Below are 57,237 nucleotides of genomic sequence, written 5' to 3' on the forward strand. Positions count from 1 at the left end.
TCCAGGCGGAGGCGCCGGAGTCCCAGGCTTCGGCGAGGGGCACCATGTGGTCGATGTCCAGGCCACCGGGGGCTGTGACGGTGACGCCGTCGTAGAAGGAGAACCAGTGCCCGGCGGTCACCTTGCAGCCCGGCTCGATCGTCGGCTGCACGCGGGACTCGGCGATCAGGACCTCGGCCCGGGTGCTGCAGCCGTCGCGGTCGGCGTCGACCCAGTGCTTGAAGCTGGTGCCCTGGTAGCCGTCCCGTGACTCGGCCGCCGTTGGCAGCAGGTCGACGGCAGCCGCCATCGACAGCGGCCCAGACGGCAGTTGGTGCGCGGAGGCGGGCGTGATGGTGAGCGGCAGGGCGAGGAGGGCGGCAGCCAGGGCCGCGATCTTCGAGAACATGATCTCTTGCTAGCGGACGACGATCCCGACCCGCCCGAACCCACCCGGAACATCACCCGAGTGACACTGGGCGACATCTAGAGGAGGGTCGAGCCGACGGAGTTATGAAGCGCGCCGTGTCGAGTTCCGGCGAGGCCGGGCTCTCTGCCTGGCCTGCCGTCAGGGAATGCGGGCACAAGGCCAGCGAGATCCGAGCTACGGGGGCGACATTGAACTCACTCGCATGGCTGGCCGACGGCAACCGACCCGACGGACCGTCCTGGTCTCCCTACCTCGCCATCGGACTGACCGTCCTGTTCGGCTTCGGCGCGCTCATCCTCTATCTCCGGGACCGTCGACGCCGGTAGACGGACGGCGGGTGACGGCGAGGGCTGCGGGGTAGAGCAGGTTCTGCCCGTACCGCCTCCGGGCCCGGTCGGCGACGGCTTCGATCGCCAGGGGCTTGTCGTCGCTGCTGTCGAGGGTGAGCTGCCGGGTGGCCCCGTCGTCGGATCGCAGAGCGTCGGCGCGCAGCGTGATGCCGCGGACCCGGGCGCGCTGGAGGCCGAGGGAGTCGTAGAGGGTGTAGGCGGTACGGGCCAGGAGCACGGTGTGCTGGGTCGCCTCGGGCAGGGTGCGGCTGCGGCGGGTGGAACTCGCGTCGGCGTAGCGGACCGTCAGGGTCACGCCGGCAGCGATCTGGTCGGAGGCGCGGAGGCGCGCGCCGAGGTCATCGGCGAGGGCGAGCAGGACCCGTCGGTGCTGGGCCGGGTCGAGTTCGTCGCGATCGAAGCGGTGCTCGCTGCTCATGCTGGCCGGCGCCGGGGTCGGGTCAACCGTGGTGGTGTCATGTCCGTGGGCGCGTTCGTGGAGGGTGCGGCCCGGGCTGGCGCCGAGGAGGCGTTGCAGGGTGAGCTGGGGGACGTCGGCGACATCGCCGACGGTGTGGAGCCCGTAGTCGGAGAGCGTCGCGGCCGCGCGGGCGCCCACGCCGGGCAACTCCCGAACCGGCCGCGGCCGCAGGAAGGCGCGAACCGCCGCGGGGGAGTCCTCGATGATCAGACGGCGTCCGGGTCCGGTGAGCGCGCACGCCATTGCGGCGAGCATCCGGGACGGCGCCGCACCCGCAGCACTACTCACCCCGAAATAGGCCAGAACCCTGAGCTGAATCAGTTCCGTCAGGCCACGTGCGTCCTGATGGAAGTAGAGGAGCGCGCCGGTCAGGTCGAGGACGGCACCGTCCGGCTCGATCATCTGCACCCGCGGGGTGATGTGCTCCAGCAGGCGCCGCAGCTGCTCGGGCAGCTCGGCGTCGGAGCCGGGCGGCATCTCGAAGCGCAGCTGCAAGATGCTGCGGTGGCTGGTCACGGCGTTCACCCGGCCGAGCCCTGGTTCACCAGACGTCTCGGACTGTCTCACTGCCAGGTTGAGAGCCGTCTGGATGCGGCAGCCCCCGCTGGGAACGGGCCCTCCCGCCGGTGCACGCCGAACAGCTCGTGCGTTGAGCAGCGCCGAACAGCCCCTACCTCGAGAATCCTCTCGACACTTATCCAAATATCGCACATGATTTCGAATGTACCGGAAGGGCTGACGCCTGGCTGTGACGTCTGTCGTTGTCCTGTCGCATCGAACCTTGAGTGAATCTCACCGAAGCCTGACGGATTGCAGTTCGTCTCGTCGAAGAGTAAGCACGCAGGTCAGCGCCGTTTCGGAACGGCTGCGAGCCGTGCCTGCGGTCGGTTCACGGCCGTACAGTCCACCGACCAGCGACCGTAACCGCTCTGACCGGCGGTGTATCCCGTGCTCAAAGTTCGGTGAACTGCGCAAGGTTCGGTGCGACGAAGTCGAGGACCGCATCCCTGCTCGTGCCGTCTCGCCAGCTGGGGAGTGCGTCGTGGTGGGTCAATGCGGGGCCTCTTTAGTTGCGGCGTCGCTTTGCGGGGCGCGGCCGGGGCTGGCGGTCATCATCATCCGAGCGGCCCGTGCGCCGAGTGCTGGTCCTTTTCCTTGGATGCGACCTCGACGAGGGCGCCTCCTTCGAGCTTCATGGACGTCACGGTCAGGTTCTTGCCGAGGCGTCTGATCTCGCCCGGTTCAGCCGCCCGCGCCGGGCCGGCCAGGGCGTCGGGGAGGATGAACTCGTTGCGGAGCAGGAAGGGACCCTTATCCCAGACGAGCACGTCGCGTACCCAGCGGCCGTAGCCGCGCCGCCATTTCTTGCCCAGCCCAGGCACGTCACCGTCAACGACGCGGACGGCGCCCCTGAAGGCGCCGGGCCGGCGGCTGACCCAGCGCCGGCGCAGGAGCACGAGGGCGACAAAGACGACGATCACGATGAGGTCGACGCCCAGGACGGCCAGCAGTGCGATCAGCATGGTGCACGCTCCTCACGCGCCCGGGGCGCGGGCCGCCTTGTTGTTGCTTCCGTCACGGAGCGCCGCAGGACCTGGCGCGGACCGCAACGCGCGGCCCCCGCTCCTGTCCGCGTAAGGGCATCTCGTCACCGTTTGTGCAGATCGGATGCGGCCGCCGCCAGCGGCCATCCGGTACAGGCGGCCTGGGGGCGAGGCGGTCGGTTCCGACCGGAGCCGCGTGCCCGCCTCCAAGCTGACCTGCTGCAGCCGGGTGGCGTCCACGATCACCAGCGGACACGCGTACGTACGTCGTGTAGCGCGGCGGCCGCAGGCCGCTCGACAGTGTGCTCATGCGCGCTCCCTCGCGGGACGCCTGATGCCGCAGTCCCTGCCGGGGCTGGGCGCCGGTCCGTCCCGAGCCGATCTCGTTCCGATCCTGCGGGTCGGGGGGACTGCCGACCGTCACATCCCGACCATCAGACATTTTATGCAAATAAGGGGTATAACGCTTTTTTAATCGCTCGAGAAGTAAAACTCACAAAACGGCCGCTACTGAGCAACAGGCGCAGGTCAGGGCTGGCGAATGAGGGGGAGCGACGATGAGGGCTCGGGCCGGAAAGAGCCTGCTGCGGCGTAAGCCCCGCCTGCGCGCGGGACGCACGCAGCTGCTGCTCGCCCTGGCTGGTCTGGGGCTGGGGCTGGCAGTACCGGCCGTTCCCGGCGGCCCCCAGGTACCGGCCCGCCAAGTGGTCGACATGCTGCTGTCGCTGGGGGTGGGGCTGCTGGGAGTAAGCGCCGTCATCTTCTCCTTGCTGTTCCTGGTGGTGCAGTGGGTGCACACCTCCTTCTCGCCCCGAATGACACTCTTCAGGAGGGCGCCGATCGTCTGGCGCACCTTCGCCTTCGCCATCGGACTCGCCGTCTACTGCGTCACCGCGGCCCTCACCATCGGAACCGCCCAACGCGTCTCCCTGGCCGTGCCGGCCGTCGCCGGGATCCTGCTGACCCTGCTGGTGTGGCTCCTGCGCACGCTGCAGCTGCGCGCCTTCGCCGCCATCCAGCTCGCCCAGGTTCTCGACGCCATCACCGACCAAGGACGCGACCTCCTTCAGGCCATCGGCCCCACCCCTTCCCAACCCGAACCCGACTCAGCGCCGTGCGGGCTTCTGCCGCCCTGGCACTCCAGCGTCACCTGGCCGGAGCCGGTGGTCGTCGTACAGCAGATCGACGTGGACCGGCTGGTCAGGGCAGCGCGGGCAGCCGACGCCGTCATCGTGGTCCACGCCATTCCCGGCACCACGCTGCCTCACGGCGCCGTGGTGGCCGACCTCCATGGAACCGAGGTGCCTCCCTCCGCGGTTCTGGCTGCTCTGGTGACGGACGTTGAAGGCTCCTTCGATCAGGACCCGAAACTCGCCTTTCGCCTGCTCGCGGACATCGCGCTGCGAGCACTGTCCCCAGCGGTCAACGACCCCGCCACCGCCGTACAGGCCCTTGACAGCATGGAAGACCTCCTCCTCGACCCCGCCTCCGCGCGCTCCGGCCCCTTCCGGGCCACCGACACCACCGGCACGATCCGCGTCGTCACGCGACTGCCTGGCTGGAACGACTTTCTGCACATTGCCCTTGACGACGTCATCCCCGCCGCCGTCAGCTCACCCATGGTCCTTATCCGTCTGCGCGCCTTGCTCATGCGACTCCAGGCTGAAGAGCACCCAGAGCGAGAAGATCTCCTGCGCGGCAGGCTGGCCTGGGTCGAGCAGGAACTGGCGGACCGATTCCCTCTCGTGTGGCACGAGACCGTCCGTGACTCTCCCGAAGGCCGATGAGCCCAGTCCCCGTCGAAACGGGCAGGCTCGAGTCAGCCGCCCTCCCAGCGCAGCCGAAGGGCCGTTCACATCGCGGGCCCTGATCAAGCGTGTGCTGCGGCCCGCATACGTCACCACACTGGGCTGGTTGCTAGGCAAGGAGCGCGGCACCAGCCCAGCGAGGGCCACGACGCATACACTCGTTCGGCCGACATGCGAGAACGTCAGGCACGCCACAGCATGGACATCATGAGCGATCCCCACGGTGACACGCCTGCACCTGTCTTCACGCCTGACGCTGTCGAGAGCCGCCTGGGCACCTTGCACTTCCGCGACGGCGTCCCCGACACCGGCACCTGCGAGAAAGTGTTCGACCACCTCGATCTGACCCACGGGGTCGACACCTACCTCGCGGCACTCGGCGGTGTCTCCGTACGTGCCCTTCGCCAGGGCTTCCTGGACGCGGGGGTCGCCGACAACGACGTGTTGATCTACACCGGCCTGATGGACAGCGAGTCACTGTTCCTGACCGGCAACGCCGACACGGTGTACTTCCTCAGCTTCCTCGACCTCAGCGACGGGCCCATGGTCCTTGAGGTCCCACCCGACTGTCTGGGCACCGTCGACGACATGTGGTTCCACTGGCTAACCGACATCGGAACCCCCGGCCCCGACCGCGGAACCGGCGGAGCCTACGTGATCCTCCCTCCCGGCTACGACGGTCCCGAGCCCGAGGGCGGCGTCTTCCTCAGCCGCTCCGCCACCTTCCGAGCCATCGTCCTGGGCCGCGCCTTCTTGGAGAACGACGACCCCGCACCGACCGTCGCCAGGATCAAGGACAAGCTCCGCATCTACCCCTACAACCCCGGAGGTTACGGCTCCAGCATCGGCTCCTTCCTGCAGGGCAAAAGCCCACTGGCCCCGCTGAAGCCCGCCGAGCCGCCCACCTTCGTCGAGGGAACCGGCCTGGCGGCCAACACACTGCCCCCCAACGACTTCTCCTTCTACACCCTCCTCGACACCCTCATCCAGGAAGAGCCCGTCGACGCCCCCGACCCGGAGGCCGCCGGCGCGTTCCGGGCCATCGGCATCAGCAAGGGCCACACGTTCCGGCCCGACCAGCGGATGCGCACCCTCCTCGAGGAGGCGGTCGCCGTCGCCAACGCCACCGCCCGCACCCTCGCACTGCGAGCACGCCCCGAAGAAGGGTTCGCCTACTACGAGGACTCGGCCTGGTTCAACCCCCTGTTCGTCGGCGGCTACGACTGGTCCGTGCCCCCTCCGGAGATCACCGCCGACGGGGTGAAGCCCTACCCGCCCACCACGGGACTGGCCCTCAACTCACGCACCGCGTTCTTCTACGCCTACACCGGAATCTCCCCCGCCATGTGCATGCGCCTGAGCGGCGTGGGCTCCCAGTACCTGATCATCTCCCTCGACGCCAACGGGCAGCCCTTCGACGGAGACAGCACCTACGCCGTGACCCTGCCCGAAGGAATCCCCGCAGCCCGGTTCTGGTCGCTGACGCTCTACGACAACCAGACCCGCTCCATGCTCAAGACTCCCCAGCGCTACCCGCGAGCAGGCAGCCAGAACTACCCCACACCCGCAGCCACCGCCGACCATGACGGCTCCAGTACCGTGCACCTCGCCCCAACCCGCCCCGAAGGCGTCTCCGAGGGCAACTGGATCCAGACCACCCCCGGCAAGGGCTGGTTCGCCATCCTGCGCCTCTACAGCCCCACCGCCGCATTCTTCGACCGCACCTGGCGCCCCACCGAGATCGCACCGGGAACTGAGCTGCTGTGACCGCTGGACTCGATCAGGACCAGGGTCGATTCCCACGATCCGGCTCCTCCCGGGAGGCGCCTAGCTAGGCCAAGGCAGAGTTTCGCCGGTGTCCCTTCTCATTCGGGTGACGTTGCCTGCTACGTGCGGCTGCTGTCTGGCGGCGCAGGCAGGCTGACTCAAAGGCACCTTGAACCCGCGAGGCGCCGGTCACGGGGGAAACGGTGCAGCTCTTTTTCACAGACCGACACAAGGTCTGGAAGGTAGGAACTGTCCCTGGTGTTCCTGCCTCAGACCTGAGCGAGCTCTTTGAGCGCCGACGGCTCCCTGCGGGTACCCCGATTATCCTCGACGGGGAAATGCGTCCCGTCGAGCCCTTATCAAGCTGGTTCCGGCTGATTGGCCAGCAGGGTCTCGACCCCAAGACGATGAAGGCCTACGCCTACACCGTCATCATGCTGCTCAACTACCTCACCGCGCGGGGTCTGGATCTGCGGCAGGCAACCGAGAACGACGTGCTGGAGTTCCGGCGCTGGCGGCGCGAGGACGCCGAAGAGACCGTAGAAGAGACCACCTGGGACAGGGACGCAGCGGCCATCGGCGGTCTCTACACCTACCTGGACCAGATCGGGTACGTGACCGGGCGGCCATGGCGAGCCACGGGTCGCGGGGCCTCCCTGGGGAGCGGGACGAGCCAAGACTCACGGGTCCGACATATGGAGCTCGACCAGTACCTCTTCCTCCGGGATGTCGGATTTGGCGGGCTTCAGCCAGGTGGCGGGCTCGACCTTGGCTTCCGGGGCTGGCGGCCTCACCGCAACCGGGCAGCGCTGGAGCTGGCCCTGATGACGGGAATGCGGATCCAGGAGTGGTCGACCCTTCTGCTGCCCGAGCTCGGACTGACAGACAGCAAGCGGGCGCCATTCGCAGTGGTCGACCTGGCCGCCTGCGCGAAGTACGGACGGCCGCGGTCGGTGTACGCGCCCAGCGCTGCGATGGAACTCCTGAGTGCCTACCTGCTGCTGGAGCGGCCGGGGATCGTCGCGACAGCTCAGCGCACCCTGCGGCGTCAGGTGCGTGAACTGTTCGTGGTCCAGCGGATCGAGAGGGACGGCACTCAGGTCCGCGGCGTGCTGGAGGGTGCCACCATCACGCGGGTGATCAAGGACATGAAGCCGGACCTACGGCGGATCACCGTGTGGGAAACAGGCGGAGGCTTGGACCCGCTCGCGCTGTTCGTCGGCACCGGGGGCCGCATGCTGACGGGCTCGGGCTGGGACCGTATTCGCTGGCGGGCGTGGAAGCGGATGAAACGGTGGAGTGAGCACGGCGCGGCTCCGGTGTTGCCCCGTCGCTGCTGGGTCTTCCACGACACCCGGCACACGTTCGCCCTACGGCTGTTGATCTTTCTGACCCGCGAGGCTCTCAGAGACGTTAGTGCCGAACAGATGCCGATGGCGACGCTCCTGGACCACATGGTCGGCAACCCCTTGCTGGTTGTCCAGCGTCGCCTCGGCCACGCGCATCCCTCGACGACCTACCGCTACATCCAGTACCTGAAGGACCCGATGCGGGACGTCGAGGCAGCGTTCCGATCTTGGAGCGCGGCCGGCGGCGCCTCGTACGCGACGGTCGCTCGCCAGCTGATGCTTCGGGAGTCCGCCGATGCCGCGCAGGGGTGAGTACAAGGGCGGGTTTCCAGGGAGCAGGCCGCCTGGGCCGGCGGAGACTTCGCGTATCGGCCTGCGGCAGGTGACCGGTCTCGATCCGCGCGGTCGTCCGGTAACGGTCGCGTTCGACCCCGCGGTTCACATCTGCACTGAACTCGCCGCAGAGCTTGCGGACGAGTGGGTCGAGTTGGCGGCCGCAGCGGGCCTCCGGGAAAGCTCCTGCCTGACCTATCGCCGCGCCATCAACAGCTTTTGTACGCATGTCGATGCGACGGTCGGCGCGCCACAACACGCGTCGCTGGCCCGGGAGATACCCGAGCTGCACCTTGCGGTAACAGAGTGGATCAGGCTGCTGCCGGCCAGCTTCCCGGCGGGGTCGCGGCGCCCCTACGCGCTGGCGGGGCGGTTGAGGATGCTCATCGCGCGCCGGATCGCCCATCCGGGCCGGCCGGTCGCCGGGCACTTCGACGGCTGGGTGGCGGGTGCCGTCGGTATGCGGCGCGGCCGGGCCCAGGAGGTCGACGAGTTCAGCCGGGCCGACAAGAAGAAGCTGATCCAGGCCGCCTGGACGGACCGCCTCGCTACCGAGGCAAGGATCAGAGCCGGCTGGACTCGCGCGGCCGCTGGCAGCGATCCCGCCGACGACGGCTGGACAGAGCCCAACAACCTGCTGTGGGCTCTCGCAAACGGCGCGTGGACCTGCGAAGACCTGACCCGTCTACTGCCCCCGCTGCCACAGTGGCCGCCTGCACTGCGTGAGCTCGCCCCCGACGACGTGCTGCCGCATCTGGCCCGCGGATACCTACTGCGCCATCTGGTGAGGATGCTGTTCCCCACCGACATGGACCTGCACAGCTACCGGATCCTGCTGATGGCCGCGACCGGTCGAGCATCCGAGGAAGTGGTCGCACTCGACGAGGACGACCTCGAATACGGTGACCGCAGCGTACTGATCGACTTCACCAAACACCGTGCCCGCAGCAGGCAACGCCGCTCCTACAGTGCGCCCGACGAGGACCACCGCGACCTGCACCCGTCCGCGCCGCGCCTGGACGCCGTGGAGCTCACCCTCCAGATGCTGCAGATGGCCCGCCCGTTGGCGGAGCGGGCCGGCATGGCCCCGGTCCCGCTCTTCCTGCGCGCCTCCGTCGACCACAACGCGCTGACCATCAGGCGCTTCGTCGGCAAGGGCAGCCGCGCAGCACTGGCGGACTGGCTGAAGGCGAAGGAGGTGACGGTCCAGGGCCCGGCCGACATCCGCCGACTGCGCAAGTCAGGGAAAGTCGAGAAGGCAATCGCGTTCAAGGGTCGCATCAGCGACATCGCCGACGACCACACCGAGGAGACTTTCCGCACGCACTACGCCCACGGCACGACCCTGCGCGTCATCTCAGGTCACGTCATCACGTCCGCCCAGCGACACTGGCTCGACAAGGCCCTGAACGGCCCGCTCATACTCAGCGAAGACGCAGAAAAGGAACTTGCGGAACCCGGTGCCGCCGAGGCCCTCGGCCTGTCCGCCGCAGACGTCGAGCAACTGCGCTCCGGCGAAATGGACATGGGCGTCTCCAGTTGCAGGGACCCCTTCGCCTCGCCGTTCGGCCGGCCTGGCCAGCTGTGTCCAGTCGCTCCGACCCGCTGCCTGGAATGCCGCAACGCCTTCGTTCTGCCGTCCAACCTCCCCCAGCTGCTGCTGTTCGCCGCGCATCTTGAACAACTCCAGCACCGCCTGGCCCCGGGACACTTCCACGCCCTGTGGGGGCAGAGCCGCGCCAACGTCCTCGAGGCCCTCAGCCTGCGCACCAGCGACGAGATCACTCAAGCCCACGAGCGCATCGCCGCAGAAGGGCTGACCCTCAACCTTCCGCTGTCCACCCGCGTGGAGTTCGAATGACCAGCCGCCAGCGCCATCTCGCCCCGAAATCCAGCGTCTTCGCCGGCGACGAGCCCGTGCTGCAGTCCTTGCCGCTGCTTGCCGATGCGTCATCACCCGCCTTCGGCGAGAGCACCTGCTGGGACTTCAACGGCGTCCTGCGCCGCCCGGCAAGCCGCCTCGCCAGCCAGTGGCGACTGCCGTTCACCTCCCTCAGCCCAGGCCAGAACCTCCTCGCCCGCGAGCTGGCGATGATCGAGTTCAATCCCCGCCATCCCACGGTCCTCGCGGCGGGCATCCACCTACCGCCGACCCCACGCAAGGTCCCCACCCACCAGGCCCGCGGCCTGGTCCTACGCGCACTGGCTGCCTTCGGCTCCGCCGAGAACCTCCCCGACGACTTCGCGCAGTGGACGGTCGACGACTTCCACCGCTACATCGCCGGACGCCGCCGCACCACCGACGACACCGGCGTCCTCGCCCACATCAACACGGTCAAACTGCTCCACCGTCTCACTCCCGTACTCACCGCAGGCCTGCCGGCCGATCCCTGGCCCAACCAGACTGCCCCGAAGGTCCTCGGCCTCGTGCGCCAGTCAAGCCTGCGGACCCCGGTAGTTGAACCCACGACGTGGTTCCCGCTCGTCCGCGCAGCCTGGACGTACGTCAACACCTTCGGCCCCGATATTCTTCGCGCCCGCGCCCACTGGCAGAACCTCCAGAACTCCCGGCAGCACCACGGTGCCGCGCAGCAGCGGCGCCACCTCGACATCTGGCTTGCCGACCCAGAGAGCAGGGTCCCCGTCTGGCATCCCGACGACCCGCCGCGCACACCGGGCGGCGCTTCGCCAGTGAACTGGTCACTTCTGACCGCCATGCTCGGCCTCACGCAGTCCGCGCACCTCTTCGCCCCCCGGGAGCAGGCAGGCCGCAGATATCGCGCGCGTGTGATCGAGATGGTCGCCGCCGGCCGCGTCCAGCCCGGCCTTCTGCCCGACCTCACCATGGTCGAGCGTGCCGACGGCACTCGCGGCCCCTGGCGTCACTCGCTGCACCCACACGCCCTGTGGGTCGAGTACACCGCCCTGCGCAACGCGGCGTTCGTGCTGGTGGTGGGACTGTCCATGATGCGCAACAGCGAGGTCCGCGACATTCTCAAGGACTCGGTCGTCGAGTACTACGGCAGCCCCGCGGTGAAGGCGACCAAGCACAAACTGGACCCAGACCTGCCGATCCGCCACTGGTGGATCATCGAACCGGTGGCCAAGGCGATCGCCACTGCGTCGGAGTTGTCCATCGATGACGACTACGCCTTCGCATCCGTGCAGGCCAGGTCGCCCATCAACCACTTCGACAGCTCAGAAGCGCTCAACAGCTTCGTCACGCACGTCAACCGCAACCGGCACGTCACCGGGCTGCCCGAGATCTCCGAGCAAAAGCTGGCCTCACACATGTTCCGCCGCACCATGGCGATGCTCACCCGGGAGTTTCCCGGATCGGAAATCGCCGTCGGGATGCAGCTCAAGCACATCGCCACCCGAGCCCTGGCGAACACCACCACCCAGGGCTACATGGAACCCGCACCATCCTGGGCCCAGCACATGAGAACTGCCGTCACCGATCGCCGCTTCGAGCGGCTGTCGGAACTCTTCGCCACCGACAGCCGAGGAGAACCGATCGGCTACGGCCCAGGCGCCGACCGCCTGCGAGAAGCCTTCGCCGCCATCCGAGCCAGGGCCACCGAGATGAAAGCCACCAACCAAGCACAGCGCGGGGATCCTCGCGTCGAACTCGACCTCCTGCGTCGCACGCGGCTGTCCGTCCGCTTCGGCAAGCTCAACCACTGCACCATGGACGACGCCAACCCGGTCGGCGCCAAATGCCTGGAGGACGCGATCGTCCCCGAAGGCCACCAAGGCCCGCTCATCGACCGCTGCCAGCCCTCTCGCTGTGCAAACAGCGTCATCGCACCGGACCACCTGCCCATCTGGACCGCGGAACGCGCCTCGCTCATCAACCTGCTCAGTACCCGCAAGCTCCCGTCCAACCGCCGAGCGCTGCTCACCGAGCAGCTTCACGACGTCGACCGCGTGATCCGAAAGGCATCCGATGTCCCCTCCCATGGTGTCCGCCAAGACTGAGCAGGCACTTCGCGCGGCCATGGAGCGACTGCTCACCGGTCAACCCAGCCGCACCGACGGAAAGCTGACCAAGAACAACCTCTGGCGAGAGGCCGGCGTCAGCCGAGCCACGATGAACCGCGCGAGCCTAGTCCTCGCGGAATGGGACGACCGCATCGGTGGAAGTCCAGCCAGCCTGCACGGCCAACGTCAGCACGAAGAAATCAAGCAACTCCGCAGACAAACGAAAGCCAGCCGCGGAGAGCGCCAGCGGCTCCAACGGCAGGTTGACGCCGCAGCAACCGTCATCGCCACCCTCCTCGCCGAGAACGCTGCCCTCCGCGAGCAACTTACGCGGCGTTCCGGCACCGTCGTCCCGCTACCTCAAGCCCGGCGGCAATAGGCGGACTTCAGTGACGGGCCCGCGGGAACCCGCAACTCGCCGGGACGCACGCGACGATCAAAACCACACCGTTCGACCGACTGCCGTGTCTCGTGAGACACATCTCAGCCTGGAGAACCTTGGCTACGGTGGCCGAGCCGGCGCAGGTCGGCGGACCGGGTCCCGGCCGGCTGGAGGTCGGCGTACGGGTGGAGTTTCGCTCCGGCCGTGCCGTCCGTGAGGGTCCGCTGCGGCACCCTCGGCTGGGCCGGCTGGGCGGGTGTGGGCGCGGGGGAGGGGCGGCCGAGGAGGTCGAGGGCGGCCTGCGGTCCGTGGTCGCGGCGGGCGGCGGCCACCTCGTCCAGGTCCCACACCATCTGCCCGACCACCGTGCGCCGCGGCCCGCGGGCCTCGACGGTTCCCCGGACGAGCAGGAGCCCGCTGTGGAACACGGTGTGGGCGCATGCTTCGTGGGAGTCCTCGAAGAACGCGATGTCCACGAGTCCCGCACCGTCTTCCAGCGTCACGAAGATCACTCGCTTCCCGGACGGGATCGGCGGCGTCTGCGTGGACGCCCGCACACCGGCGACCAGCACGGTCTGCCCGGGCACCATGCCCTTCAGGTGGGCGGCGTCTGTGGCGCCGAGTTCGCGCAGCAGCCGGTGGTGGTGCTCCATCAGGTGGTGCGTGACGTCGATCGACAGCGTCTCCAGCTCGGCGCTGAGCCTGTCCCGGCCGGTCATCTCCGGCAGACCGCTCCGCTCCGCCGTCACGAGCTCCCCGCCCAGCGGCAACTGCCCCTCCCCGGCACGGCGGTTGCGGGACTGGCGGTGCAGCTCGGTCGCCTGCAGCAGCAGATCCCGCCGCGTCAGATCCCCGGCGAGCGGGCCGAGCGCGCCGATCCGGATCAGGCGCTGCGCGAGCGGCAGGGACGGGCGAGCCCGCTGCCACAGGTCCTGCAGACCGTTGTAGGGCTGCCCGGCGACCAACCGCGCGATCTCAGCCTCGCTGATCCCCTTCACCGTGGAGAACGCGAGACGCACCCCCCACCCCTGCTCGGTGTTCTCGACGCGGTGCTGGGCACCGGAGGCGTTCACGTCGACGGGCAGGACGGGCACGCCGTGGCGGCGGGCGTCGGAGACGATGACACGCATCGGCCACATGCCCGGGTCGTGTTCAAGGAGCCCGGCATACAGAAAGGCCGGGTAGTGGGCTTTGAGGTAGGCGGACTGCAGGGCCGGGACGGCGAAGGCAACGGCGTGCGCGCGGCAGAAGCCGTACGCCCCGAACTGGGAGATGATCTCCCACACTTCGTCGAGGACATCCTTGGCGTAGCCGCGCTCACCGGCCGTGCGGCGGAACCAGGACTCGACCTTTGGCAGCCGGTCCGGGTCGGCCAGCGCGCGGCGGGCGACGTCACCGGCGGCTCGGTCGCAGCCGGTCATCCGCGCCAGGATCGCGATGATCTGCTCGTGCCAGATGACCACGCCGTACGTGTCGTTCAGCACCGGCTCCAGGTCCGGGTGGGGGTAGTGCGGTGTCGCACCGTGTCGAGCAGCGATAAACAAGGCGGGCATACCACCCTTTACCGGACCAGGCCGGAAGAGTGAAATGTCAGCGACAACATCTTGCATGTGCCGAGGCTGGAGTCTGCCCACCAAATCTTGCTGACCTGGGCTTTCAAGCTGGAAGAGGCCGACGGTGTCGGACGCCTGGATGAGCTTGAACGCCAGCGGGTCATCCAGGTCGACGTGATCCGGGTTGTCCAGGTCGATCGCGCGGCCGGTGGCCCGATGAATCTCGGCGACCGCGTGGGCCATCGAGCTCTGCATCCGTACGCCCAGCACGTCGAGCTTGAGCAGGCCGAGGTCTTCGACGTCCTCCTTGTCGGCCTGCAGCATGGCGTAGCCGCCCGGGGTCGGCTGCACCGGAACACGGTCCAGCAGCGACGCATTCGAGATGATCACCCCGCAGGGGTGCATCGCGTACCCCCGCGGCAGGGCGTCCAGGCCCTCAGCGAGCTCCCACAGCGGCCCGAACTTCTGAGCTCGTCCGGCAAGTTCGCGCAGTTCCGGGAGTTCCGCGAGAGCGCCGCGGATGTCGCGGGCCCGGATGTGCGGGAAGCTCTTCGCGACCTCGCCGATCACCTGCGGCGGGATCCCCAGGGCAAGGCCGGTGTCGCGCAGGGCGTGCCGGGCCCGGTAGGTCTCGGGCATGCCGGTGACCGCAGTCCGCTCCCGCCTGAACCGCTCGATGATCGCGTCGTACACCTCCAGCCGCCGCTCCGACTCCACATCCAGGTCGATGTCGGGCAACGATGTCCGCCGCTCGGAGAGGAAGCGTTCGAAAAGCAGCCGGTGCTCCAGCGGGTTGGCTGTGGCGACGAACAGCGAGTGGTTGACCATCGAGCCGGCGCCCGAGCCGCGCGCGGCCACCCTGATCCCCAGCGCGCGGGTGTCGGCGACGACCTGCGCCACGGCGAGGAAGTAGCCCTCGAATCCGAGCCGTCCGATGACATCGAGTTCGTAGTCGATCTGACGGACGGCGGCCTCGTCGCGGTCCAGGCCGCGGGCGACCATCCCGGCGTCGCAGCGCTGGCGCAGCAGCCGCATCGCCGAACCCGCCTGCGGGCCCGCGCCGACGACGGACGGCTCCGGAAAGTGCGGGCGCCCGATGCCCAGATCGACGGGGGTGAGCGTGCAGGACTCGCCGGTCGCCTCGGTCTCCACCAGGAGACGGGTGGCCCGGGCCCGGTCGTCGCCCACGGCGCGGGCAATGCGCTCGGCGGCCGCGGCCATCTCCTGGGGTCCCTTGAGCCAGCGTTCGCCGCTGTCCAGGTGCCTGGGATCGATAGGCCGAAGCAGACGGGCCGCGTCGAGGACATCGGCGAGCCGATGCTGGCCAGGATCGGCGTAGCGAACCGCGCTGGACAGCACCGTGCGCACCCCAAGCTGATCACCCAGGCCGACCGTGCGCGCCGCCAGCCGTAGCGAGCCCGCCCCAGTGCCTTCGAGGCCCAGATGCACGGCCTCCAGGCGCAGCCGGTCGCCCGCGAGCTCGCGCCACGGCGCCAGCAGCTGCTCGGCGATGTCGGGGCGGCCGGCGGACAGCGCTCGCATCGGTTCAGCGGACGGGCCGAGGATGACGACCACGTCCTCGTCCGCGTACGCGTACAGCGTCGGCCACGACACGACCGGCAGCCCGTCCCCGGCCTCAGAGTGTGCGGCTGACACCAGGCGGCACAGCCGCGCCCACCCCGCGAGGTTCCGCGCGAGCAGCGTGATCCGCAGCGGTGGCTCGAGAACGTGCGCACCACCGCGCGCCGGCGTCCGCGGACGGCTGGCTGCGGGATTGGGTGCGGTGAGCGGGGCGACGGCCACGTCGACGCCGAAGACCGGGCGGACCCCGGCGGCCGCGGCGGCCTTGGCGAAGCGGACGCTGCCCGCGACGGTGTCCCGGTCGGTCAACGCCAGAGCTGTCATTCCGCGCTCGGCAGCCCGCTGGACAAGGTCGTGGGGGAGGGATGCGCCGTAGCGGGCCGAGTAGCCGGAGGCGACATGCAGATGAGTAAATCCACCGTCCAACACCTCCAGAACCTCGCTCGGCCCTCCCCTGACCTGTGACCTCTCCAGGTATCCACCATAACCGCTATTCGCACAAGCGTGCGAATGAGCGAATCTGCCCGTGCCCTCATCGAGCGCCACGCCCAGCAGCCACGTCCAACGCTGCCCCCCGGCGGGGATGTCGGCGACTCGAACTAAGCTCCGAGCCATGACCACCCCCGCCCCGAAGGACACCACCGCCCCGGCCGACGCCCCGTTCGACCCGCTCGCCTTCCCCCAGGACCTGCTCGACGCCCAGCTCCGGGAAGCCACGCTCTACGCCAAGCTCCACGCCCTGCAGGCGAAGCTCCCCTGGTCGCGCGAACCCCACGAGGGATGGCCGGACGACAAGGAACGCAAGCGGGCCGGGCGTCCGGCCACCGACGGCTGGTCGAAGGAAGAAGCCGCCGCGTACGACAAGCTCTGGGACGACCTCCGGGCCGCGACAGCGGACGTACAGGGCCACGCCTGGTGGGAACGATGCGAGAGCGAGGACATCAAGGGCGGAGCCCTGGCCGCGGCGCGCATGACGCTCAAGCACGCCGAGGGCGCAGTCCTGCCTGAGGCCTCGCTCCAGCAGGCGGACGTCGAAGCAGCCGCCTGAGAACGGTTCCCGCACGCCCTTGGGCCCGTCGTGGGCGCCGCCTAGGGTGGGTGCATGCCCCGCTGTCTATGGGTGCCGCCCGAGCCGTACGATCTGGCCCGCACACTGCGGGTGCTGCGCCGCGGCGCGGGCGACCCCACCTGCCGGCGGGAGACGGACGGCACGTGGTGGCGCACCTGCCGCACACCCCACGGCCCCGCCACCCTGAAGATCACCGAGCACGTCAGCCCAGCCGACGGAACCGTGATCGCCGGTGACGCCTGGGGGCCCGGATCCGACTGGACGATGGACGCCCTCCCCGCCCTGCTGGGTGCCGACGACGAACCTGCCGCGTTCGTTCCCCGGCACCAGGTCGTCGCCCGGGCGCACCGCAAGCACGCCGGCCTGCGCCTTGCGCCGACCGGGCTGGTCATGGAATCGCTCGTGCCGACCATGCTGGAGCAGCGCATCACCACCGGCTCCGCCCACTACGCCTGGCGCCGTCTCCTCACCCGCTACGGAGAACCGCCGCCCGGGCCCGCACCACAGGGGATGCGGGTCATGCCCCCGCCGCAGGTGTGGCGGATGATCCCGTCCTGGGAATGGCACCGCGCCGGCGTCGACCGCGCCCGAGCGACCACGATCCTGCGCGCCAGCCACCACGCCACGCGCCTGGAGGAAGCCGCCGCCATGACCCTGCCCGACGCCACGGCCCGCCTCCAGCTCATCCCCGGCATCGGCCCCTGGACCGCGGCAGAGACACTGCAACGCGCCCTCGGCGCACCGGACGCCCTCACCCTCGGAGACCTCCACCTGCCCGTGCAGATCGCCTACGCCCTCCCCGGCCGCCGCGACGGCACCGACGAGCTCATGCTCCAGCTCCTCGCCCCCTACCCGGGACAGCGCCACCGCGCGGCCCGCCTCATCCTGCTCGGCGGCCCCCTGCCCGACCGGCGCGCACACCGGGCCCCGCACAGTCGCATCGCGCGTCTTTGACGGTGCCTCAGGGCCTGCACCCGGTTGACTGCCCCGCATCGACGCGGAGCCGACCGACCCCCACCTCGCACTGGCATGACCGAAAGCCGCGCCTGCGGCGCGAGTTCGCAGCGCCTGTCACCGTCGGATGACGTCCGTCACCTCGACGGATTGCGCGCCGATCAAAGGGTACTGGGACTGCGTCGACGAGGGTCGGCGCCCGGAGCCGGCACGACTCCGCTCTTTGGGTCGACTTGAGGATGGAAGACGATGCAACTGTCGGGCACCGACCTGACTTACGTTCTCCTCGGCCTGGGTGCTTTGGGTGCTGCGGCGCTGCCCGCGCTTGTGGCCAAGCGCCCCCTCTCCGCTCCCATGGTCTTCCTCGCGCTGGGCTTCGGCGTCTTCCAGTTGCCGGTCGACCTGCTGCCCCAACTGCACCCTGTATCAGGAGGTCCTGCAGTTGAGCACTTCACGGAGGTCTGCATCGTGGTCGCCCTGATGGGCGCCGGGCTCGCCATCAACCGCCCCTTCGGATGGCGCTCCTGGCTCACCACGTGGCAGCTGCTGGGCATAGCCATGCCTCTCACGATCCTCGCCACCACCGCGGCGGGCTGGGCACTGGGCTGGGCCCCGGCCGTCGCCCTGCTGGTGGCCGCAACCCTCGCCCCCACAGACCCCGTGCTTGCCGGCGAGGTACGGGTCGGAGAGCCAACCGACGCCGAATTCGATGAGGACGAAGCGCGCTTCGCCCTCACCAGCGAGGCCGGCCTCAATGACGGACTCGCTTTCCCCTTTGTCCTGGCCGCTCTGGCTCTCTCCGCCACCACAGCCACCGGCTGGTCAGCCGCGTGGATCGGGCACTGGGCCTGGTACGACGTCCTGACCCGCATCGCCCTCGGCACCGGCATCGGTATCACCTTCGGCCGCCTCCTCGGCTGGCTCTTCTTCCGAGCCCGCAGCAAGGCGCTAAGGCTGTCCGAACACAGCGAGGGCTTCGTCGCACTCGCCGCCACCTTCGCCTCCTACGGCCTGGCCGAACTCGTCCACGGCTACGGCTTCCTCGCCGTATTTGCCACCGCGGTGACCATCCGCACCGCGGAGCGAGCCCACGGCTACCACCGCGTGATGCACTCCTTCATGGACCAGATCGAACGCCTGCTCACCGCAGCCATCCTGTTCCTCGTTGGCGGCTTCGTCGCCCAAGGCGGCCTGACGGCATTGACCTGGCAAGGCGCGACACTCGCCGTCCTCTTGCTACTGCTCATCCGCCCGCTCATCGGCTACCTCTCCCAGCACCCAACCGCCGGAGCGCGACGCGAGCGCATAGTCACCGCCTTCTTCGGCATCCGCGGCATCGGCTCCTTCTTCTACCTCTCCTACGCCCTCGAGCATGGCCACTTCGCCGCCCCCGCCGACGAACTATGGGCAACGGTGATCTTCACCGTGCTTCTGTCGGTGTTCCTCCACGGCACCTTGGCCACACCTGTCGTTGCCTACCTCGACCGACGCCACCGCCGTACTGGCCAGCCAGCAGGCGACACGCAAGACAAATCGCCAGCGTGATCGACCGTTCCGGCACAGGCCGTCCACTGCAGCTGAGCCGTGCCCTACGTCGGCAACGCTGACGGTGAGCGGCGTCCTCGACTGGAGCGATACGGCCGTCGTCGATCCGGCGTACGACTTCGGGCTGCTTCACCGCGACCTCGGTCCTGCCGCTGTTTGCGCCGCGATCAGCAGCTATCGAGCCGACGACAACGACCTGACCGCGCTCGGCGAGCGTGCCGTGTTCTATGCGAGGTGCACGGTTCTGGAGGATCTCGCGTACGGCATCACGGCGGGACAGAGCAGGTACGTCAACAAGAGCATTGCCGCGATGGAGCGGCTGTTCGGCGGCTCGCAGCCGTGATCAACATGCGTACACGCGGAACTCGGAGACCTGACCGGCGAGCCAGCCGGTGTTGCCGGTGAAGGCGAGGCGCAGGTGGCGTGTGGTCGTACCCGCGGGCACTCGCAAACGTTCCTGAACTCACCTGGCTACTGCCCGCGACGCATCAATGGTTGACGCAGGGCGGAACGAGCGAATCTGTTGGACCAGGGCGGCGACCGCCTAGTCGAGCCGTACGTCGACGAGTCGGGGGCGGCCGGGGGCCGCCTGCGGGTCCCGGGCATCGCCGTATCCCAGCAATGCGAGGGGCGCCCGCGCCGAGGGCCCGCAAGGCGTCGGCGAGTTCGGGAGCCCACGAACTGTCAGGCGCCCACGTCATGGTGACGACGGCGGTGCGCGCGTGCGCGGCGGCGTGCTGGGCGAAGACCCCGCCGGCGAGAAGGCTTTCGTCGTCGGGATGGGCGAACACGCCGAGCAGGGATGGCCAGGCGGAAGATGCCGCCTTCGGGGTCAGTTCGTCGGCGTCAGGCACGTTGTCCCCCTGCGGTCGGGAGGCTCAGTGCGTCGCCGGGGGTCCGGCCCCGCCACTGGAGGACAAGCCGTGCGCTGGGCTTGTCGAGTACGTCGCCAGGCGGCAGTTGGTTGTCGGGCGTTGCGGCCGGGTGGACGGTCATCGGCGGGTAGCCGCTCTCGCGTACCTCGCGGTCCCAGACGCGCACGCACTCCGCAAAGCGCTCCGCCACCTCTTCGGGTGCGGGGCCGTAGGCGTGGATGAAGAACTCCGTCATGCGGTCTGCCGGCTCGGGCGCGTCCTTGATTCTCCGGTAGGTCAGGTAGGCGAGCGAGCCGTTCGTCAGGATCGCGGCCGCGTCCTGCTGAGCCACGAGCGTCGATCCCTCCGGCGCGGACAGGCGGCAGAACCCCGCCAGCGTGGTCGCGGCATAGATCTGCAAGGTCTCGAAGTTGAAAGCTCCCTGCACGATGAGGCCCGTGGAGTGCTCGTGCCGGGGCCCGCGCAGCGCCTCCTCGAGACCAGTAGTGTCTCCGGGCGTCCCGTCCTCCCATCGCACCAAGACCTTGCCGTCGGCCAACCGCACGGCCGGGGCGGTGCGGGCGGCAGCGCCGCGGTCTCGTACGAACCCGCAGTACGTCCAGTGCTCGCAGTGCAGCACGTCGCCGCGCCGGACCAGGGTGAGGGAGCGGGTGTAGCCGCCCATCTCCAGCGGCACGACCAGCCGGGCCCCTTCGGCGAGCTGCTCTCGCCATGCGGGTGCGACGTCGGACGCGTTGTGCGTGATCACGATCCCGGCGAACCCGTCGGCCGGGACGTGGCCGGGCGCGCCGAGTCCGCCGTCGCCGAGGACGGCGGTGACCCGGCCGCTGCCGGCCTCCGCGCACAGCCGCCTCGTTCGGTGCACGACGTACGGGTCGACGTCCACGGTCACCACCCGGCCGCGCTCCCCGACGACGTGCGCCAGGAGTTCCGCGTTGTATCCGCCGGAGCCGACCTCCAGCACGGTCGTCCCCGGCTCCAGCCGTAGTTGCTCGATCATGTCGGCCTGCAGCCAGGCTGCGGAGACGGAGCTGAGTGCAGTCTGGGGTGACTCCCTTACTGTCACCACGGCGAGGTCGTCGTGGTAGGCCGTATCCAGCCGGGTCTCGGGCACGAACCGGTGCCGGGGTACCTCGCGCAACGCGGCCTGGACCCGCGGCGAGGGGGCCCAGCCCTTGCTGATCACGATGTCCGCCATTCGCTCGCGCAGCCGGACCGCCTCGGCCGGCTCGCCGGGCACCGGCGGGACCGCGGTGGAGCACGGGTAGGAGTGGACAGGCGGGAGGCCCGCCAGCACCCCGGGCCACACTGCGGTCAGGGCCTGTGCGCTGGGCGCGAAGATCTTCCCGAGGGTCGCCAGGGTGTTCAGGTCGTGGAACTCCCAGCGTACGAAGTGGTGTGGCTCGGGCAGAGCGAGTTCACCGTCCCAGCGGGAGACGCGGATTACGGCGGTGACGCGGCGTACGTCCAGGTGGTCATCGTGCAGCACGGTGATGACGTGGGCGTCTTCCACGCGTGCCGTCAGCCCGGTCTCCTCGTTCAGCTCCCGCACTCCCGCAGCTGGGGCTGTCTCGCCTGTCTCGATGCGGCCGCCGGGCAGCTCCCACATGCCCCGGGTGGAGCGGCCCAGCAGGACTCGGCCGAAGGTGTCGGTGACCACCACTGCGGCACCGAAGACGGCCTGCGGCTCGGGCCGCTCCTTCTCCTGCGCGCTGAACGATCCGGCCGGTCCGCGCAGGAGCAGCACCGCCAGGCCCTTTGCCTCGAACTGCGCGACGTGCTGGAACCCGTCGGTGAGCGCCGCGAGTTCGCTCTCGGCCAGGGCGATGTTGCGCCGCTCGTCCGGGGTGTTCTCCACGATCGGCGTGATGATGACGAGCGCCCCGCCCTCGCGCAGCCGCGCGGCCAGAGCGCGAAGGACGCGGGTGCGATCGCGGATGAATGCGATGGACAGCCGGAGGACGATCAGGTCGTAGCCGTCCTCGGCGAGGTCGGCCAGGTCGCCGTGCTCGACATCCAGGCTCAGCCAGCGCACCCCGTCAACCTCGGCGTGCTCCGCGCGGGCGCGCTCGAGCGCGCCTTCGGCGAAGTCGACGCCGTCGACGGTGTAGCCGAGGGCGGTGAGGTAGACGGACAACTCACCGGTCCCGCAACCGATATCGAGCGCTTGCCCGCCGTTCGGCGCGGCAGTGGCGTGCTCGGCAATCAGACGCCTTTCCTCCTCGCCGAGCCGCCGGAAGCCCCGCCCGCTGTTGTAGTGCTCGGACCACGCCGTCCGGGTGTATCTCACAGGTCGCTCCTCGTTCGTAAAGGCGGTGTCAGGGCAGTTCGACGGGCCCGTAGAGGGCGGCCGGCTGCTGCGTCTGCAGCGCCCAGTACCGGTCGCCGAACGACCAGTGCCACCACTCCGTGCCGTAGTTGATCAACCCGGCGGTGGACAGCGCGCTGCCCAGGGTGGCCCGGTTCGTGCGGGCCCGGGCGCTCAGGTTGGGGGCGTCGGTGTAGCAGGCACCGTCGGACTCCTCGGGGGAGGCGTTGACGCGGGTGCCCATGTCCAGTTCGCGGCCCTGGTGGTCGACGAGGGTGACATCGACGGCCGCGCCGGCGGAGTGCGGGGCGATCTCCGGCGGGGAGACGAACCTGCTGGCAGCCGTCCGGAGTTCGGCGGGTGGCCACAGCGGGTTCGCGCGGGCGAGCTTGGCGGAGTACGACTCGAAGTACTCCTTTTGCAGGGCTGGCGGACGAAACCCCTCAATGAACAGCAGCGCGACGCCGACGGGCAGCACCGACTGGGCGTGCAACAGCCGGGTGAGGACTCCTTGCCGAGCATGCGCCCACGCTCCAGCAGCGTCGTATTTGCGGTCGTCGACATGCAGACCGTGGGAACGGACGTCGACGAGGTCTTCACCGCAGTCCCGCACGGGCATCGCCGCCACCCGCCGATCGGACATCAACACAAGGCTGCTGCTCATTCGTTCCCCCAGTCCCAGGTGCCGAAGTAGGCCGCCAAGCCGGTGGTGCGGGCTTCCTCCACCGCGCTCAGGCGTGCGAAGTCACGGGCTGGCATCCTCGCTCTCCACTCGTCCAGGGGCAGGACGCGGACCTCGTCGTGTTCCCGCGGGTTGAGCGTGATGCCGCGGATCTGCTCAGCGGTGAGCCGGCCGCCGTCGAAGACCATCCCGATGGTGCTGTAGGGCCACTGGGCGCCGGGCAGCCCGTACACGGTGGCCAGCAGCCGGGGCGGCCCGGACACGGTCAGGCCGGTCTCCTCACGGCACTCGCGCACGGCCGTCTCGAAGGGCCGCTCCCCGTGGTCCATCGTCCCGCCGACCATCTGCCAGGGGTGGCCGGGGGAGTAGACGGAGTGCAGCTGGAGTGGCCGGCCGTCCTGATCGGTGAAGTGCAAACAGGCGAACGCGGTGGCTTTCAGCACCGTCTCGGCGTACTGCTCGGGCGGCATCCACACCGGACCGTTCTCCGGTGCTGATGTCGTTGCCGCCGGCAGACGCGTCATCCGCATCAGCGCCGGGCTGCCCGTGAAGCCCAGCTCCCGGTAGAGCGGCTGGGCCTCCACGCTGGCATGGAGCTCGAACAAGGTGACGTCCTCGGCGTCGGCGAGGTGGTCCAGCAGCGTGGTGACCACTGCGCGGGCGTAGCCGCGCCGCCTGAAGCCGGGATGGGTGGCCACGATGTGCACGCGGGCGGCCAGGCCCCGGGGGTAGGCCGGGGCCGACAGGACAGGGTGGATCAGTCCCAGGGCGCAGGCTGCCATCGAGCCGTCGGGGGCGTCGACGACGAATGCTCGCGCGTCGCCCGCTGGAGCCAGCCGGGGCGCCAGCTCGTCCGCGGACCGCCTGATCCACTCCTCGCCCAGGGGCGCGGACAGGACATGGTCGGAGCGCATCCGGATGATGCCTTCGGCGTCAGCAGATGTTGCCGCGCGCACCGGTACGCGCCCGGCAGCAGTCGGCGGGTGCGGGTTGGCTGTGGCGGTGGGTGCGGGGTCGGCGTTCACCAGGGTTCTCCTGTCGGTGAGGGTGAGTCGTGGTGCTCGGCGCCCAGTCGGGCCAGGGTCCGCCGGCCGCGCTCGACCAGTTCGGGATCAGCGTGGGCGGAGCCGTAGGCGATCGCGCTGACCGAGTCGAGGGCCGCGTCGATGACCAGCCGTGCCTGTTCGGCCGGGGTCAGGGGCCTGCCGTATCCGGCCAGGAACGCTGCGAGCAGGTCGGGGCGCCCGTGCCAGGCGTCGGACAGGCGGACCAGGTCGCGCACGGCCGGTCCTGGCTCGCTGCGTTCGAGGTCGATCACCGCCACAAACGGCCCGGAGTCCTCCACTTCGTCTTCGGCCGCGCGGGTGTCGGGGTCGTGGAGGAGGTTGCGGAGCTGGAAATCGCCGTGGGTCTCCACCCACTCCAGCGGTGGCAGGTTCTTGGCCTGCCGGACGAGGTCGCGGACGAACTCCTCGTCACCGGGGCGCAGATGAGACCGCGCTGCGGCCAGGTGCCGGTCGGCCTTGGCTACGGCCGGGCCGCTGTCGGCAGGAGCGGGCCGTGGGGGAGAGGCCTGGTGGATGCGGCGGGCCAGCGCGCCGATTCGGTGGAAAACCTTCCTCTCCCGCTCCGGGGCCAGGACCACGCCGTGCAGCGGACGGCCCGGCACCGCGGTGATCACTACGGCTCGCAGCGCCTCGTCGGCAGCCACCAGCCGGGGCGCCGCCGCACCAAGCGCCGGAGCCCAAGTCCGCAGGCCCCGCACCTCACGGCTGTGAAACCGCTTGCTCTGGTGCACCTTCACGTACCAGGTGTCGCCCTGGACGCCGTCGGCGCGCCAGACGCGGCTGTTCTCGCGTGCCCATGACGTATCCGTCCACTGCGCGATCCGGCCGACCGCCTGCTCCGCGAACTTCACGACCACCGCACCGGGAGCGTCGGGATCTTTTCCGCCGGTCACGTCCGGGACAAGGTGCAGCCGGTCGGCTGCGGGGTCGAAGGCGATGGCGTCGCCCGGCAGTTGGAAGTGCACGGCGAGGTGTGCGCCGGCGGTGTAGGCGTCGAGTCCGGCGCGGCAGTACGCCACCATGCCGGTGGGCAGGGCGTCCAGGGAGGCCCATTCCATCGCGTCGCACACGTCCGGCTCCGCGATCCGGGGCTCGCCCTGCCACCGGCGGACTTCGAAGAAGTGCCCGGTGCGACTGGCACCGCCGGGACTGCGGTGGTGCACGGTCGCAGCGGCCCGCACGTCGGCCGGGTCGATGACGACCCCGGTCTCCTCCCGCGCCTCGCGAACCAGCGCGGTGACGACGTCCTCGTGCGGGCCGTCCAGATGCCCCGACGGCAGATGCCACAGGCCCGCGGCGTACACCCGCCCGGCCCGCCGGGACAGCAGCACCTGCGGCCCGCCGACGGTCTCCCGGCGCAGGATCAGATGGACGTCCACCGGCTCGGTGTGCCGCTGCTGGCCGTTCATCGTGTACCTGCCGGACGCCGTGCGGTTCGGGAGGGGGGCGTCGGGATAGGGCATGGGGCAGATCTTTCGTCGAGCGGGTGGAGGGCGGGTAGAGGCCAGGACAGGCGGCCGCATGCCGAGGCGGCCCGCTGGCCGCCATCCGGATCAATGTGGAGGCGGTAGGAGTTGGGGCTTCCGGCCGCCCGCCACCGGGCAGCCAGGTCCTGAAGCTCCTTCCAGATGTCGCGCGGCCCCCGGGTGGTGACGTTCCAGCGCCTGTCGCTCACCGGCTCCACGCGCAGCCACGAGCCGCAGCCGGGCGCACCGATCACCAGGTGCTCGGTGCCGAAGTCCCGCACGAGGCCGCCAAGGAGATAGTCCGCGGCCAACCACAGACCCCGGTCACCATCGGCCGGCGGCGCCAGCATGCACCGTTGAGTCCAGGTGCCCGGCTCGGCGTCGATGCGTCGGCGGAACTCCTCGCTCAGCCAGATCCGCTCCATCCCGTGCCCCGCCCGGTGCGCGAACTCCACGGCTCGCAGCTCCGCCGCGATCCGCCCGTCAGAGGTGCGCTCCACGACGGCGAGGCCCGGCCACGACGGCGACGCGCTGGTGACGTGCACAAGGAGACGGCCGCCGGGGGCGAGCTGTTCGACGAGCGCCGTCGGCACGTGCTCCATCGCGTACGACACGAAGATGCGGTCGAACTCCGCCCCTGGCACACCCTGTTCGCCCGAGCCGCACACGACCTGCGGTCGGAATCCCAGGTCGGCCAGCCGGACCGCTGCCGCGTCGGTGAGATGCCGGTCCCGGTCGAGGGTGACCACCCCACGGTCGCCGCAGATCTCGCACGCGACCGCGGCGGTCACCCCCGCACCGGTGCCGACGTCCAGCACCCGCTGACCGGGGCGCAGTTCAAGCTCCTCCAGCAGGGAGGCGGTCAGGCCCATCACCGTCGACATCGAGGTGATCGATGCTCCTGAACGCGGCCCGCGCGCGCGGCCCAGCAGCGGCTCCCCATCGTGCTGGACGAGCACGCTGCCCCCGCCGTACAGCAGCCCGAGCAACTCGGGGCGGTCCTGTGGCTCCGACCAGTCCAGCAGGTCCCACCGCGGCGGGTCGTCGCCCGGCGCGGTGCGCCGCACGTACGCCTGCGGCATCAGCACCTCGCGCGGCAGCGCCAGCAGCGCCTCGCGCACCGCCCCGTCCCGCAGCCCGTGCCTCGCCTCCATTTCAGAGACCATCGCCGTGCGCGCGGCAGCCGGGTCCACCGCGACCGAAAGCGGCTCGGTGTCGGCCGGCCGTGCTGCCCGTCCGGGGGTTGCCGGGCTCGTGTCCAGGGCCGTCATCGCCGATCCCACCCCCTGGGTGAATACAGGCGCCCGGCAAGCACGCCTTCGATCGCCTGGCGGGTGTAGGGCACGACGGCGTCCGGGAGGTCCTTCGGGTTCCAGAACCGCCATTCCACGCACCGGTCGGGCTCCCGGACGGCCGGGGTTCCGGACCAGGTGCGGGCCCGGAAGATCAGGCCGATCCGGGGGCGGGTGGACGGCGAGGCCACGAGATGGACGAGGTGCACGAGTTCGACGTCGTCCGGCTCGATGACCAGCCCGGCCTCCTCCTCGGCCTTCCTGACCAGGCAGCTGACCGCCTCCTCGCGTTCGCAGCGCCCGGCCAGATGGGAGGGGCCTGCCGGTTCTGTGGCGGTGGTGGGGGATGCTGCGGTGCTGCGCTGCCCGGGAACACTGTCGGCTGATGCATCGGCGGGCTCGCTCATGCTGACCACCCCGTATCCGGGCGTGATGAGCGACGGAAGATGCTGAGACGATGCTTCATCCTGAGGACGGCCCGGTTCCCAGCTCCGGAGGACTGATGATCGGGGGTGGGGAAGGGAGTCATGGCGTAGCTCCATCTGGGCGGGGGGAAGGAAAGCACGCTAGGGACGCCAACTGGACGAGGCCGTGGGTGCGTTGCCGGTTGCGATGGTGCCGGGATTAACGAGCAGCCGGAGCGGATCGAACACACGTGTTTGAGACGAAGCCTGTTCCGTGCAACGACGCGGGGCGATCCTCGTGCAGAGTGCATGCACCCTTGAGGCGTGCAGGTCTCGCTCTCTCAGGCAGCTGGCCGAAACGCCGTGGTTGATACACATGTGACGGATGGGTTTACCGTCGGCCTTTTAGCGCTTCCGGTCGACTGTCCGCCATGAAGGCAGCCCCGGGGCGGTGGCTACGGTGGGAGATGACCCCGCGGTTCCGAGAACTGCCGTAGCTGCATGACCGTTGGGGCTTGGCGCATGGGGCGTTGCGCCTCGCCCCGGCCACCTCAGTGGAGACAAGCGGGGCCGATCGTGGGGCCTACCAGGTGTAGGTGTGGCCGTCCGGCGTGACCGTGAGCGTGAACTCCTCCAGCGGGGGGCTGCCCGCAGCATGCCAGCGGCCGAGGGCCTCCTCCGCAGCATCCCAAAGGGCGACCGAGCCGCCCTGCCTAACGGTCCACCGATTGCCCTCGTCGTAGACGGCGGCCCACGAGCCGGTGTCGACGTCGACGAGGACGTGCTCCTGGCGCCCGTCCTGCTGCAGCGTCAGGCGCTGGGCGTACGGCACGGCGTCCTGGACGACGAACCGGCCCGCCCAGTCGTCGAGGACGTCCGCCCCGAGGATCGCTTCACGCTCCTTGCCGCCGCTGAGGTCCGGCAACAGCCCGAGCGGTGGCGCCGAGTGAGGCCGGGCGAGCATGAAACTGACGTGACCGCTCAGCAGCGGACCGCTCGCGGTCCCGTCGTCGTGCACCGTCAGCCGGGCCAGGCTCGACGACGCCAGCCATCCGCCGACGGTGGCCAGGATCAGACCACCGGGTCGCGTCTGCTCAATCCAGCTCTGCGGAACGGTGCGGACCCCACAGGTCGCGATCACCCGGTCGTACGGGGCCTGCGCACCGTGGCCCAGGAGCCCATCACCCGTGACGAGCGCGGGGTACTGGCCGACTCGACCGAGGGCCGCTCGTGCACGGGCAGCCACATCCTCGTCGTACTCGATCGACGTGACACAGTTCTCGCCGAGGCGCTGGCAGAGCACGCCGGTCGAGTAACCGGTCCCCGTGCCGATCTCCAGGACGCGCATGCCGTCCTCGACCTGGAGCTCTTCGAGCATCCGGAGCACGAGGGAGGGCAGCGTGCTGGAGCTGGTCGGCTCGCGCAGGATCTCGCCGCAGATGTCTGCCGGCACGATGGTGCCGGCGATCTGGGTGACCAGCGACTCGTCTTCGTAGCAGGCGTCGAGCCATCGTGGGTCGTCCGCCAGGACCGGCGTCCAGGACGTTGCCGAGCCCCTGGCTCGGCGGAAGAATCCGTCCCGGAGGAACTCGTGCCGCGGGACCGCTGCGGCGGCCTGCTTCCATGGCGCGGTGCGCAGACTACCGCTCGCGGTCAGTGTGCTGACGAGCTGCTCAAGCCGTGCCTGGTCGCTCACGTCGTCCTCTCCAAAAGGTCTGCGACGGCTGCGCGCATCGGCAGGCCCGTCTCGGACTCCAGCCAGTACCACTGACCGGACGGGTTGCACTCCAGGAACCACCATCGCTGGTCGTGGTCCAGGGCGAAGTCGAAAGCGCCGAAGACGAGCCCGAAGTGGCGCATGTACCGGTGCAGCGCCTCCTCGATCCCGGGCGGCGGCTGGACGACGCTGTAGGTGAGCTTGCTGTAGTCGGTGCGCCAGTCCAGCAGGTCGGAGTCGATCCGTACGCAGAAGACGCGTTCACCGATCACGGTCACCCGGATGTCGCCGGTCTTGGGCACACGCTGCTGAAACAGGTGAGCTGTCCCGGCCACGTCGTCGTCGACCTCGGCGGCCGAGACGTCGGCGACCTTCACGACGGCGGACGCCCCGTCGATGAGGTACACCGGGTTGTGGAGCGGCTTGTAGATGACGGGCGCGTGCCGCTTGATGAAGGCCCGGGCCGCGTCGGGGCTCGACGTGATGAGCGTGGGCGGCACGTCGAACCCGGCCGCGGCGGCCGCGGCCAGACCGGCGGGCTTGAACTCCGCGTCGCCGATCCGGTGCGGGTGGTTGACGTACAGGCAGCCGGGCAGCGAGGCCAGCACTCCACCGAGCCCGTACCGCGCCTGGGTGACGGCGAACTGGGCGTCCTGCTCGTTGAAGTGCGGGAAGGCGAACCCGGACGGGCGCCGGTAGTAGAGGGACCGGATGCCTGCGAGGTCGGCGGTCCGGGACGGGGTGCTGATGCGCCCCCGGACGCCGTGCGAGGTGATCTCAGCCTCCACCGACAGTGACCCGGGGAAGTCCCCGGAGTCGAGCCGCACGACCGGGACACCCCGGTCGTGCAGCTCGGTGATCACCACATCGGCGGTGGGGTCGTACAGCGCGGTGACGACCAGCACCGGACGCGAATAGTTCACTGGTCGGAGTCACTCCCGGTGTCGCTGTCCTGCGTTGAGCCGTTGCCGTCGGGGCTGGTGCCCGTCGACGGGGTCGTACCCGTGCTGGTGCCGTGACCGGGCATCTCCATGGCCTGTCCGAGACCGTCGAAGAACCGGGCCGTCTGCGTGGCGGGGTCGAGGTGGGCGTGCGCGTAGGCCGGCGCCATCGCCGGGTACGGGGCCATGCGCTGTACGCCCCACGGTGTCGGGGTGATGGTGCCGGACGGAACCGGCGACGAGGCCGGGAGGCGGTCGGAGTGAACGAACACTGTTGCTCCTCTGTCTGAAGCGAGTTGATGGCGAGACCCGGCCCGCCAGCGTCTTCCGGGACGCCGGCAGACCGGGCGCTTGTGGGTGCGGCCCTGACCCGAAACGGCCGCCACAGGCCCCTCAACCGGGGCGGGGTGCGCGCGTCAGGTACGAGGTGCGCGGTTGGCGCAGGCGACGTGGATATGGCTCGTGACGACGCCGCCCGAATTGCTCACCCGGCCGTACGGCACGCTCTCGTTGCGGCGGTGGATCGCCCGATCGCATGCGAGGCAGATCGGCATGCCGGTGAGCGTCTCGTAGTGGTCGCAGAGGGCTGCCAGTGAGCGGGCGAGCTTCCGGGCGAAGACCAGGGCCGCGTATGCGCCCTGCCCGGCCCTGGAGCGGAGCTTGTCCCTGGCCTCCCCGACGCAGGCGAGCGCGCAGTAGCGGGGGATGTCCTCTTTGTGCAGGGCGAGCGCGTTGGTCTCGACCTCCGGGACGATCAGCTCCATGTGACCGCGGAGTGCCTCCGTGAGGGCGTCCATGTCGAGGCCCGGAGGCAGCTCCTCCCGGGCGGGGAGGACCAGTGCAATGGTCTGCCGCATCACGAGCACGTCCACGGCGTAGGTTGCCGTCGCTTCGCAATGGCTGTCAGACGTGACGGTGTTCACGATCCTCACGGTCCGGCCACCTTCGCCTTGACGGCATGAACGGTGCATTGGCAGTCCGGCCAGTGATGGTCGCCGAACAATGCCAGGGGGCGGCTGGGCTGCGCGACGACCCTCCCACGCTTCTGAGTGATCACGCCGTCGCGTGTGACGCTGTAGACCCGCATTTGCCCTGGGAATCCCGGGCTCTCGCCCCGGGCGGTACCGTTCCCCATGTCGACGCTCCCTCGCTGGTTCGAGCGTTGGCCACGCCCCCGGGGCCGTTCGCGCGGTCGCCGGGGTGCGCTGTTTCCATGCATCGAGGGTCGTCTTTTGCGTGCAACCGCGCGATGACCGGCGGGGGTTACCGAGGCGGTAATACACTCGTTGCCGCTTCGCAAGGTCTTGATGCAGCACATACGATCACTCGGGAAGCTGGCCCATGGACACCTCTACCGGCCCGCTCGCTCCGGACGTCCTTGACCGGGAGGACCTCAGGCGGGCTCTGGCCGAACACGACTTCGCAGCAGCCTTCGCCCTGATCAAGAAGTGGGGAGGTCTCTCACAGAATCGGATCGCTGTCGCCTGCCAGCTCACCCCCGGCAAGGTCTCCAGGATCATCAGCGGGCAGCAGCAAGTCACCAGCTTCGACGTCATCTGCCGGATCGCCGATGGCTTACGCATTCCCGGGCGCATGGTCGGGTTGGCCGACCGCCCATGGGAGACCCGACCTCAAGCAGGACCACCAGACCCGCCCAGACCCGCGGCCTCCCACGCGCCCGACAGCGCACCCTGGCGCTCCTCAGCAACCGTTGGTCTGGCCGCTGACCTGACCAGGAGTGACCTCGTGATGGATCGTCGCACGGCAGCGCGCACCGTCGCAGGTGCCGCCGTCTTCGGCGCCCACCTTCTCGATTCGCTGGAGGCATGGCTCCAGCCCCCGCCGACCGCCGAGCCTGCCGCACGGCGCGGGCGGATCGGCTCGCGCGAAGTCCAGGAACTCGCTGCCACAGCTCAAGCCTTCCGCGCCTGGGACCATAGATACGGTGGCGGCCTGCGCCGCAAAGCCGTCGTCGGCCAGCTCAACGAAGTGGCCAGTCACCTCGACGAGCAGCAATCCCCTACCGTCGAACAGGCCCTGTTCGGCGTGATGGCGCAGCTTGGCGGCGTCGCGGCCACCATGGCCTGGGACAGTGGACTGCACAAGCAAGCCCAGAACTACTACCTGCTCGCCCTACGTGCCGCTCACGCCGGCCGAGATAGCTCCTTCGGCGCCAACGTACTCGCCGGTATGGCCCGCCAAATGCTTTACACGGACCGGCCGAACGACGCTCTGGAACTGGTGCACCTGGCACAAAAGGGCGCGCGCGGTTCGGCAGGCTCCCGCCTTCGGGCCATGCTGCACACCCGGGAAGCCTGGGCGTACGCGGCCATGGGCCGCACCGCTGCCTTTGAGCGGGCCACGCGAGAGGCAGGCGATGTCCTCGCGGAGTCACCAGCCGGCGAAGAGCCCTACTGGATTGCCTACTTCGACGAGTCCGAGCTCGCCGGAGTCACGGGCGGACGCCTCCTCGACATGGCCCGCAACGACCCTCATCAACATGCGGAGGGGGCCGCCGCGAGCATCCGCCGCGCGCTTACGACGCGTGGAGCGGAGGCAGGGCGCAGTCACGCATTGGACCTCATCGGGCTCGCGGAATGCCACTTCCTCCTGGGCGATACGAGCGAAGCTGTCGAACAGACCCATCGGGCCGTCGATGCGGCCTCGCACACTCAGTCGGGCCGGGTCCGTACACAACTCGGCCAGCTCTACCCGTACACGGTGGGCCGTTCCGCCTCACGTACGGTCAGCGAAGCGCGGGCGAGGATCCGCGACGCCCTGTCGACCTGAAGAGGAGCAACGTGCCCACGATCGCCGTGACCGGACACATGGATCTCACCGAGGCGAGCGTCCCGCTCGTGCGCGACGCGCTGCGAGAGACACTCAAGCCGCACGCGGCCGCGGGTGATCTGACCGGACTGTCGTGTATTGCGAAGGGCAGCGACTCCATCTTCGCCGAGGTCGTCCTCGAGCTCGGCGGCAGCCTGATCACAGTCATCCCGTCCAAGGACTACCGACAGACCAAGGTGAAGCCGGACCACAAGGACACGTTCGATCGTCTCGCCGCAGCTGCCAGCACTCTCGTTGTCCTCGACCACGAGACCGCCAACAGGGCGGCGTACGAGGATGCCAACAACACGCTCCTCGAACGGGCGGATCGTCTGGTCGCCGTGTGGAATGGCGAGCCGCCGAGCGGCAAAGGTGGCGGCACGGCGGACACGGTCCTCGACGCACGGTCTGCTGGAATGCCGGTGGACGTCGTCTGGCCGAACGGGGCAGCACGGAAGGGCTGATGCGGCGGGGCCGCCCGCTACCCTGCCTGTGGCGGGCGGCCCGTGTCTGGGTGTCCAGAGTTCAAGGTGGTCGGCGGCGACAAGGCGTCCTTGTCCTGGTTCGTCTGCTGCCGCCGTCTCCACCGGCGCTACGAGCGCAAGGCCGAACACAGGCGCGGGGACCACGACACGATGGTCCTCGACCGGCAGGCCGCCCCTGGACCACCCGCGCGGGCGTGGGGACCACCCGCGCACGTTGCGCCGGCGCACCCTGGACCGGGGACCATCCCCGCAGGCGCGGGCCGTAGAGGATGAACAAGATGCCCTGTAGGCAGAGCGGTCCGACACCGGCCGTGGTCCCGGGTGTCTGCACGCAGTCCACCGGCGCCCACCTCGCCACCCTGGTTCGCGCGGGCGCCAAGTACGAGAACGGCGGCGTCCTGGTCGAGCGGCAGGAGCAGGCTGAATGAACCACCGCGACACAGCGCAGGAGGAGCCGGCTGAGCACCACCGCTTCATGGCCTACTTGAGCGCCCTGGAGCAGGTCACCGACGCTGAGGAGGCCGACATGCTCGGCAAATTCCTCACCGACCCGGACCAGACGATGGCTCAGTCCGCCGTCCTACGGCACCTGGACCGCCGAGCTGCCGAACTCCACCCCGGCCCTGCCTACGAATCTTGGGCCGAGATGGTGACCCGGGCCACGACACGCCATCCGCTCCTGGCCCAGCGACTACGCGAGTGGTCACTCTTCCGAGCCGTCGCACTGGGGCAGCCGTGGGAGCCGGACGCCTTGCTCGGCGCATCCAACTGGCTCCAACTCAAAACGGCCGCCGCCTCGGACGCCCCCGCCCTCGAGTTGCTCGCCGATGGCGGTCGCACCAAGCGGGTCCGCAACACCGCCAGGACCAACATCCAGCAGGACAGATCGCCCTGAATCGCAGATCAAATCATCCACAAGTCTTGACCATTGCTCCCCGGAGGCGTGGGTCTGTTTCGAGTTGCTCCGCGCATGCGGAGGTGAACCTAGGGCGGAGGCCGAGCAGGGCGACCACCTGAAGTCCGCTCCGCGCAGGCGGAGGTGACCCGGCCACCAAATGCCGAGCCGTTCCTCCAGCTCCAGTAGCACTTCGTAGACCGGACCGAATACGGGGCTTGGCCGGGCTCCGGTCACTGCGACTCAGTCCCACGCTCGGCGGCCGCGATGCCCGAACACGGCGGTTCCTGGCCGTCAATGGGCCAGATGCCACGGCGGCCGGGCAGCGCTGCGCAACCTCTCGTCCGGTGCAGTGCCGGAATCATGGTCAGTCCTCTTCCTTCTGGTCGACGGGAAGGATGCACGCATTGAACAACGAGACCGGTGGCAAGAGGAGGCTGTCCGCTTGAGTGCCCTTCCCCGCCGAGGTCGAAGAGGGCGATGGAACGGTCGTGGCGACAGCCGATCTGTCCGCCGCAGACCTCTTCTGGGATGCTGAAGGCCAGGCTAGACAGGGGGCAGACGGTGTATACGGAACCTATGGCGCGAGCCGTTGTGGAACCAGCAGTGCTCAATCTGGTACGGCAATACCCGCGTGGCAGTGTGTTCTCCACTACCGTCACATACGGCGGGGACGACTTCAGCATGTGCGCCCACATACGGGCGCAGTGGGCGGGACCCGGGCAGGTGAAGGTCGCACTGGCCTGTTGGGTCGTCAACATGGACACGGCGCGCTATTTCGGTGACAACCCGCCGGCCAGCGAGGAGATGCGCCTGCCACCGGAAGGCACAGCGGAGTGGGACGAGGAACTGACCAGCCGGGTGATCGGCCACCTCGCAGGCCGTATGAACGCTCTTGCAACCGCCCTGCCGACCGCCGACGAACACCTCACCATCACCGTGCCTCTCGTCCTGACGTAGTCCGGCACGACGGCCATCCCGGCAGGGCAGACACGAACCATGGGTGAGCCGTGGCTTCTGCACACCCATCTCCCCACACCGGCTCTGGAGATCTGGGGGAGGCTTCGCGGGGCACCGCTCCACGGCTGGCGCTCGCTCCTTCGGCGAACGCCAATTGATCTGCAGGGCCGACCCCTTCGGGCTTACGGTCGGGGGATGTTCGACGTACGTCTGCGGACCCTGCTCGGCAGCCCGGCCGGGAATGCCACATACGCCCAGTTCCTGACCGGGCTGCGCAACCCGAGCGCCGCGGAGAGCGGAGACAAGGACCACAAAGGCGAGCAGTACGGCAACGGCACTGAGGGGGCCGGTGAACTGGCAAAGGACGTCGGGGCGCTGGCCAACGCCGGCGGCGGAACCGTGATCCTGGGTCTGCGCGAAGACCGGGCCACGTCGATCCCGCAGCACGCCAACCCGGAGCCGCTGACCGACGAAGGCGGCCGCCCCCGTCGTGGCGCGCCAGCAAGAGGGTGGACGGTGCGCGAACCCCCGCCAAGTCGTTGGTGACGGCGTGCTGTTTGCTCTGACTGTGGTCGGCGACTCCATGATCGACGCGTCGATCTGCGACGGCGAGGTGCTGGGCCGGCAGGTCGGTCCGGTGTGGCTGATGCCCTGCAACCCCGCTTGTCAGCCGATCCCCGGCGACCAGGCGCAAGGCGGTCGGCGTCCTGCGGCTTCTCTGAGCAGTAATGCCTTGGAGAAGGGCTGTTCGGTCATGTCATGCTGACTCCTGACGAAGGGGCGTAGCTCAGTTGGCCAGAGCGCCGGTCTCCAAAACCGGATGCCGCAGGTTCGAGTCCTGCCGCCCCTGCCAGACGAAGTCGGAGAGGAGCCAGCGGGTTTCACCTCGCAGGCGTCACACCGATCCCGACAGAGCTGATGATCTGTAGGCGGCTCTCCCAAAGTTGTGGACCGCACCCTCGGACAAACCGCAGACCGCGGGAATGAGAGCAACGCCCCCCCTCGGCATCGAGCCGCCCATCCCCATCTCATAAGCGGCGTGAACGGGGAGGAACACACCATCACCCTGGGGTTGGGGCTCGTGGTCTGGAAGACTGCGGAGGCTGAGTACCTGCTGCATAGGATCTACGTGCACCTCGGTGAAGCGGAGAAGGCCTACAGCGAACTGGCAGTTGCCACCGGCGGCAAGCTCGTACAGCAATGCCGAAAGGAGCTGGAAGCGGTCACTCTTTCCGCCTCGTTCAAGACGTCACTCACCGAAGCCCTGGACGCTGCGGAGGAAGGATTCCGCCTACGCAACCGCTACCTGCACGGCTACTGGATCTACGACAACGAGTCCTACCAGTGGCTCACCTTGAAGGGAGCCCACCGCAGTGACCGTCCCGAGATCACTTTCATCAACAGCAGCGAAGTGTGGGAATTGGCCGAGCGCTTCCAGAAGCTCTGCTCGAGCCTGCTTCACTGGGACACCGCCCACTTCGGCGAGCCAGCCGACGACGAGGACGGCCACCAGGGCCTGGGCTCGCGCAAGCAGATCTGACGCTCGGCACGAATTGGCTGGACGATCAGTTCGTGAGGCGGGCGTTCGGACTGCTGGATGGCGTCTCTGCGTTTGGTACGTCTGGACGACATCGATGACGCCTGGGCAGCAGCCCGCTATCAGCCTTCAGCGGCACACGCTCACGGAGCTCCCCACTCCGCACCCTGCTCGTGCAAGAGTGGCGGTATGTGTGGTCGATACGCATCCACTCGCAGCCCGCAGGCACTGGCGCCGCTCTTCCAGGTGCCCGACGTCCCTCCGGAGGAGACGCTCGCGCCGAACTGGAACGTCGCCCCGACCAACGACGTGTGGGCCATCCTCGAGCGCACACCCCGCGACGAAGAGGATTCCGGCAATGTGCGGCGGGAACTGCGGCCGCTGCGCTGGGGTCTGGTCCCGTCGTGGGCGAAGGACGTGAAGATCGGCGCCCGGATGATCAACGCGCGGGTCGAGACGGTGCACGAGAAGCCCGCTTTCCGCCGCGCGTTCATCCGCCGCCGCTGTCTGCTGCCCGCCGACGGCTTCTACGAGTGGCAGCAGGCCAAGGACCCCGACACCGGCAAGGTCCGCAAGCAGCCTTACTTCATCCGACCCGAGGACGACCAGGTGATGGCACTCGCCGGTCTCTACGAGTACTGGCGCGACCCGGCCGTGAAGCAGGACGACGACCCGGCCGCCTGGCTGATGACCTGCACCATCATCACCACCGAAGCCACCGACACGGCCGGTCGTGTCCACCCCCGCATGCCGCTCGCCCTCACCCCCGAGCACTACGACGCCTGGCTCGACCCCACCCACCAAGACCCCGACGAGCTGCGGACCCTGCTCGACCAGCCGGCCGGTGGACACCTGGACGCCCGCCCGGTCTCCACCGCGGTCAACAACGTCCGCAACAACGGCCCCCAACTCCTGGACAAACTCACCGCGTGAGGTGCTCAGGTAACTCCTGTGGAGGCGACTTCTGCTCAGGAGCGAGCACTGACACTCAGGTGCGGCACCGCAGAGCCAGGCTGGCGCCGTCGCATCCCCCCGAAACGACGGAGCCAGCCTCACTACATCCCGGACATCCTGGACTCCGCCGCCTCCACGGGCCCGGAGGCGAGGTGGGCTTGTTTCCCACTTCAGGTTCGAGAAATCTGGATGGCTGATTCGGAGTGATGGGGTCCGCGACACCTTCGATGTGGGTCCGACTTGCTGCTTCGAAGCTCCTTACCAAGGTCTCATGTCCCTGTCTGGTGCCGAGGCAACCAGGGCTGGGCCGCGATGTCAGCCGTCGAAGTGGGTCCACTCGACCGCGGCGTCGGCCAGTGGGGCGAGAGCGCGGCGGTGGGTGGCGCCGGCCCAGGTGCTGAAGCTGTCGTCACCTTCATCCGTGATGTGCAGGACAAGCCCCGGGGCGACATAGAAGCGCGTGGGAGCGCCCGGACAGTAGGGGCGCAGGGGGACGGGGTGAAGTCTCTCGGTGAGCAGCTCCACTTGCTGTGCGGTGAGCAGAGCGGACAGCGCCATGTAGTCAGCGCCCATGGCAGCCTCGAAGAGAGAGAACTGGATGAGGAAGCCGCTGAGCGGTTCCTGTTCGGCGATCGGAGGTTCGTCGTACTCGCAGAACCAGACCGGCGGATCGGTTTCGGGTCCGTCGAGCGTCCACGGCAGCGACCAGACGAACCCTCCCTGGTTCTCTTCGGCGAACACGAGCATCTCGCCGTTGGGATCGGTCCCGCACTTGGAGGAGGGATGGATCCGGTTCTGCACTCCCAGAGAGCAGGGGCGGTGCTGCGCCAGTCGGTAGAAGAGCCGCAGCCCGTTCGGCAGGCCGAAGGCATGCGCCCGTTCTGAGGGTGGCTCAGGAGATTCGGACGTCGCGGGATACCAGCCGGTGATGAACTGTTCGAGCGCGGTCGCTCGGTCGCCGTTCACATGTCGGAGCCACTCCAGGCTCGGGAGATTGGGCTGTGGAAGCGGCGGGCGGACGCGGTCGAGGTCGGACTCACTCAGGGGAGTATCGAGCCGGAGAGTGCAGCGGGTGAGAACGCGCTCGACGTGGCCCGGAGATACTGTGGTTTGGGCCTGAGCCACGGTTCCGGTGCCGAGATAGACGAGGCCCTCCGGGACTCGGGCCATCAGGTGGAGAGGTACCTTCGTGTCGTCCGCCGCCCACATCCAAGGTGCAAGTCTCTCCTTGACCGGCGTGGGTGCGGGACCGATGAGACGGACCTCCTTGGCGTTCCACACACTGCTTCTGTCGAGTGCGTCCCCCGCTTCGACGATGATCACTGTCCCGGTGTCTCCGATGACAACGGTGGCACTGCCGAACGTGAGGCTCTCTGCGGCTGTCGTGTCACCGGAGAGCGCGTACGCCTGCACGTCGTTCACGAGGGACATCAGAGATATTGCGGGAGAGTGATCAGCCATGTGCACATCTTCCTCGACGGCCGGATATCGGCTTCCGACAACGCTCGCCCATCGACTGTTCTGCCGGATGAGTTAGCCGTTGTTGGGACGGGGCGGTTGACGGGTGGTGGCGCTACGCCAACGCGCAGTGCGAACCTCTGACGTGACTCTGAGCCTGGCCATCTCTTTCGGCCCCTGAACGAGCCGGCACGCCCCGGTGTCCTGATCGACGAGGATGGGCCAGTTCCCTCCGATGCGGATCTGGCGCCCTTGTTGGTCTTTCGCCGTGGGATACCAGGTGAAGCCATAGATGCCCGTGACGGCCGGGGTCGCCCACAGGCCGACCTCGAAGGCCCACTCGTCCCAGCGGTCGGTCAGAGTCCGGCCGAACTCTTCCGCACGTCTCCGTGCCTCCTTCTCTTCCAAGGGATTCCCTTCACTGCTCTCCCACTCTTGAGAGGGAAGACGCTACGGGACTGAGCCAGGCCACGGAATGAGAGCCACCCCCCGTGCACATTCTTCTGTACTCGGCAGCGCACGGAGAGAAATACGCGGACAGTTCGGCAGCCAAGGCCCTTCGCCCACACCAGGCATCGTGAAATCATCAAGCGATGACCGAACCGAGCGCTGACGACGGCCGCACCTTCCGGCGCGAGACCGAGCTGGTCGTCAACGAGATCGCCCAGGGGCTCCGCACGTTGGACTCGGGTGTTGGCTGGTTCTCCGGCCTCGCGCCGACAAAGCAGCAGGAGGTCCTGCAGGAAGTCACCGGCTATGCGATGCAGGCGCACATTACATCTGCTGACGGCCGTGCGGGGGTGGCGCGGTCCGGGGTGAAGCCCACAGCCAACCCTTCGGTCATGATCTGCATGGACCCGCCCCGCTACGGGTTTGCTGGCCTCCCTGCCGCCGAACACGTCACGGCATTCCGTGTCCTCGTTTCCGTGTTCGCCGTTGCCGATACTCGCCGCCGCGACACGTACTGCAAAGGCACCTGCGGACATGCGTGGCACAACCTGCCGGCGACAACCGAGTAGCCGTTCCATCGGCGATTGCGCCTCTGGCTTGTCTGTCGGTGGCCGGACCCTGGTGCTGCTACTGCACCACAGGCGTGTGAGGATACGTCCCAGTCCGAGAAGCGACTTCATGTGGAATGACACCGGATCGGAATTGGCGGCCCCCTCGATGCGTAGGGGCACTGCGCGTTGTCGCATCCGAACCATGCTGGAAGATGAGGGCGTGCTGCCCTACGTCTATCGCGTCACCAAGTACGACCCCGCCGACCGTGACGACCACGGCCACTACACGGGCACCGAGGACACCATCAGCGACCACGGCCAGGTCGAGGGTGCCTACCTTCAAGCAATCGAAGCGTTCGCCGCGGACACCGGTATCGACCGCCTGGCGGTCCGCGAGCCGCACCTCCCAGTGCCATTCGTGAACTTCGGGCTGGAGGCACCGATGGACGGCTTCGGACTGGCCAGTGCCTTCCCGACCGGGCCGGACGGTTTCCACGATGGCGCGGAGGTCTCGGTCGGCACCGCGATGGATCTTGTACGGGCCATGCTGCGCGACGGCGGCGCATGGTGTCGGCTGGAAGTGGAGGACACCTTCGCCGTGCACGTGGGCTGGGACCAGTACATGTACATCGGCAGCAGTCGGCCCTGCGCAACAGCGGTGGCCCGGACCCGCGCGCTCGGATTGTTCCCGGAGCGGATCGACGCCTCGCCGTACGAGTTCGCAGCCGAGGACGAAGGTCCCCAGCGGCCGGCCGACGACGAATTCTGGGCTCAGTTGCGCTGGTCGATGGAGGGGACCAACGCCAGGGTTCTGGAAGAGCAGTCCGCCTACAACTTCGGGCGATGGCACCGCCTCACCACCGACAACATCGACACGATCCGCGCCGGGCTCGCTCCCCGAGCTCGGCTGGCTATCTGGCCGGACCTGTCCTCCGACATCGACGCGGTACTCGCCACGCTCCCCGCCGAGGGCCACGTCGAGTGTGTCTGGCAGGGCAGAGATGGACGGATGCACAGCGCCACCGCCGACGAAGACGAGTTCCCGGAGCTGACCGCCCGCCTTTCCAGCGCTTCCGCCGCGATGATCCTGTCCATGTACGCCGACGACCGGGTCCCGCTGCTCGCCGCCGTCATGCCCGACAGCGACGGAGTGGTACGCGCCCGCTGGGAGATCGACCCCACCCCGAGCACCCGGAAATGGGCCTTCCTCAAGACTTTTCAACAAGGTGAGATCGTCTCCGGCCGGGTGACCCTGATCGACGATTTCTTAGTCACTTTCGTGGACATCGGCGGCTTCGAAGCGATGATCAATGTCCCCGAGCTGTCATGGCGCCCCTTCAATCATCCCTCCGAGGTCGTCGCCGTCGGCCAGGAGATCAGCGCCAAAATTCTCGAGGTAGATCCGATCCGTGAACGCGTGTTGCTGTCGCTCAGGGCCCTGCACAAAGATCCGATGCAACTGCTGGCCGGGCAGGTCGGCCAGACCGTCGTCGGTCGTGTCGCCAAGCTCGTGCCGTTCGGGGTGTTCGTACGCATCGAAGAGAAGGAGAACGGCTTCGAGGGGCTGGTGCACAACACCGAACTGGGCGACGGGCACCCGGGCCATCCGTAGTTGGCCGTCCATGTCGGCGACGCACTCCCCGTGAAGATCCTGGACATCGACCCGACTCAGCGCCGCATCACGCTCTCGCACCGGCAGGCGATTTCTGCCCGCCGGGACGAACCCGGCACCTGATCAATCTAGGTCTTCCGATTCCGGAGACCACTACCCTCGATCGTCTTGGACTGCCGCCTGGTCGTCGTCCTTGGACACGACTCGTGCGGGGCAGTGGCCGCGGCACGCGCCGCCGTCGCGGGCGAACCACCCACGCCCGGCTACGTCCGGGACATCGTCGAGCGCGTCACTCCGAGTGACCTGGCTGCCCAAGCAGCCGGCTTGCACAACGACAGCGACATGATCGACACGCACATACGGCACACCGTCGACCTACTCCTGGACCGCTCCCTCGGCCTTGCCGAACAGGTGACACAAAACCACGTCGGCGTCGTCGGACTCGTCTATCATCTGGCGGAGGGCAAAGCCCGCCTCGTCATCAGCCATGCCATCCCCGCAGCGACCGCTGCCGACACTCCGACAGACACCGCAAACTGACCGGGTCGTAGTTCCTCCGGCCCCAGGGGATCGTGTCTGTCGGACGTGAAGATCGTTAGACGGGCGCCGCGCACAGGATCCGGTTGCACCCCTCGGATGCGTGCGGCCGGAGGGCTCCGTCCGCGGGTGTGCGAGGACATACTGGCGGGCATTGCAGCGGCCGTTCTCGGCGAAGCCTCCGCCCGGTTCGCTATCGGGTGTGACAGATCATCGGGGAGCGGGGAGGATCGGGCGTCATGAGCACAGCGGAGATATCTGAGCACCCGCCCATCTACGACCGGCTTGTCAAGGAGCGCGGCGACGTGCTGGCCGAAACTAGGAAGGTCGCCAAGCAGACGCAGGCCCAGGCGCGGCAGGCGCTGGACTGGAGCGCAGTGCGGCGTTCCCAACGCACCTTCTCGGCTTTCGGCTGAGCAGCGCGGAGAGCCGGGCGTTGTCCAGCCTTAAGAAAGCATGTCCGACCACGGCTGGTCCTGGGGCGAAAGACCCAGCCCAAGCCTGAACTGACCGCTCACTAAGCGCTCCTCGCAGGCACGGGCCCGCCCGGCACGTGTCCGGTCACTTCGGCTGTCGTCGCAGAGGACGTCGCGCATCCGCACCACGTCTCCCACGCCAGGGTGCGCGACAGCTGAGAGCTCGACACTGTGCTGCCCGGGTTAGGGTTTTCGGCCGTGGCCCGGTCCCGGCCGCGCTCTGGACGGGGCCGGGCTACCTGCCGCGCTGGCGATTGCCCAAGAGCGCCTGGCGCAGGGCCGGATACGTGCTGCGAAGGTCGCTGCGGCAGGTCGGGCAGTGCCGGCCGTCCTCAGGCAGAGTGAACTCCGCGGCGTCCTGCCTGTACGGGCCGCCGGTGATCGGCCTCCCGCACCGCTCACACGGCGCCACCTCGGGCACGGGTTCCGGCTCGGGCGGCTTCGTGGCCCACCGCTCCTTCTCGGCAACCCGCTCGAGCTTGCGCTGTGCCAGCTCCTCGTCGTAGCGGGGGGGCCTCTATGTTCTTCGTCAAGCGTGTGGTCAGGTTTGGCCCGAGGTTCGATCTTCTCCGTGGGGCATGAGACTGTCTGGTCGTGCCAGAGATGATGGGTGGGTTGGAGTCGGCCTTGGCTGAGGCGTCGTCTCCTTGGTGGAGGCAACGTGCTCGCGCTGGGCGTGACCTTGGTTCCTTCGCTGATGTTCCTGAAGTTGCGGAAGTGCTGGTGGGGCTGCTGCTGGATGCCGAGGACACTGCGGTGATGCGACAGACGGCAGAGGCCCTGGCCCGTGTGGGGACGGCGGCCGCGGTGAGGCTCATCGCTCTCGCGGTTGTCGAGGCTGACGGCAGCCAGGCTGACTGGCTGCAGACCGGGGTTCATGACGCGCTCGTGGGGCCGGACGGTGCGCCGGACGTCGCTGCGGCCTGCGGGAAGCTCGCCCGGGACCAGGAAGAAACTGTCCGGCGGGGTGCCGCGGAGATCTCGGCGTGGATAGACGGCACAAGCTGTTGACCTGAACCGATGTGCCCGTGGGCTGGTTCATGCAGCCGCCGCTTGGGGGAGGCGGGGTTCGTAGAACGTGCCGTCGCGGAGCATGGCGAACAGCACGCTGATGCGTTGGCGAGCGAGCCGGAGAAGCGCCTGGGTGTGGGCTTTACCGCGGGCGCGTTGGCGGTCGTAGTAGGTGCGTGAGGCGGGGTCGGCCTTCATGCAGGCGAAGGCGGAGAGGAGCATGGCCCGTTTGAGCTGTCGGTTTCCGCCTCGGGGTGCGTGTTCGCCGTGGATCGAGGTGCCTGACGACTTGGTGGTGGGGGCGAGGCCGGCGTATGAGGCCAGGTGGGCGGCGCTGGGGAAGCCGCTGCCGTCGCCGACGGTGACCAGCAGGACGGCGGCGGTCCTGACGCCGACTCCGGGTATCGAGGTCAGGACCGGTGAAGAGGGTGGGCCTCCAGCAGGGTGCTGATCTGGACTTCGAGTGCCCTGCGTTGGTCGTGGACCGCTGCGAGCGAGGCGGCCAGGGCCGGGATCACAATGTCGAGGGTGCCCGTGCCGGGAACGACGACGGTCTGCTCATCGAGTGCGGTGAAGACATCGTCGATCAGCCTCTGTGCCATCCGCGGGGCCTTGGGCCGGATGAGTTCGACGAGTCTGCGGCGGCCGGCCTTCCTCAAGGCGGCCGGGGATCCGAATCGCTCGAGGGCCAGGTGACGGCCCGGTGGTCCAGTCGCGGGCCAAGGACACGCTCGAGGCCGGGGTGGAACTGGGTGAACAGACCGCGTATCCGGTTGCTGGTGCGGGTTGCCTCGGCGGCGAGGTCGGGGTCGAAGCCCCTCAGGACAGTGAGCTCGGCGGTGATCTCGTCGGTCAGTTCCAGCGAGCGCAAGGTGTGAGGCATCGTCCGGGCGGCGTCCGCGATGACCGCGGCGTCCTTCGCGTCGGTCTTCGCCTCGCCGGGGTACAGATCAGCGATCCGTCGCATCGCGAGTCCGGGCAGGTAGGCGACCTGGCAGCCGGCGTCCCGGGCGACGGTCAGGGGCAGGGCGCCGATCGATGCGGGCTGGTCGACGATCACCAGCACAGTGCCGAACTTCTCAGTGAGTTTGTCGAAGACGGCCCGCAGTTTCGGTTCGCTGTTGGGAAGCGGCTTGTCGAAGACCTTCTTGCCCGCCGGTGTCAGCCCGTGGCCGTGGTGAGCTGTCTTGCCGACGTCCAAACCGAGGAACACACCCACTTCTCCGGTGTCTAACATCGCGCCCTTTCCACGGTGGTTGACCGGCGGTGGCACCGTGCTCGCGCATCCACGTTATGCAGACCTGCCGCCCGCGAACTGTCCGGCATTGCGCCGGGCCAGGCGGTGGCCGGACCTCTCATCAGCGTCTCCGACGGCACCTTCCGGACCCGGCGACACCACCCCCCAGGTCATCGCTTCGACAGAGGGGACACAGTCATACCGGGCCCGGAGGCCAGCGGCCCCGTTGCAGGACCGCGAAAAAGATAACGGGGCTCATTCAGCGGAGGGTGCCGCCAACCCGGTGAACCGATCCGGCCACAGCTCTAACCATCGCGGTTCCTCGAACCGTCGTCGCCCGGGTCTTCCTCCCGGTCGCGCGTGTGACCTCTGTCGGGCGAATGATTGCCAGGGTCAACCGCGTTCAGCGCGGGGCGTCCTGCGCCAGCGGCGCCGAAGTCCGCGGAGCCCATGAGGCTTCCGCTTCTGAGTCGACGATGCAGGGAGGCCCGTTGAGCGTCGAACCAGCCGCGGCCTTCGGCTGCCACGGACTCAAGGATACGAAGGGCGGTGGAAACGCCTGACGAGTCAAGAGCCAGCTGATACAGGTACTGAGGGTCTTCTTTGATGCGCCCGAGGAAGTCATGGAAATTCTCGACAACGATGTGGATCGTCTCAGAATTGAGGAGGGACAGGCGCAGTGCTTGGCTGAGGATGACCTCGTCCTGCGGACGCACACCTGACGTGACGGTGTCCGTGTCGAGAGGGACGACCCTTCGGCGGTCCCCGAGGCCGCGGATGCCGACCTGTGTGACCGCGACGGAGCCGATCGCGTCGTAGCGGAAGGTCGTCCGGTCTTCTTTGCTGTGCTGTGCGGTTCCGAAGTCCATTGTCCATTCATGCTGACGGACGCCGCCTTCTGTGAGCAGGAAGAGACGAATGATGTAGGACGAATAGCGTGGCGGGCCGCAGCGCGCCCGTGCGCGGATACATCCGGGGGCCGCCTCGGTGACGAAGAGGTACGTGCGAACGTCGTAGTGGGTGAGGCCGTAGTGCTCGAGGGATTCCCGGCGCAAGGCGCGGAGGTCGTAGTCGAGCCACTGAGCCATTTCATTGTCCGTGGGACGGTCGGAGAGAAAATCACGCCACTGGCGCCAGACTTGTAGCTCCGTCGCGTACCTGCTGCCGAACGAGCGGAGGTCCGCAGCATGGGTGCGGCGTTTGGCGAACACCGCGTAGCCGGCCTTGAACGTCAGGACTCCGGCGCCCGCAAGCAGAAGTGCCGCACCCAGTCCGGCGCCGGCATCGATCATGAGAAGATCCACCGCGCCGGTGAGAGCTCCGATACCGAAACAGATGATGCCTGCCCAAAAGGCGAGGGAGATGTGCACCGGCACACGCAGTCGCCGCCGGTAGTCGAAAAGTGTGCCGTTACGCCAGGCGTACACGGCCTCCTGAGCATGCATCAGGACGAGCCATTCCAGGCCGACCGTGTTGTGAGTGCCGCCGTAAGCGATGGTCAGTTCGTTGGCGAGGGTCATCCGGACGCCCGCCGAGTGCTGATTCCAGGCTGACGGGTCCTCACCCGAGTACGGTTGGAGGGCGAACACCGTAGAAATGATCTTCGTGACGTCCGTGTGAAATTTCTCGAACTGCTGATGCGGCCAGGCGATGCGATAGGCCCCGGGCACAACCGCCACGTTGAAGGGAACCGCGCCGTACTGCGCGAGCTGACCCCACTGCTGCGGCCCCGACCCGGCCGGAAAATGTCGGCCGTCCTCCTCTGTCAGACGGTCACTGAGCCAGCGCCGCTCCATGCCGTACCACACAGCAAGAGCCCCGCCTCCGCAACAGGAGAACGTGACGAAGAGGGCTGTTGCTACGCGTCCCTGGAACAGTACGGAGAGAGCGAGGACGTAGCCGAGGACGCCCAGAACTGCCGCGGCCGCCAACGCGACCTGATCCGTCGTGGTCAGGCCGGCGGGAACGGCTATGCGCTGCTTCGGTTCGACAGGGTCCGGGAGAAAGAACTTGGGCGCCCGGGTTTCTCGAGCGTTGGCGCGGCGCTTCTCCCGCACGAGAGCCGCGTCTGCCGCATCCAGACGGTCTCGGATCGCGCCGCTCATGATCATTTGAAGGTGCCGCATGAACTCGGAACGCCGCGCTTCGGGGAGTGCCTCGACCGCGGCACGGAACGAGAAGACGCCTTCACCTTCCTCCGACGCGCCGGATCCCTTGCTTACCAGGACCAGGAGCTGAAGGATGACGTGAATCGCGGTCCCGTAGTGTTCCGGAGATTCCTGGCTCTGGGACCGGCCGCCGTCGGTGGCAAATGCCGCCGCCTGGTGAAGGCGCTCCATGTCCTTTGGTCCGAGAAGTTCGTAGGGCTGATCGCTCAGCACGGCCAGCATCAGGTAATAGGCGCGCTCCGAGGTACGTCCCGCGCTGAAGGCTTTGTCGAGCAGCCGTAGGGCGCTGAGCCGATTGTGGCTGGTGAGGTCGCGAACACCTGCCTCGAAGTTTTCCTGCGGGGTGGCGTGCGGACCTGGAATGAACACGTCTCCGTGGACGACCCCGAACTGCCAGGAGTTTCCCCAGGCATTGAAGTTGAAGTTCGAACCGCCCGGCGGCTGGTTCACCGCTGCCCCGTGACCACGGCGATCAGACCGGCCACGGCGCCGGCCAGCCCGCTGACGTTCTCCACCAAGCCCCGGACCTTGCGCAGGGCACGAACTAAGGCGTTCCGCTGCTCCTCGTCGTCAGGTTCGGCGAACTGGGCCGCCTCGTCCAGAGCCTGGCGAGCGTCCGCATACGTGGCCGCGTCGACCTCGTCCTGTTCCCGGGCCGCGTCCAAGGCGCGGCGCAATGCCGTCACACCGTCGGCGAGAGAGGGCTGCGCCCCGTGACTCGCCCCGATGTTCACGTCGCCTGCCACATGCCCGATTTGCTTGCTGTCATTGCCATAACTGTGGAACGTGAAATTTTCCGACACTCAATCCCCCCGATGGCACAGATCCCCCTATGCCTAGCTTTCCCATCTCATATGAAAGCACGCGACCAGGCAGGTGTCAGGCAAACCATTGACACAGCGTCGGCGGGGACCGGTACACAGAGTCCACCGCTTGCTTGCGGGCGCGGCTGGTACGACCCCAGCCGCATGCGCCGCCGCATCTACCCCGACGCAGGGATTTGACCGTGACGGCCCTCGGTGACCCGGTGGAGGCACGGCCGTGGCGCGACGGCGACGGCCCGAAGCCGACCGTGTGGAGGTGGCCGCTCACCGATCCGCCCGCCCTGTGGGTACGCCAGAAGGGCAGCTGGAGGTGGGCACCCGTGACCGCCCGCCAGAACTGGCCTGACGGCCGGGTCGCTTACCAGGTGCTGATGGACACCGACGGGACGACGTCAAAGTCGCACCGCACCTACTGGTGGCCCCACCACGACGGACTCCGGATCGCCCACCGCAGCGCCGCCGAACCCACCACGGAAGCGGGCCGCGGCGGAGACCTGCCCCGACCACCACGACGCGTGAAGTTCACCTGACCACAGGCACGACAACGAACAGCCCCGACCGGGATCCGGTCGGGGCTGTTCGTACGAGCTGTGGCCGTGAAGGGCGGTCGCCTACGCGGCGAAAGGCTCCATGAGCTTCGGCCGAACGATCTTCTTGGAGGCGGTGCGGACTCGCTCCAGGTGTCCGTTCATGCGGCGCTCGCCACGCCCGGCTGGACGCAGACCGCGCGGCGCGACCCGACCACCGGGAACTCGATGCCCGTCGGCGGGCCTGGGACCGACGCGGCGCGCGCCGCCGGCGCGGCACCCCTTCACCGAGGAGATCCGGGTTACCGGTCCGAACTTGATCGCGACGGAGACGGAGTGGCGTGTGAGCCGTACCCCGGGTGACCCCCACGGGCCGGCCGGGCCAGTGCTGCCTTAGATGTGCGAACGCCCACCCCCAGATGTGGGGCGGGCGTTGGGTGAAGCGGGATGCTACTTCCCGATGGTGATCTTGTCGTTGTCGAGGAGCGCCGTATGCGTCGCCGCCCCGATGATCAGCAGCACCAGCAGGAACCCCGGCACAGGGCTCGTGTCATCCGGCTTGGGGCTGATCGCGAACGCGGTCGAGTACAGGACGATCTCGACAGCAGCCCACGTGATGGCGAGCCAGGGCTTCACGACGCCTTTCACCGCGGCGACGACGAACGGCACAGCCGCAGCCAGACCGGCGGTGACGATCGGGACGAGGACCCAGATCACCTTCGCGAAGGTGCTGTTGAACATGCGAGGGCGCGCCGGGGTGAGGGGCTGGGTGAGGTAAGGGTTGGCCATATGCGGGTCTCCCGAGGTTGGTGCCGTAGGGGGCAGTCTGCTGGTGGGTGGCCTAGCGTGCGGGCGGTTTAGGGGAATTGCTGCTCGCGGGTGACGTGGTGCCGCACGACGTTGCCAGTTGAGAATCAGCCATCGTCAATCGTGTCGAGGATCGTCTGGGCAGAGGCTCGGTCCTCAACGCTGAAGCAGTCGGGGTTCTGCAGGATCACATTGGCGCAGTTCCCCGACGACGGCCGCGTCGGCGGGCATCTCGTCCTCCTCCGCGGCTACGAGCTGGCTTCGACCCGACGATCCACTTTCGGGATCCGTCGACACGATCGAGGCCGCAGGTGGCCGGTGCATCGCCGTACTCGGAGAGATGCTGGAACTGGGCGACGCTGCCGTCGAAGCCCACCGCGAGGTCGGGCGCATGACAGCCGAGAGCGGGCGTCGACCTCGGCGTGGCGGTCGGCGGGGACAAGGCCAGGCAACTCGCCCTCGCGGCAGGCGCGGCAGGGGTGCCGGACATCGCGCTGGTCGGCGACAACGTCACCGCCGCCGCCTATCAACTCCCTCCTCCGCCCCGAAGACGTCGTGCTCGTCAACGCGTCCCGTGGCGGCCGGCTCTGGCAGATCGCCCACGTACTGGCGAGGCAGCCCGTCACCGGCCTGTGAGCAGCCGCCTGCCCGCTGTCATCTCCAGCTATCGGTCGTTGAGCTCGGAGCGGCGCGCTCCGCTCGCTGCGCGACGACGGCGTGCGGATCACCCTTCACCCGTGCGACCGGCTTCAGCGCGCGGACCGTCGGGCTTGCCACCGGCGAGAACTGGTAGCCGAGTTCGGCGCGCCGTCAGCGGCTGAGCCCGGGCATGCGCGGACAGGGCGCTTTCGGATTCGGCACCGTCTCGCTGTCAGCGCTGACGGTCGAGATCGTCGAGAATGCGTTGCAGAGCCTGGCCTCGGGCGTCCTCTCGAAGCTTGTCGTCCTGGAGGAGGGCACGGGCTTGTGCCATTGCCTCCGCAGTCTCCTGGCCCTCAGGGTGTTGCCTTCTCACATTCAGGTACTCCGTCAGAAGTTGGGCCTGAACGTGTGCGCGGCCCGGGAAGTCGGGTTCGTTCGCCAGGATCTCGACGGCGGTTCGGGTGGCCTGCTGTGCCTCGTCGTTGTGGCCGATGAGGTGGGCGTAGCGGCCGCCGGCCGCTGGACGCAGGAGACGAACACCTCCATCCACTCCGGCGACTCCCCAGCGCGGACCGTCATCCCGGTCCACTCCTCGACGCGCGGGTGGTCGAGGACGTCGGCAAGGGCGTCGGCGTCGAGTGCCTGCCCGGACGGGGCCTGGAGGCGCACGGCACCGTCCGCACAGAGCGGGACGGTGCGCCGGTCGTCGTCGGCGATGCCCCTGCGCAGCGGCATGAATGTGTTCATCTCCGAGCCGATCGACAGCCACCGTCCGTCGTGCTTCTCGTAGATGATGGAGCGGGAGACGCTGCCCTTGAGCCGCTGCGGGGTGACGAGCCGTCCGCCGTCGGTGAGTTGGTCGAGCCAGGCGTGAGGGATGCCGTGCGCGCCGACGGTGGCGATGATCCGGTCGTAGGGGGCGCCGTCGGCGTGGCCGAGGGCGCCGTCGCGCGTCAGAGCCTCCACGTTGGTGGCACCGGCGGCGGCGAGGTGGACGCGGGTGCCTTCGACCAGGTCGTCGTCGACGTCGATGGTGGTGACGTGTCCGGTAGGGCTGACGAGGTGGCCGAGCAGGGCGGCGTTGTAGCCGGTGCCGGCGCCGACTTCGAGGATGCGTTCGCCCGGCTGGGCTTCGAGCTGGTCCAGCATGAGTGCGACGATGCCCGGCTGGGAGGCGCAGGAGATCGACGTACCCATGGGGTCGTACTTCACGTTGACCGGTCTGTCGGCGTAGGCGTCGGCTAGGGAGGTACCGGGGACGAACAGGTGCCGGGGCACGGTGCGCAGGGCTGCTTCGATCGCGGGGGTGCGGGCGTGGCCGTCGGCCTGGATCTGATCCACCAGGAGTTGCGGAGCTGTTCGGCGTCGGCCTCGGGGGCGGTGAGTGTATGAGTGTTCACCGCGGTGACGCTAGGGGCCGTGGAGCCTGATGCTGGTGTGAGTCGGTGTTTTCACTCGATCTCATGACTGCCTCGCGATGACGGCGCGCAGGCCGCGGGTCAGGTCAGCGTGGGTGGAGAGGTGGGCGAGCGTGGTCCCGGTGGGTTCGAAGGCGGAGATCCACTCGGTGTGGCCGTTGAGCGTGCCCTGGCCGCGGCTCTGGTCGGTGAGCGCGCGGGCGGCGGTTGGCTTGTTCGTGATGGTGTTGCTGGGCGCCGTCGGGTAGGAGCGCGTTGTGGCGTCGAGCGGCTACGGCTTGTGGGGGGCGATCTGGTCGTGGTGCCGTTCGTTGATCGGCGTCACGCGGGCAGGGCAGCGTGGCGGGAGGTCGCGGAATGCCGAGCGGTCAGCGTTCGGCAAGGAGTAGCGCTAGCGGGCCGGCGGGGAGGAGGAACCGCCCCTGGTGGATGGCCTGGAGCGCATCGGTCATGGGCCACCACATCAGCTTGAAGTCCTGCTCTGTTTCTGTGAGTTCTTGGGCGCCGAGTGTCAGGCGGCGGGCTTCGAACAGGTGGACGCGTGCTGTGGATGCGAGGGTAATGACGTGGGAGCCCAGCGGGCGCCATTCCTCTGCTGTCACGCCGGCTTCCTCGCGCAGTTCGCGGCGGGCGCAGTCCAGTGCCGTTTCGCCGTCTTCGTGGCGGCCGCCGGGGAGGAAAAGGTACTCGCCTCCGTGGTTTGGGAAGTCTGCGCTCAGCAGTGCCACCAGGCCGTCTGCGTCGCGTGCCACGGTCACGGAGGCGTCGCGCATTGATCCGTCGTTCATAGGGAGGGAGCGTAGCGGTCAGCCGTGTATCCAGGCGGCGAAGGGAACGTTCCACACGGAGGGGTGGGCGATGCCGCGGCCGTGGAAGCCGTCGTCGCCGTAGGCGTCTCCGTGGTCGGCGCACATGATGACGAGCCATTGCCCGCGTGCGGAAAGCCCGTCGAGGAGACGTCCCAGGTGAGTGTCGGCGTAGGCGAGGGCTGCGGTCTGAGAGGCGGTGCTGTCGGTGCTGTTGCCTATGTAGTGGGCGTGGGGGACGTGGGTGGCGGAGACGTTGACGAACAGGAACAGCGGCTGCAGACCGGAGTAGCGGTCGGCGATGTCGAGCGCCTGGTCTGTCTGGTGTCGGGTGGACTCGATTTCCGGGGAGCCGAACTCAGGTCGCCAGTGGGCCTCATGGAACATGGCGGGCAGTACTGATCCGAGGGGCGTCTCCGCGGAGAAGTAGGTGACTCCGCCGACACATGCGGTGCGGTAGCCGTGAGTGGCGAGACCGTTGAGAAGGTTTGGTGCGTCGAATACGAACGTCTCCGGCGGAGTTTCCTTGAAGGCCGGTGGGCGGCATTCCCAGAGGCGTGTCGGCTGCGCAGGCTGAGGCAGTTTCGGCAGGAAGCCGGAGAAGAACGCCATGTGCGCGGGCAGGGTGAACGTGCCGGGAGTCTGCCGGCGTTCCCACTGTCCTCCCGGCAGGACCTCGGCGAGGTGGGGCGTACGGCCCTCCGCGAGGGCCATGCTGGCGACGTCGTGGCGCAGCGAGTCGAGTGTAACGAAAAGGATGTTGGTGCCGGACTCGATGATCTGGGCTGCATCGATCACGGGCAGGACCCTTCAGGCGACGCGGCAGGCCAGGGCACGATTTTGCCCTGGGCCTGGGTGTTGACGGGGATGGGGACGCGGTCCCGGTCGATGAGGTCACGGATGTTCGCGAGCCCGTTGGTCTCGTCCAGGAGGACACCGTGCGCGGTGTAGAGGCGGATGTGGACGGTGTCGCCGGGCGCAGAGGGCTGCGTTGACACCCACGCTGCGGGCGCCTCGTAGGCTTTCGCCTCCGCGAGGAGTTCCTCGGCGGGCCGCTGGTGCAGGTAGCGGACGGTGCAGGCGTAGTGCTGTGCGTGGGTGGCGCCCTGGCACAGGCGGTCGGCGAATTCGATGCTGACCGGGTGCCCGTCGTGTGCCACGGCGAGACGGGATGCCTTGGCTGTGACGACCAGGCAGGAACCCATCCACCAGCCGACGGCTCCGTGGATCTGGTCGGGGTAGCGGCCAACGGCGCCCCCGTCTCGGATGACGGCGCCGGTGTCGATGGGGTTAAGCACGGGCGTTCTCCAGATCGGTGAGGACCCAGTCGGCGAGCTCTTGCGGGGTCTTGTCGTCGGTGTCGAGCCAGACTGCGGTGTCGTCGTCTTCCGCTACCTGGGTGAAGTTGTCGAGGAGCCGATGGAGCCGGTCGGGGATGGTGAGGAGATCGGTGTCGTCGCTTTTCAGGTCTGATTTGGTGGTCATCCGCGCGCGCAGGGCTTCTTCCGAGCAGCGTAGGTAGTAGGTGCGCGTGGCCGGTGCCAGGTAGGACTGGAAGGGTTTCAGGAGCGTGTTCACGACGTCGACGGGGACGCGGTGCACGGCGGCGTGGCAGGCGATGACGGAGGACATGTATCGGTCCGCCACTACCGGCCCGTGCGCTTGGGCTTCCCGTATGCGGTCGGATGCGTGGAGCAGCCCTGAGAGGTAAAACCCCAGTTGGGGGAGTGGCCGCAGTCGCCGGTTGACGGTCGAGGACAGTCCGGTGTGCGGATCGGGCAGCGTGTGCAGGCGGGTTGCGCTCAGCCGCATGGCGAGTATCTCGGCCAGGGTGGACTTGCCGATGCCGGAGACGCCCTCGAGGACGACGACCGGGTTCGGAGCGCTCTCGTAGTAGTACGGCTGGTAGGGCGGTGGAAAAGTTGTCATAGCGTCCCCTCGGTGAAGGATGTGATGTGTCCGGCGACGGCTGACACCAGGCGGTCCGGGTCGTTGAGGAGTTCGTTCACGTTCAGGCGCAGGTCATCGCGCAGGAGGCAGGGTTGGATGCCCCCGTTGTGGTCCACCCGCAGAGCCCAGAAGCCTTCGACGCATTGCGGCCGCAGGGGGCAGGTGCCGCACTGGCCGACGTGGTGCCGGCCAAGATTGCGGTGGATCACATCGATCTCTATGCCGTCGATGCGGAAGACCCGTCGGCCCTGACCGACCCCGACAACTTCGACGGATTCGTCGGTGGTGAGGGTGCGCAGGTAGTTCAAGATTGCGTCGGCCGAAACGGCCGAGCCCGCGCGGGCTTCGTTGAAGTCTGTCCCCACCAGTTCGATGAACTGCACGGGCAGGCGACGTTCCAGGGCGAAGTCAAGGATCTGCTCTACTTCGTGAGCGTTCTCCTTCTGGAGCAGCGTGTTCAGCTCGACCCGAGGGAACATCTCCCGAGCCGCCTCGACACCGTCCAGGACGGTGTCGATTCCGATACGGGTCCCGGCAATGGCCCGCAGGCTCGCATCGGAGAAGTAGTGCAGCGACACTTTCACCTTGTCCAAAGAAACCCGGGAGAGCCATGAGCGGTGCGTGCGGACGCGGGTCCCGTTGGTGATGAGCGTGTACGAGGCGTCCGGGCCGCGCTCGGGAAGGCCTTCGAGAATCGGCCTGGCCATGGGAGACGTCAGCGGCTCGCCACCGGTGAAGTAGACGCGCTTCAGGCCAGCGTTCATCAGGTAGTCCAGCAACTTTAGGTAGCCGTCCGGGGTCAGGGCGCGCTCCCTCGGCTGCTGTGAGCGATCCACCTTGGTCAGCGGCGGCGGAACGTCGCCCTCGTTGTGGCAGAACCAGCATGCGATGTTGCACCGCGGGGTGAAGGAGACGCGAAGCTGTCCGCGTAGGGCAGCGAAGTTCTTCAGGGCTGTGAAGTCGACGGCGTCGGCTCCAACGGGGCTGGTCAGCTTTTGCATGCGTGCTGGCCTCCAGAGCATTGATGGGGACCCTGGGCCGCCTCGTCGGGGGAGGCGAGACGGCCCAGGGAGTGGGCCCGGCATGGCGCGGTCAGCCGTGAGGGAGCACGGTCGCAGCGTCATGCCGGGAGTCAGCGGGAACCTGTCAGGCGTCATCGGCGCTGGGCAGGAACGCCAGGAACACGCCGCGGTGGCGTAGGAAGTCGAGGAGCTCTTCGTAGACGGCGTTGTCCGTCGTGATGGCCTGCCGGCTAATGGCGACGATGCCGTGGGCGAAGCCCTGCGTCGCGTACCGGCAGGCCTCGTTGAAGCCGCATCGGTCGGTTACCGGTGGGGCTTGCCCGAGGTCGGCGAAACTGGTCAGCGCAACCTGCCAGCCCTTTTTAAGCACGTGGGCCTCGATCAGTTCCAGGTCCACGCGACGCTCGGCAACGGATGAAGCCAGCACGTACGGCGCGACGCGCAGGGTGCGCGAGGCTCCATCGGTGACCTCCTGCTCGTACCGGCTGCGGAGGCCTTCAAGACGTCCATCGGCGAGAGATTGGGAAAGGGAAGACTGTGCGCTGTCCGTGGTCACGTCGTTGTCCCTCACAGTCGGGCCCCTGCCACTGAGGGGAGCCAGGCCAGATGTCTCGGGGCCGGGGAGTGGAACCGCGCGCGGCGAAGGGTCCGAGGTGGCAGCACCTTCGCCGAGCGCGGAGATCAGGAGATGGAGCTCACGAACCGGCCCAGCAGTTCCTCATGGGGGATCGGGCCGGGCTGGAAGCGGTCCAGGAAGTCACGCAGCGGGTGGTGGGGTACCAGGCGGTCTCCACGGCACGGACGCAGCCAGTAAGGGCCTGGGGGCTCTGTCTGGGTCATGGCTGGAAGGGCGAGTTCATACGGGGCGCCTAGACACGTGCCGTACCGGTGCGGTTCCCAGACCGCGTGCGTACCCGGAGGGACCAGCCAGATCAGCCATCCCCGCTCGTGATCCTCGATCACCGGTCCGCACGAAGGGACGTCGGAGCGCCGGCCGGGAACGTGCTGCACCTCGTCCAGGAGACTCATGACCGCGTAGGCTTCGGGGCCGTTCGCGGTGACGACGATGTCGAAGAAGCGTCCTCCTAACGGCAACTTAAGTGGGGCACCGCGGTGGAGGTCCATCAGGTTCCGCACGCGGGCGGCGAGGTCGTGCATGTCTGTTGCGATGTCCTCGGGCGCGATGACCTCGGACCGACTTGTGAACTCGGCTCGCGCGGCCGGTGCTCTGCCGTTCCACGATGCTGGGCGATGAGGGAGTGGGGTGCGCGTCATTCGGAACCGTCCCAGGTAGCGGGGATAATGGCCTGAACCGTCTTGCCGACGACTCGGCCGTCGTTGTCTTTCGTCACGTCCCAGGACAGGCGTCCGCGGTAGTGCGCCACCCACCACAACCCGGTGGGTTTGCCTCGAACCTCGCCGCTCTGCTCGGCGAATGCCTCGAACCCAGGGAAGTCCGGCAGCGCGTCCTCAACCTCGATGGCCAGATCGTTGGCGTCGGAGAGACCGAACACCCGCAAGAACACGAGGTTGCCGGGCTGAAGGGGCGTGCCATGCCTGGCGGCGTTCTCGACGAGATGACTGGCAACACGTGTCGCCTGGTCGACATTGCCTATCCAGCGCACGACGGTGAGCCACGTGCGCAGGTGGATCCGGGTCATAGGAGCCGCACTGTCGTTGGCTTTGAGCGGCCAAGTCTGGCGGAAGCGGGGCTGTTCCTCCGTGAGCGGCAGCAGCGTGGCTTTGTTCGTGTGCGGTCGTGGAGCCGTTGGTTCTATGGCACCAGTGGAGCGCTGCGTTGGCGTGTTCACGGGGGGCTCCCATGGGATCTGTGCTCGGTCGGGCGCCGCGACGAGTGCGGCTTGGGCTCGTGGTAGCCACCTGGGTAGCGGCTGGCCGGTAACCAGGTAACGCCGTTGCGCAGCAGCCTGGTTAGGGCGATGGGAGTGGAGTTTCGCAGGATCCCCTAGGGTGATTTGACTACTGCATTACCTGACGGGCGGGCAGTGAATCGCTACGGTGTGTGTATGAATGCCACGCGCAATAAGGCTCTTGTGGCGTGGATGGACGAGCACGGCCACAGCTCCAACAGCCTGGCTGAAGCGGTGAACAGGGCACTTGAGCAGCTCACTGGGCGGACGGGCGGACTGGACGGCTCCTCTGTCCGGGACTGGAAGGCGGGCAGGGTCCAATGGCCTAAATCGGCCACCCGCAGGGCCCTCGAGACTGTTAGCGGCTTAC

General features: G+C 68.4%; 53 protein-coding genes, 1 tRNA gene and 5 pseudogenes (1 of these 59 only partly in view). 29 read left to right on the forward strand and 30 right to left on the reverse strand.

Translation table 11 applies throughout. The features are described 5' to 3' along the window. Positions 1-388, reverse strand: a pseudogene (locus AB0C62_RS34995) (HNH endonuclease); the annotation flags it as partial. Between the two features lie 209 nt (positions 389-597). On the opposite strand from AB0C62_RS34995, the gene AB0C62_RS35000 reads away from it, so the two are divergent. Continuing rightward, entirely contained in the window at positions 598-735 is a 138-nt protein-coding gene (locus AB0C62_RS35000; RefSeq protein WP_362980202.1) for a hypothetical protein, read from the forward strand. Here AB0C62_RS35000 and AB0C62_RS35005 read toward each other — a convergent pair. Beyond that, positions 701-1,735: a hypothetical protein gene (locus AB0C62_RS35005; RefSeq protein ID WP_362980204.1), complete on the reverse strand. Its 1,035-nt coding sequence runs from the start codon at positions 1,733-1,735 to the stop codon at positions 701-703. The two genes, AB0C62_RS35000 and AB0C62_RS35005, sit on opposite strands and share 35 nt — an antisense overlap. Before the next feature lie 599 nt (positions 1,736-2,334). Continuing rightward, positions 2,335-2,742, reverse strand: coding sequence for a DUF2550 family protein (locus AB0C62_RS35010; RefSeq protein ID WP_362980206.1), 408 nt, complete (start codon positions 2,740-2,742; stop codon positions 2,335-2,337). 578 nt (positions 2,743-3,320) lie between these two features. Between AB0C62_RS35010 and AB0C62_RS35015 the strand changes: the two genes are divergently transcribed. From AB0C62_RS35015 to AB0C62_RS35040, 6 genes are all read left to right on the forward strand, one after another. Further along, positions 3,321-4,550, forward strand: coding sequence for a DUF2254 family protein (locus AB0C62_RS35015; protein WP_362980208.1), 1,230 nt, complete (start codon positions 3,321-3,323; stop codon positions 4,548-4,550). A gap of 228 nt (positions 4,551-4,778) precedes the next feature. Continuing rightward, positions 4,779-6,338, forward strand: coding sequence for a DUF1254 domain-containing protein (locus tag AB0C62_RS35020; protein WP_362980210.1), 1,560 nt, complete (start codon positions 4,779-4,781; stop codon positions 6,336-6,338). A gap of 338 nt (positions 6,339-6,676) precedes the next feature. Further along, on the forward strand, positions 6,677-7,999 hold the full coding sequence (locus tag AB0C62_RS35025) for a site-specific integrase (RefSeq protein WP_362980212.1): 1,323 nt from the start codon (positions 6,677-6,679) through the stop codon (positions 7,997-7,999). Positions 8,000-8,069: 70 nt separating this feature from the next. Further along, positions 8,070-9,881, forward strand: a complete 1,812-nt coding sequence (locus AB0C62_RS35030; RefSeq protein WP_362980214.1) for a hypothetical protein — start codon at positions 8,070-8,072, stop codon at positions 9,879-9,881. Further along, on the forward strand, positions 9,878-12,001 hold the full coding sequence (locus AB0C62_RS35035) for a hypothetical protein (protein WP_362980216.1): 2,124 nt from the start codon (positions 9,878-9,880) through the stop codon (positions 11,999-12,001). Before AB0C62_RS35030 ends, AB0C62_RS35035 begins: the two co-directional genes overlap by 4 nt. After that, a complete protein-coding gene (locus tag AB0C62_RS35040; protein ID WP_362980218.1) occupies positions 11,982-12,383 on the forward strand; it encodes a hypothetical protein in 402 nt (133 codons plus the stop codon). Before AB0C62_RS35035 ends, AB0C62_RS35040 begins: the two co-directional genes overlap by 20 nt. 104 nt (positions 12,384-12,487) lie before the next feature. Here the strand turns inward: AB0C62_RS35040 and dnaE are convergent, their stop codons facing one another. Further along, entirely contained in the window at positions 12,488-15,946 is a 3,459-nt protein-coding gene (gene dnaE / locus AB0C62_RS35045; RefSeq protein WP_362980306.1) for a DNA polymerase III subunit alpha, read from the reverse strand. 187 nt (positions 15,947-16,133) lie between these two features. Between dnaE and AB0C62_RS35050 the strand changes: the two genes are divergently transcribed. The 4 genes from AB0C62_RS35050 (at position 16,134) to AB0C62_RS35065 (ending at position 19,431) form a co-directional block, all read left to right on the forward strand. Next, positions 16,134-16,568: a hypothetical protein gene (locus tag AB0C62_RS35050; protein ID WP_362980220.1), complete on the forward strand. Its 435-nt coding sequence runs from the start codon at positions 16,134-16,136 to the stop codon at positions 16,566-16,568. Between the two features lie 54 nt (positions 16,569-16,622). Next, positions 16,623-17,543 carry a DNA-3-methyladenine glycosylase 2 family protein gene (locus AB0C62_RS35055; RefSeq protein ID WP_362980222.1) on the forward strand — a complete coding sequence of 307 codons (921 nt, stop codon included), beginning with the start codon at positions 16,623-16,625 and terminating at the stop codon, positions 17,541-17,543. Positions 17,544-17,792: 249 nt separating this feature from the next. Continuing rightward, positions 17,793-19,088: a cation:proton antiporter gene (locus AB0C62_RS35060; RefSeq protein ID WP_362980224.1), complete on the forward strand. Its 1,296-nt coding sequence runs from the start codon at positions 17,793-17,795 to the stop codon at positions 19,086-19,088. 64 nt (positions 19,089-19,152) lie between these two features. Next, a complete protein-coding gene (locus tag AB0C62_RS35065) occupies positions 19,153-19,431 on the forward strand; it encodes a hypothetical protein (RefSeq protein WP_362980226.1) in 279 nt (92 codons plus the stop codon). A 204-nt stretch (positions 19,432-19,635) separates the two neighbouring features. On the opposite strand, the pseudogene AB0C62_RS35070 reads toward AB0C62_RS35065, so the two are convergent. The 11 genes and pseudogenes from AB0C62_RS35070 to AB0C62_RS35120 all read right to left on the reverse strand — a co-directional run. Then, a pseudogene (locus AB0C62_RS35070) lies at positions 19,636-19,942 on the reverse strand (PIG-L family deacetylase); the annotation flags it as partial. Next, entirely contained in the window at positions 19,935-22,253 is a 2,319-nt protein-coding gene (gene fxlM, locus AB0C62_RS35075) for a methyltransferase, FxLD system (protein ID WP_362980228.1), read from the reverse strand. The gene fxlM (AB0C62_RS35075) and the pseudogene AB0C62_RS35070, both read right to left, overlap by 8 nt. A 28-nt stretch (positions 22,254-22,281) precedes the next feature. Further along, on the reverse strand, positions 22,282-22,914 hold the full coding sequence (locus AB0C62_RS35080; RefSeq protein WP_362980230.1) for a M15 family metallopeptidase: 633 nt from the start codon (positions 22,912-22,914) through the stop codon (positions 22,282-22,284). A 17-nt stretch (positions 22,915-22,931) separates the two neighbouring features. Beyond that, entirely contained in the window at positions 22,932-23,978 is a 1,047-nt protein-coding gene (locus AB0C62_RS35085; protein ID WP_362980232.1) for a GNAT family N-acetyltransferase, read from the reverse strand. Then, the gene (locus AB0C62_RS35090) at positions 23,975-25,483 is read right to left on the reverse strand and encodes a phosphotransferase (RefSeq protein ID WP_362980234.1); all 1,509 of its coding nucleotides are present in this window, start codon (positions 25,481-25,483) and stop codon (positions 23,975-23,977) included. Before AB0C62_RS35090 ends, AB0C62_RS35085 begins: the two co-directional genes overlap by 4 nt. Continuing rightward, positions 25,426-26,640, reverse strand: a complete 1,215-nt coding sequence (locus AB0C62_RS35095; RefSeq protein ID WP_362980236.1) for a methyltransferase domain-containing protein — start codon at positions 26,638-26,640, stop codon at positions 25,426-25,428. Before AB0C62_RS35095 ends, AB0C62_RS35090 begins: the two co-directional genes overlap by 58 nt. Before the next feature lie 113 nt (positions 26,641-26,753). After that, a complete protein-coding gene (locus AB0C62_RS35100) occupies positions 26,754-27,185 on the reverse strand; it encodes an NUDIX domain-containing protein (RefSeq protein ID WP_362980238.1) in 432 nt (143 codons plus the stop codon). A 580-nt stretch (positions 27,186-27,765) separates the two neighbouring features. Beyond that, positions 27,766-28,878 (reverse strand): ATP-grasp peptide maturase system methyltransferase, encoded by a 1,113-nt coding sequence (gene tgmC, locus AB0C62_RS35105; RefSeq protein ID WP_362980240.1) that lies wholly within the window; start codon positions 28,876-28,878, stop codon positions 27,766-27,768. Continuing rightward, on the reverse strand, positions 28,875-29,822 hold the full coding sequence (tgmB, locus tag AB0C62_RS35110; RefSeq protein ID WP_362980242.1) for an ATP-grasp ribosomal peptide maturase: 948 nt from the start codon (positions 29,820-29,822) through the stop codon (positions 28,875-28,877). Before tgmB ends, tgmC begins: the two co-directional genes overlap by 4 nt. Beyond that, positions 29,819-30,112, reverse strand: coding sequence for a putative ATP-grasp-modified RiPP (tgmA, locus tag AB0C62_RS35115; protein ID WP_362980244.1), 294 nt, complete (start codon positions 30,110-30,112; stop codon positions 29,819-29,821). The genes tgmB and tgmA overlap by 4 nt, the downstream gene beginning before the upstream one ends. Positions 30,113-30,256: 144 nt before the next feature. After that, positions 30,257-30,772: a DUF6415 family natural product biosynthesis protein gene (locus AB0C62_RS35120; RefSeq protein WP_362980246.1), complete on the reverse strand. Its 516-nt coding sequence runs from the start codon at positions 30,770-30,772 to the stop codon at positions 30,257-30,259. Between the two features lie 409 nt (positions 30,773-31,181). Between AB0C62_RS35120 and AB0C62_RS35125 the strand changes: the two genes are divergently transcribed. From AB0C62_RS35125 to AB0C62_RS35170, 10 genes and pseudogenes are all read left to right on the forward strand, one after another. After that, positions 31,182-32,630, forward strand: a complete 1,449-nt coding sequence (locus tag AB0C62_RS35125) for a helix-turn-helix transcriptional regulator (RefSeq protein ID WP_362980248.1) — start codon at positions 31,182-31,184, stop codon at positions 32,628-32,630. A gap of 11 nt (positions 32,631-32,641) precedes the next feature. Beyond that, complete coding sequence (locus tag AB0C62_RS35130; protein WP_362980250.1) at positions 32,642-33,133, forward strand: hypothetical protein; 492 nt, start codon at positions 32,642-32,644, stop codon at positions 33,131-33,133. A gap of 299 nt (positions 33,134-33,432) precedes the next feature. After that, positions 33,433-33,582, forward strand: a complete 150-nt coding sequence (locus AB0C62_RS35135) for a hypothetical protein (RefSeq protein ID WP_362980252.1) — start codon at positions 33,433-33,435, stop codon at positions 33,580-33,582. After that, the gene (locus AB0C62_RS35140; RefSeq protein ID WP_362980254.1) at positions 33,579-34,049 is read left to right on the forward strand and encodes a hypothetical protein; all 471 of its coding nucleotides are present in this window, start codon (positions 33,579-33,581) and stop codon (positions 34,047-34,049) included. Before AB0C62_RS35135 ends, AB0C62_RS35140 begins: the two co-directional genes overlap by 4 nt. A gap of 642 nt (positions 34,050-34,691) precedes the next feature. Next, positions 34,692-35,009, forward strand: a complete 318-nt coding sequence (locus AB0C62_RS35145; protein WP_362980256.1) for a hypothetical protein — start codon at positions 34,692-34,694, stop codon at positions 35,007-35,009. 195 nt (positions 35,010-35,204) lie between these two features. Continuing rightward, on the forward strand, positions 35,205-35,555 hold the full coding sequence (locus tag AB0C62_RS35150; protein ID WP_362980258.1) for a hypothetical protein: 351 nt from the start codon (positions 35,205-35,207) through the stop codon (positions 35,553-35,555). After that, a pseudogene (locus AB0C62_RS35155) lies at positions 35,536-35,775 on the forward strand (hypothetical protein); the annotation flags it as partial. The gene AB0C62_RS35150 and the pseudogene AB0C62_RS35155, both read left to right, overlap by 20 nt. Before the next feature lie 10 nt (positions 35,776-35,785). Beyond that, positions 35,786-35,862 (forward strand) — tRNA-Trp (locus tag AB0C62_RS35160). A gap of 186 nt (positions 35,863-36,048) precedes the next feature. Then, positions 36,049-36,549 (forward strand): hypothetical protein, encoded by a 501-nt coding sequence (locus tag AB0C62_RS35165; protein ID WP_362980260.1) that lies wholly within the window; start codon positions 36,049-36,051, stop codon positions 36,547-36,549. A gap of 186 nt (positions 36,550-36,735) precedes the next feature. Continuing rightward, positions 36,736-37,479 (forward strand): SOS response-associated peptidase, encoded by a 744-nt coding sequence (locus AB0C62_RS35170; RefSeq protein ID WP_362980262.1) that lies wholly within the window; start codon positions 36,736-36,738, stop codon positions 37,477-37,479. A 336-nt stretch (positions 37,480-37,815) separates the two neighbouring features. Here the strand turns inward: AB0C62_RS35170 and AB0C62_RS35175 are convergent, their stop codons facing one another. Next, a complete protein-coding gene (locus AB0C62_RS35175) occupies positions 37,816-38,922 on the reverse strand; it encodes a hypothetical protein (RefSeq protein WP_362980264.1) in 1,107 nt (368 codons plus the stop codon). Positions 38,923-39,033: 111 nt separating this feature from the next. Further along, on the reverse strand, positions 39,034-39,366 hold the full coding sequence (locus AB0C62_RS35180; protein ID WP_362980266.1) for a hypothetical protein: 333 nt from the start codon (positions 39,364-39,366) through the stop codon (positions 39,034-39,036). Positions 39,367-39,551: 185 nt separating this feature from the next. Between AB0C62_RS35180 and AB0C62_RS35185 the strand changes: the two genes are divergently transcribed. The 5 genes from AB0C62_RS35185 (at position 39,552) to AB0C62_RS35205 (ending at position 43,595) form a co-directional block, all read left to right on the forward strand. After that, positions 39,552-39,977, forward strand: coding sequence for a DUF5958 family protein (locus AB0C62_RS35185; protein ID WP_362980268.1), 426 nt, complete (start codon positions 39,552-39,554; stop codon positions 39,975-39,977). 184 nt (positions 39,978-40,161) lie between these two features. Next, entirely contained in the window at positions 40,162-41,571 is a 1,410-nt protein-coding gene (locus AB0C62_RS35190; RefSeq protein WP_362980270.1) for a S1 RNA-binding domain-containing protein, read from the forward strand. Between the two features lie 168 nt (positions 41,572-41,739). Then, on the forward strand, positions 41,740-42,111 hold the full coding sequence (locus AB0C62_RS35195) for a carbonic anhydrase (protein WP_362980272.1): 372 nt from the start codon (positions 41,740-41,742) through the stop codon (positions 42,109-42,111). A 236-nt stretch (positions 42,112-42,347) separates the two neighbouring features. Further along, a complete protein-coding gene (locus AB0C62_RS35200) occupies positions 42,348-42,524 on the forward strand; it encodes a hypothetical protein (protein ID WP_362980274.1) in 177 nt (58 codons plus the stop codon). A gap of 666 nt (positions 42,525-43,190) precedes the next feature. Then, positions 43,191-43,595 (forward strand): HEAT repeat domain-containing protein, encoded by a 405-nt coding sequence (locus AB0C62_RS35205; RefSeq protein ID WP_362980308.1) that lies wholly within the window; start codon positions 43,191-43,193, stop codon positions 43,593-43,595. A gap of 27 nt (positions 43,596-43,622) precedes the next feature. Here AB0C62_RS35205 and AB0C62_RS35210 read toward each other — a convergent pair. The 3 genes and pseudogenes from AB0C62_RS35210 to AB0C62_RS35220 all read right to left on the reverse strand — a co-directional run bounded on the left by AB0C62_RS35210 (position 43,623) and on the right by AB0C62_RS35220 (position 47,803). Further along, positions 43,623-44,832, reverse strand: a pseudogene (locus tag AB0C62_RS35210) (IS110 family transposase). Between the two features lie 305 nt (positions 44,833-45,137). Continuing rightward, positions 45,138-47,450: a hypothetical protein gene (locus AB0C62_RS35215; protein ID WP_362980276.1), complete on the reverse strand. Its 2,313-nt coding sequence runs from the start codon at positions 47,448-47,450 to the stop codon at positions 45,138-45,140. Continuing rightward, positions 47,447-47,803, reverse strand: a complete 357-nt coding sequence (locus AB0C62_RS35220) for a hypothetical protein (protein WP_362980278.1) — start codon at positions 47,801-47,803, stop codon at positions 47,447-47,449. The genes AB0C62_RS35215 and AB0C62_RS35220 overlap by 4 nt, the downstream gene beginning before the upstream one ends. A 203-nt stretch (positions 47,804-48,006) precedes the next feature. Between AB0C62_RS35220 and AB0C62_RS35225 the strand changes: the two genes are divergently transcribed. Beyond that, positions 48,007-48,354: a hypothetical protein gene (locus AB0C62_RS35225; RefSeq protein ID WP_362980280.1), complete on the forward strand. Its 348-nt coding sequence runs from the start codon at positions 48,007-48,009 to the stop codon at positions 48,352-48,354. A 225-nt stretch (positions 48,355-48,579) separates the two neighbouring features. Next, positions 48,580-48,714, forward strand: coding sequence for an excalibur calcium-binding domain-containing protein (locus AB0C62_RS35230; RefSeq protein WP_362980310.1), 135 nt, complete (start codon positions 48,580-48,582; stop codon positions 48,712-48,714). 87 nt (positions 48,715-48,801) lie between these two features. Here the strand turns inward: AB0C62_RS35230 and AB0C62_RS35235 are convergent, their stop codons facing one another. The 10 genes and pseudogenes from AB0C62_RS35235 to AB0C62_RS35280 form a co-directional block, all read right to left on the reverse strand. Continuing rightward, positions 48,802-49,140 (reverse strand): hypothetical protein, encoded by a 339-nt coding sequence (locus AB0C62_RS35235; protein ID WP_362980282.1) that lies wholly within the window; start codon positions 49,138-49,140, stop codon positions 48,802-48,804. Between the two features lie 1,185 nt (positions 49,141-50,325). Then, positions 50,326-51,209 (reverse strand): annotated as a pseudogene (gene fxlM / locus AB0C62_RS35240) (methyltransferase, FxLD system); the annotation flags it as partial. 377 nt (positions 51,210-51,586) lie between these two features. Further along, entirely contained in the window at positions 51,587-52,006 is a 420-nt protein-coding gene (locus tag AB0C62_RS35245; protein WP_362980284.1) for an NUDIX domain-containing protein, read from the reverse strand. Positions 52,007-52,024: 18 nt separating this feature from the next. Further along, entirely contained in the window at positions 52,025-52,822 is a 798-nt protein-coding gene (locus AB0C62_RS35250) for an STM4013/SEN3800 family hydrolase (RefSeq protein ID WP_362980286.1), read from the reverse strand. After that, entirely contained in the window at positions 52,819-53,322 is a 504-nt protein-coding gene (locus AB0C62_RS35255; protein ID WP_362980288.1) for a hypothetical protein, read from the reverse strand. Before AB0C62_RS35255 ends, AB0C62_RS35250 begins: the two co-directional genes overlap by 4 nt. After that, on the reverse strand, positions 53,315-53,953 hold the full coding sequence (locus AB0C62_RS35260) for a thymidylate kinase (protein ID WP_362980290.1): 639 nt from the start codon (positions 53,951-53,953) through the stop codon (positions 53,315-53,317). The genes AB0C62_RS35255 and AB0C62_RS35260 overlap by 8 nt, the downstream gene beginning before the upstream one ends. Further along, positions 53,950-54,975 (reverse strand): radical SAM protein, encoded by a 1,026-nt coding sequence (locus AB0C62_RS35265; protein WP_362980292.1) that lies wholly within the window; start codon positions 54,973-54,975, stop codon positions 53,950-53,952. The genes AB0C62_RS35260 and AB0C62_RS35265 overlap by 4 nt, the downstream gene beginning before the upstream one ends. 145 nt (positions 54,976-55,120) lie before the next feature. Beyond that, on the reverse strand, positions 55,121-55,552 hold the full coding sequence (locus AB0C62_RS35270; RefSeq protein WP_362980294.1) for a hypothetical protein: 432 nt from the start codon (positions 55,550-55,552) through the stop codon (positions 55,121-55,123). Between the two features lie 125 nt (positions 55,553-55,677). Further along, the gene (locus AB0C62_RS35275; protein ID WP_362980296.1) at positions 55,678-56,154 is read right to left on the reverse strand and encodes a hypothetical protein; all 477 of its coding nucleotides are present in this window, start codon (positions 56,152-56,154) and stop codon (positions 55,678-55,680) included. Positions 56,155-56,267: 113 nt separating this feature from the next. Next, positions 56,268-56,807 carry a hypothetical protein gene (locus AB0C62_RS35280; RefSeq protein WP_362980298.1) on the reverse strand — a complete coding sequence of 180 codons (540 nt, stop codon included), beginning with the start codon at positions 56,805-56,807 and terminating at the stop codon, positions 56,268-56,270. Between the two features lie 216 nt (positions 56,808-57,023). Between AB0C62_RS35280 and AB0C62_RS35285 the strand changes: the two genes are divergently transcribed. After that, positions 57,024-57,237, forward strand: partial view of an XRE family transcriptional regulator gene (locus AB0C62_RS35285; protein WP_362980300.1) — the 5' end (the start) only. Its footprint extends 1,067 nt past the window's final position; 214 of the gene's 1,281 nt are visible here — the first part of the coding sequence; the start codon lies at positions 57,024-57,026; its stop codon lies beyond the right edge, outside the window.

Source organism: Streptomyces sp. NPDC048643 (assembly GCF_040650615.1).
GTDB lineage: Bacteria > Actinomycetota > Actinomycetes > Streptomycetales > Streptomycetaceae > Streptomyces.

What these genes read in the sequence shown, in the direction of transcription:
- AB0C62_RS35010 (WP_362980206.1), bottom strand. Translation starts at nt 2,742, where the DNA reads ATGCTGATCGCACTGCTGGCCGTCCTGGGCGTCGACCTCATCGTGATC.
- AB0C62_RS35015 (WP_362980208.1), top strand. Translation starts at nt 3,321, where the DNA reads ATGAGGGCTCGGGCCGGAAAGAGCCTGCTGCGGCGTAAGCCCCGCCTG.
- AB0C62_RS35020 (WP_362980210.1), top strand. Translation starts at nt 4,779, where the DNA reads ATGAGCGATCCCCACGGTGACACGCCTGCACCTGTCTTCACGCCTGAC.
- AB0C62_RS35025 (WP_362980212.1), top strand. Translation starts at nt 6,677, where the DNA reads ATGCGTCCCGTCGAGCCCTTATCAAGCTGGTTCCGGCTGATTGGCCAG.
- AB0C62_RS35035 (WP_362980216.1), top strand. Translation starts at nt 9,878, where the DNA reads ATGACCAGCCGCCAGCGCCATCTCGCCCCGAAATCCAGCGTCTTCGCC.
- AB0C62_RS35040 (WP_362980218.1), top strand. Translation starts at nt 11,982, where the DNA reads ATGGTGTCCGCCAAGACTGAGCAGGCACTTCGCGCGGCCATGGAGCGA.
- AB0C62_RS35050 (WP_362980220.1), top strand. Translation starts at nt 16,134, where the DNA reads ATGACCACCCCCGCCCCGAAGGACACCACCGCCCCGGCCGACGCCCCG.
- AB0C62_RS35055 (WP_362980222.1), top strand. Translation starts at nt 16,623, where the DNA reads ATGCCCCGCTGTCTATGGGTGCCGCCCGAGCCGTACGATCTGGCCCGC.
- AB0C62_RS35060 (WP_362980224.1), top strand. Translation starts at nt 17,793, where the DNA reads ATGCAACTGTCGGGCACCGACCTGACTTACGTTCTCCTCGGCCTGGGT.
- AB0C62_RS35080 (WP_362980230.1), bottom strand. Translation starts at nt 22,914, where the DNA reads ATGTCCGATCGGCGGGTGGCGGCGATGCCCGTGCGGGACTGCGGTGAA.
- AB0C62_RS35090 (WP_362980234.1), bottom strand. Translation starts at nt 25,483, where the DNA reads ATGCCCTATCCCGACGCCCCCCTCCCGAACCGCACGGCGTCCGGCAGG.
- AB0C62_RS35095 (WP_362980236.1), bottom strand. Translation starts at nt 26,640, where the DNA reads ATGGAGGCGAGGCACGGGCTGCGGGACGGGGCGGTGCGCGAGGCGCTG.
- AB0C62_RS35100 (WP_362980238.1), bottom strand. Translation starts at nt 27,185, where the DNA reads ATGAGCGAGCCCGCCGATGCATCAGCCGACAGTGTTCCCGGGCAGCGC.
- AB0C62_RS35125 (WP_362980248.1), top strand. Translation starts at nt 31,182, where the DNA reads ATGGACACCTCTACCGGCCCGCTCGCTCCGGACGTCCTTGACCGGGAG.
- AB0C62_RS35135 (WP_362980252.1), top strand. Translation starts at nt 33,433, where the DNA reads ATGCCCTGTAGGCAGAGCGGTCCGACACCGGCCGTGGTCCCGGGTGTC.
- AB0C62_RS35140 (WP_362980254.1), top strand. Translation starts at nt 33,579, where the DNA reads ATGAACCACCGCGACACAGCGCAGGAGGAGCCGGCTGAGCACCACCGC.
- AB0C62_RS35150 (WP_362980258.1), top strand. Translation starts at nt 35,205, where the DNA reads ATGTTCGACGTACGTCTGCGGACCCTGCTCGGCAGCCCGGCCGGGAAT.
- AB0C62_RS35170 (WP_362980262.1), top strand. Translation starts at nt 36,736, where the DNA reads ATGTGTGGTCGATACGCATCCACTCGCAGCCCGCAGGCACTGGCGCCG.
- AB0C62_RS35185 (WP_362980268.1), top strand. Translation starts at nt 39,552, where the DNA reads ATGACCGAACCGAGCGCTGACGACGGCCGCACCTTCCGGCGCGAGACC.
- AB0C62_RS35190 (WP_362980270.1), top strand. Translation starts at nt 40,162, where the DNA reads ATGCTGGAAGATGAGGGCGTGCTGCCCTACGTCTATCGCGTCACCAAG.
- AB0C62_RS35200 (WP_362980274.1), top strand. Translation starts at nt 42,348, where the DNA reads ATGAGCACAGCGGAGATATCTGAGCACCCGCCCATCTACGACCGGCTT.
- AB0C62_RS35205 (WP_362980308.1), top strand. Translation starts at nt 43,191, where the DNA reads ATGGGTGGGTTGGAGTCGGCCTTGGCTGAGGCGTCGTCTCCTTGGTGG.
- AB0C62_RS35230 (WP_362980310.1), top strand. Translation starts at nt 48,580, where the DNA reads ATGCCCGTCGGCGGGCCTGGGACCGACGCGGCGCGCGCCGCCGGCGCG.
- AB0C62_RS35235 (WP_362980282.1), bottom strand. Translation starts at nt 49,140, where the DNA reads ATGGCCAACCCTTACCTCACCCAGCCCCTCACCCCGGCGCGCCCTCGC.
- AB0C62_RS35245 (WP_362980284.1), bottom strand. Translation starts at nt 52,006, where the DNA reads ATGAACGACGGATCAATGCGCGACGCCTCCGTGACCGTGGCACGCGAC.
- AB0C62_RS35260 (WP_362980290.1), bottom strand. Translation starts at nt 53,953, where the DNA reads ATGACAACTTTTCCACCGCCCTACCAGCCGTACTACTACGAGAGCGCT.
- AB0C62_RS35265 (WP_362980292.1), bottom strand. Translation starts at nt 54,975, where the DNA reads ATGCAAAAGCTGACCAGCCCCGTTGGAGCCGACGCCGTCGACTTCACA.
- AB0C62_RS35275 (WP_362980296.1), bottom strand. Translation starts at nt 56,154, where the DNA reads ATGCACGACCTCGCCGCCCGCGTGCGGAACCTGATGGACCTCCACCGC.